General features: G+C 71.6%; 50 protein-coding genes, 1 tRNA gene and 1 pseudogene (1 of these 52 running past the window's edge). 27 read left to right on the top strand and 25 right to left on the bottom strand.

The annotated features are described in order from the left end of the window. Positions 1-127 precede the first annotated feature (127 nt). Positions 128-646: a GNAT family N-acetyltransferase gene (locus QFZ75_RS16230; protein WP_307537650.1), complete on the bottom strand. Its 519-nt coding sequence runs from the start codon at positions 644-646 to the stop codon at positions 128-130. A gap of 200 nt (positions 647-846) precedes the next feature. Here QFZ75_RS16230 and QFZ75_RS16225 point away from each other — a divergent pair, with 200 nt between their 5' ends. Then, positions 847-1,845 carry an RNA polymerase sigma factor RpoD/SigA gene (locus QFZ75_RS16225; protein WP_307537648.1) on the top strand — a complete coding sequence of 333 codons (999 nt, stop codon included), beginning with the start codon at positions 847-849 and terminating at the stop codon, positions 1,843-1,845. 690 nt (positions 1,846-2,535) lie between these two features. Here QFZ75_RS16225 and QFZ75_RS16220 read toward each other — a convergent pair. Further along, the gene (locus QFZ75_RS16220) at positions 2,536-3,513 is read right to left on the bottom strand and encodes a YafY family protein (RefSeq protein WP_307537646.1); all 978 of its coding nucleotides are present in this window, start codon (positions 3,511-3,513) and stop codon (positions 2,536-2,538) included. Positions 3,514-3,631: 118 nt separating this feature from the next. Here QFZ75_RS16220 and QFZ75_RS16215 point away from each other — a divergent pair, with 118 nt between their 5' ends. The 4 genes from QFZ75_RS16215 (at position 3,632) to QFZ75_RS16200 (ending at position 9,597) form a co-directional block, all read left to right on the top strand. Next, positions 3,632-5,164 (top strand): MFS transporter, encoded by a 1,533-nt coding sequence (locus QFZ75_RS16215; protein WP_307537645.1) that lies wholly within the window; start codon positions 3,632-3,634, stop codon positions 5,162-5,164. Between the two features lie 222 nt (positions 5,165-5,386). Then, complete coding sequence (locus tag QFZ75_RS16210; protein ID WP_307537644.1) at positions 5,387-6,148, top strand: DeoR/GlpR family DNA-binding transcription regulator; 762 nt, start codon at positions 5,387-5,389, stop codon at positions 6,146-6,148. Positions 6,149-6,320: 172 nt separating this feature from the next. Further along, positions 6,321-7,268 carry a 1-phosphofructokinase gene (pfkB, locus tag QFZ75_RS16205; RefSeq protein WP_307537642.1) on the top strand — a complete coding sequence of 316 codons (948 nt, stop codon included), beginning with the start codon at positions 6,321-6,323 and terminating at the stop codon, positions 7,266-7,268. Between the two features lie 178 nt (positions 7,269-7,446). After that, positions 7,447-9,597: a fructose-specific PTS transporter subunit EIIC gene (locus QFZ75_RS16200; protein ID WP_307537640.1), complete on the top strand. Its 2,151-nt coding sequence runs from the start codon at positions 7,447-7,449 to the stop codon at positions 9,595-9,597. A gap of 234 nt (positions 9,598-9,831) precedes the next feature. Here the strand turns inward: QFZ75_RS16200 and QFZ75_RS16195 are convergent, their stop codons facing one another. The 3 genes from QFZ75_RS16195 to QFZ75_RS16185 form a co-directional block, all read right to left on the bottom strand. After that, a complete protein-coding gene (locus QFZ75_RS16195) occupies positions 9,832-10,578 on the bottom strand; it encodes a DUF6227 family protein (protein ID WP_307537638.1) in 747 nt (248 codons plus the stop codon). A gap of 157 nt (positions 10,579-10,735) precedes the next feature. Further along, positions 10,736-11,941, bottom strand: a complete 1,206-nt coding sequence (locus QFZ75_RS16190) for an Ig-like domain-containing protein (protein ID WP_307537636.1) — start codon at positions 11,939-11,941, stop codon at positions 10,736-10,738. Between the two features lie 207 nt (positions 11,942-12,148). Next, positions 12,149-13,177 (bottom strand): P1 family peptidase, encoded by a 1,029-nt coding sequence (locus QFZ75_RS16185; RefSeq protein ID WP_307537635.1) that lies wholly within the window; start codon positions 13,175-13,177, stop codon positions 12,149-12,151. Positions 13,178-13,287: 110 nt separating this feature from the next. Here QFZ75_RS16185 and QFZ75_RS16180 point away from each other — a divergent pair, with 110 nt between their 5' ends. Then, positions 13,288-13,467: a hypothetical protein gene (locus QFZ75_RS16180; RefSeq protein WP_307537634.1), complete on the top strand. Its 180-nt coding sequence runs from the start codon at positions 13,288-13,290 to the stop codon at positions 13,465-13,467. Positions 13,468-13,475: 8 nt separating this feature from the next. Here QFZ75_RS16180 and mscL read toward each other — a convergent pair whose 3' ends face one another. The 6 genes from mscL to QFZ75_RS16150 all read right to left on the bottom strand — a co-directional run bounded on the left by mscL (position 13,476) and on the right by QFZ75_RS16150 (position 19,326). Next, entirely contained in the window at positions 13,476-13,958 is a 483-nt protein-coding gene (gene mscL, locus QFZ75_RS16175) for a large conductance mechanosensitive channel protein MscL (RefSeq protein WP_307537633.1), read from the bottom strand. Positions 13,959-14,090: 132 nt separating this feature from the next. After that, positions 14,091-14,630, bottom strand: a complete 540-nt coding sequence (locus QFZ75_RS16170; RefSeq protein ID WP_373465882.1) for a hypothetical protein — start codon at positions 14,628-14,630, stop codon at positions 14,091-14,093. Positions 14,631-14,822: 192 nt separating this feature from the next. Then, entirely contained in the window at positions 14,823-15,665 is an 843-nt protein-coding gene (locus QFZ75_RS16165; protein ID WP_307537631.1) for an S-methyl-5'-thioadenosine phosphorylase, read from the bottom strand. An 87-nt stretch (positions 15,666-15,752) separates the two neighbouring features. Next, positions 15,753-16,109 carry an FmdB family zinc ribbon protein gene (locus tag QFZ75_RS16160; RefSeq protein ID WP_307537630.1) on the bottom strand — a complete coding sequence of 119 codons (357 nt, stop codon included), beginning with the start codon at positions 16,107-16,109 and terminating at the stop codon, positions 15,753-15,755. Between the two features lie 68 nt (positions 16,110-16,177). Continuing rightward, complete coding sequence (locus tag QFZ75_RS16155) at positions 16,178-17,521, bottom strand: MFS transporter (RefSeq protein ID WP_307537628.1); 1,344 nt, start codon at positions 17,519-17,521, stop codon at positions 16,178-16,180. 299 nt (positions 17,522-17,820) lie between these two features. Further along, a complete protein-coding gene (locus QFZ75_RS16150; RefSeq protein ID WP_307544533.1) occupies positions 17,821-19,326 on the bottom strand; it encodes a potassium/proton antiporter in 1,506 nt (501 codons plus the stop codon). A gap of 345 nt (positions 19,327-19,671) precedes the next feature. Here QFZ75_RS16150 and QFZ75_RS16145 point away from each other — a divergent pair, with 345 nt between their 5' ends. Next, entirely contained in the window at positions 19,672-22,536 is a 2,865-nt protein-coding gene (locus QFZ75_RS16145) for a penicillin acylase family protein (RefSeq protein WP_307537626.1), read from the top strand. A 90-nt stretch (positions 22,537-22,626) separates the two neighbouring features. Here the strand turns inward: QFZ75_RS16145 and QFZ75_RS16140 are convergent, their stop codons facing one another. Continuing rightward, positions 22,627-23,265, bottom strand: a complete 639-nt coding sequence (locus tag QFZ75_RS16140; protein ID WP_307537624.1) for a 5-formyltetrahydrofolate cyclo-ligase — start codon at positions 23,263-23,265, stop codon at positions 22,627-22,629. A 94-nt stretch (positions 23,266-23,359) separates the two neighbouring features. Between QFZ75_RS16140 and galU the strand changes: the two genes are divergently transcribed. The 7 genes from galU to QFZ75_RS16105 all read left to right on the top strand — a co-directional run bounded on the left by galU (position 23,360) and on the right by QFZ75_RS16105 (position 29,087). Further along, positions 23,360-24,262, top strand: a complete 903-nt coding sequence (gene galU / locus QFZ75_RS16135) for a UTP--glucose-1-phosphate uridylyltransferase GalU (protein ID WP_307537623.1) — start codon at positions 23,360-23,362, stop codon at positions 24,260-24,262. Positions 24,263-24,266: 4 nt separating this feature from the next. Further along, entirely contained in the window at positions 24,267-25,592 is a 1,326-nt protein-coding gene (glp, locus tag QFZ75_RS16130; protein ID WP_307537621.1) for a gephyrin-like molybdotransferase Glp, read from the top strand. 70 nt (positions 25,593-25,662) lie between these two features. Further along, complete coding sequence (gene moaC, locus QFZ75_RS16125; protein WP_307537619.1) at positions 25,663-26,142, top strand: cyclic pyranopterin monophosphate synthase MoaC; 480 nt, start codon at positions 25,663-25,665, stop codon at positions 26,140-26,142. Continuing rightward, positions 26,139-26,696 carry a molybdenum cofactor biosynthesis protein B gene (locus QFZ75_RS16120; protein WP_307537616.1) on the top strand — a complete coding sequence of 186 codons (558 nt, stop codon included), beginning with the start codon at positions 26,139-26,141 and terminating at the stop codon, positions 26,694-26,696. Before moaC ends, QFZ75_RS16120 begins: the two co-directional genes overlap by 4 nt. Continuing rightward, a complete protein-coding gene (locus tag QFZ75_RS16115; RefSeq protein ID WP_307544530.1) occupies positions 26,693-27,352 on the top strand; it encodes a GNAT family N-acetyltransferase in 660 nt (219 codons plus the stop codon). Before QFZ75_RS16120 ends, QFZ75_RS16115 begins: the two co-directional genes overlap by 4 nt. 177 nt (positions 27,353-27,529) lie before the next feature. After that, positions 27,530-28,906, top strand: a complete 1,377-nt coding sequence (gene glpR, locus QFZ75_RS16110) for a gephyrin-like molybdotransferase receptor GlpR (RefSeq protein ID WP_307537614.1) — start codon at positions 27,530-27,532, stop codon at positions 28,904-28,906. 107 nt (positions 28,907-29,013) lie between these two features. Further along, positions 29,014-29,087, top strand: a tRNA-Ala gene (locus QFZ75_RS16105). Positions 29,088-29,534: 447 nt separating this feature from the next. Here the strand turns inward: QFZ75_RS16105 and QFZ75_RS16100 are convergent. Then, positions 29,535-30,011, bottom strand: a complete 477-nt coding sequence (locus QFZ75_RS16100) for a GNAT family N-acetyltransferase (protein ID WP_307537612.1) — start codon at positions 30,009-30,011, stop codon at positions 29,535-29,537. A gap of 59 nt (positions 30,012-30,070) precedes the next feature. Here QFZ75_RS16100 and QFZ75_RS16095 point away from each other — a divergent pair, with 59 nt between their 5' ends. Then, on the top strand, positions 30,071-30,895 hold the full coding sequence (locus tag QFZ75_RS16095) for an exodeoxyribonuclease III (RefSeq protein WP_307537611.1): 825 nt from the start codon (positions 30,071-30,073) through the stop codon (positions 30,893-30,895). A gap of 59 nt (positions 30,896-30,954) precedes the next feature. On the opposite strand, the gene QFZ75_RS16090 is transcribed toward QFZ75_RS16095, so the two are convergent. Together QFZ75_RS16090 and QFZ75_RS16085 are read right to left on the bottom strand one after the other, a co-directional pair. Continuing rightward, positions 30,955-32,265 (bottom strand): recombinase family protein, encoded by a 1,311-nt coding sequence (locus QFZ75_RS16090; protein ID WP_307537609.1) that lies wholly within the window; start codon positions 32,263-32,265, stop codon positions 30,955-30,957. 225 nt (positions 32,266-32,490) lie between these two features. Beyond that, complete coding sequence (locus QFZ75_RS16085) at positions 32,491-33,120, bottom strand: MerR family transcriptional regulator (protein ID WP_307544528.1); 630 nt, start codon at positions 33,118-33,120, stop codon at positions 32,491-32,493. A gap of 154 nt (positions 33,121-33,274) precedes the next feature. Here QFZ75_RS16085 and QFZ75_RS16080 point away from each other — a divergent pair, with 154 nt between their 5' ends. The 4 genes from QFZ75_RS16080 (at position 33,275) to QFZ75_RS16065 (ending at position 37,121) form a co-directional block, all read left to right on the top strand. Then, positions 33,275-34,891 carry an NAD(P)/FAD-dependent oxidoreductase gene (locus QFZ75_RS16080; RefSeq protein ID WP_307537607.1) on the top strand — a complete coding sequence of 539 codons (1,617 nt, stop codon included), beginning with the start codon at positions 33,275-33,277 and terminating at the stop codon, positions 34,889-34,891. Further along, positions 34,888-35,814: an alpha/beta fold hydrolase gene (locus tag QFZ75_RS16075; protein ID WP_307537605.1), complete on the top strand. Its 927-nt coding sequence runs from the start codon at positions 34,888-34,890 to the stop codon at positions 35,812-35,814. Before QFZ75_RS16080 ends, QFZ75_RS16075 begins: the two co-directional genes overlap by 4 nt. Next, a complete protein-coding gene (locus QFZ75_RS16070) occupies positions 35,811-36,770 on the top strand; it encodes an SDR family oxidoreductase (protein ID WP_307537603.1) in 960 nt (319 codons plus the stop codon). Before QFZ75_RS16075 ends, QFZ75_RS16070 begins: the two co-directional genes overlap by 4 nt. Before the next feature lie 81 nt (positions 36,771-36,851). Beyond that, positions 36,852-37,121, top strand: coding sequence for a hypothetical protein (locus tag QFZ75_RS16065; RefSeq protein ID WP_307537602.1), 270 nt, complete (start codon positions 36,852-36,854; stop codon positions 37,119-37,121). 242 nt (positions 37,122-37,363) lie between these two features. Here the strand turns inward: QFZ75_RS16065 and QFZ75_RS16060 are convergent, their stop codons facing one another. Next, a complete protein-coding gene (locus QFZ75_RS16060; protein WP_307537600.1) occupies positions 37,364-40,744 on the bottom strand; it encodes a S41 family peptidase in 3,381 nt (1,126 codons plus the stop codon). Positions 40,745-40,900: 156 nt separating this feature from the next. Here QFZ75_RS16060 and QFZ75_RS16055 point away from each other — a divergent pair, with 156 nt between their 5' ends. From QFZ75_RS16055 to QFZ75_RS16045, 3 genes are all read left to right on the top strand, one after another. Further along, complete coding sequence (locus tag QFZ75_RS16055; protein WP_307537598.1) at positions 40,901-41,491, top strand: TetR/AcrR family transcriptional regulator; 591 nt, start codon at positions 40,901-40,903, stop codon at positions 41,489-41,491. Positions 41,492-41,617: 126 nt separating this feature from the next. Beyond that, positions 41,618-42,121, top strand: coding sequence for a YbaK/EbsC family protein (locus QFZ75_RS16050; protein WP_307537596.1), 504 nt, complete (start codon positions 41,618-41,620; stop codon positions 42,119-42,121). Then, complete coding sequence (locus QFZ75_RS16045; protein ID WP_307537595.1) at positions 42,118-42,963, top strand: DMT family transporter; 846 nt, start codon at positions 42,118-42,120, stop codon at positions 42,961-42,963. Before QFZ75_RS16050 ends, QFZ75_RS16045 begins: the two co-directional genes overlap by 4 nt. Positions 42,964-43,089: 126 nt before the next feature. Here the strand turns inward: QFZ75_RS16045 and QFZ75_RS16040 are convergent, their stop codons facing one another. Beyond that, positions 43,090-43,512 carry an ATP-binding protein gene (locus tag QFZ75_RS16040; protein ID WP_307537594.1) on the bottom strand — a complete coding sequence of 141 codons (423 nt, stop codon included), beginning with the start codon at positions 43,510-43,512 and terminating at the stop codon, positions 43,090-43,092. A gap of 220 nt (positions 43,513-43,732) precedes the next feature. On the opposite strand from QFZ75_RS16040, the gene QFZ75_RS16035 reads away from it, so the two are divergent. Together QFZ75_RS16035 and QFZ75_RS16030 are read left to right on the top strand one after the other, a co-directional pair. Then, a complete protein-coding gene (locus QFZ75_RS16035) occupies positions 43,733-44,584 on the top strand; it encodes a helix-turn-helix transcriptional regulator (protein WP_307537592.1) in 852 nt (283 codons plus the stop codon). A gap of 7 nt (positions 44,585-44,591) precedes the next feature. Further along, positions 44,592-44,801 carry a DUF397 domain-containing protein gene (locus tag QFZ75_RS16030; protein ID WP_307537591.1) on the top strand — a complete coding sequence of 70 codons (210 nt, stop codon included), beginning with the start codon at positions 44,592-44,594 and terminating at the stop codon, positions 44,799-44,801. On the opposite strand, the gene QFZ75_RS16025 is transcribed toward QFZ75_RS16030, so the two are convergent. Genes QFZ75_RS16025 through QFZ75_RS16010 form a run of 4 tightly spaced genes read right to left on the bottom strand, consistent with a single transcriptional unit; the run spans position 44,798 to position 48,644 of the window. Next, positions 44,798-45,982: a serine hydrolase domain-containing protein gene (locus QFZ75_RS16025; RefSeq protein WP_307544526.1), complete on the bottom strand. Its 1,185-nt coding sequence runs from the start codon at positions 45,980-45,982 to the stop codon at positions 44,798-44,800. The genes QFZ75_RS16030 and QFZ75_RS16025 overlap by 4 nt on opposite strands. Positions 45,983-46,022: 40 nt before the next feature. Next, positions 46,023-46,820, bottom strand: coding sequence for an energy-coupling factor ABC transporter ATP-binding protein (locus tag QFZ75_RS16020; protein ID WP_307537589.1), 798 nt, complete (start codon positions 46,818-46,820; stop codon positions 46,023-46,025). Next, positions 46,808-47,569, bottom strand: a complete 762-nt coding sequence (cbiQ, locus tag QFZ75_RS16015; protein ID WP_307537588.1) for a cobalt ECF transporter T component CbiQ — start codon at positions 47,567-47,569, stop codon at positions 46,808-46,810. The genes QFZ75_RS16020 and cbiQ overlap by 13 nt, the downstream gene beginning before the upstream one ends. 1 nt (position 47,570) lies before the next feature. Next, a complete protein-coding gene (locus QFZ75_RS16010; RefSeq protein ID WP_307537586.1) occupies positions 47,571-48,644 on the bottom strand; it encodes an energy-coupling factor ABC transporter permease in 1,074 nt (357 codons plus the stop codon). A 175-nt stretch (positions 48,645-48,819) separates the two neighbouring features. Here QFZ75_RS16010 and QFZ75_RS16005 point away from each other — a divergent pair, with 175 nt between their 5' ends. After that, entirely contained in the window at positions 48,820-49,167 is a 348-nt protein-coding gene (locus QFZ75_RS16005; RefSeq protein ID WP_307537585.1) for an SsgA family sporulation/cell division regulator, read from the top strand. A gap of 68 nt (positions 49,168-49,235) precedes the next feature. Here QFZ75_RS16005 and QFZ75_RS16000 read toward each other — a convergent pair whose 3' ends face one another. Then, on the bottom strand, positions 49,236-50,951 hold the full coding sequence (locus QFZ75_RS16000) for a penicillin-binding transpeptidase domain-containing protein (RefSeq protein WP_307537583.1): 1,716 nt from the start codon (positions 50,949-50,951) through the stop codon (positions 49,236-49,238). A 185-nt stretch (positions 50,952-51,136) separates the two neighbouring features. After that, positions 51,137-52,768, bottom strand: coding sequence for a penicillin-binding transpeptidase domain-containing protein (locus QFZ75_RS15995; RefSeq protein ID WP_307537581.1), 1,632 nt, complete (start codon positions 52,766-52,768; stop codon positions 51,137-51,139). Between the two features lie 312 nt (positions 52,769-53,080). On the opposite strand from QFZ75_RS15995, the gene QFZ75_RS15990 reads away from it, so the two are divergent. Next, the gene (locus QFZ75_RS15990) at positions 53,081-53,773 is read left to right on the top strand and encodes an SCO4225 family membrane protein (protein ID WP_307537579.1); all 693 of its coding nucleotides are present in this window, start codon (positions 53,081-53,083) and stop codon (positions 53,771-53,773) included. Positions 53,774-53,818: 45 nt separating this feature from the next. On the opposite strand, the pseudogene QFZ75_RS15985 reads toward QFZ75_RS15990, so the two are convergent. Both QFZ75_RS15985 and QFZ75_RS15980 read right to left on the bottom strand, forming a co-directional pair. After that, positions 53,819-54,279: pseudogene (locus QFZ75_RS15985) on the bottom strand (pyridoxamine 5'-phosphate oxidase family protein). A 120-nt stretch (positions 54,280-54,399) separates the two neighbouring features. Further along, complete coding sequence (locus QFZ75_RS15980) at positions 54,400-56,142, bottom strand: dolichyl-phosphate-mannose--protein mannosyltransferase (protein WP_307537577.1); 1,743 nt, start codon at positions 56,140-56,142, stop codon at positions 54,400-54,402. A 62-nt stretch (positions 56,143-56,204) separates the two neighbouring features. Here QFZ75_RS15980 and rsmI point away from each other — a divergent pair, with 62 nt between their 5' ends. Beyond that, on the top strand, positions 56,205-56,311 hold the 5' end (the start) of the coding sequence (gene rsmI / locus QFZ75_RS15975; protein ID WP_307537576.1) for a 16S rRNA (cytidine(1402)-2'-O)-methyltransferase. Its footprint extends 748 nt past the window's final position; only the first 107 of its 855 coding nucleotides appear in the window; the start codon lies at positions 56,205-56,207; its stop codon lies off the right edge, out of view.

The raw sequence follows: 56,311 nt of genomic DNA, 5'->3' as shown, positions 1-56,311 counted from the left end.
ACGGCTCCCGCCACGGCCGACGGCTCCCGCCACGGCCGACGGGTCCCGCCACGGCCGACGGGTCCCGCCACGGCCGACGGGTCCCGCCGCAGCCGGCGGGGCCCCGGTGCTGTCCTGGCCGTCCGCGTCAGAGTTCCTTCTCGTACCAGGCCACGTCCCAGTACCGTCCGAACTTCCGGCCCACTTCCCGGTACGTACCGACGTACCGGAAGCCGAACCGCGCGTGCAGCCGTGCCGACGCCTCGTTGGGCTGCGCGATCCCGGCGTACGCCCGGTGCACGTCCTCGCCCGCGAGCGCCTCGAACAGCGCCTCGTAGAGGAGCGTGCCGACGCCCCGCCCGCCCGCGTCGGGAGCGAGGTAGGCGGTCACCTCCACGGACGTCCCGTACGCGGGCTTCGGCCGGAACGCGCTGGACGTGGCGTACCCCAGAATCCGCTGTGAGTCCGTGTCCACGGCAACCATCAGCCGGTGCGGGCCGTCTTCAGGGTGGGAGAGCAGCCAAGGGCGGCGTTCCTCCGGCGTGAAGGCCACCGTGTCGAAGGTGATCGGCGTCTCACGCACGTAGTGGTTGTAGATGTCCGTGAGCGCGTCGAGATCGCCCGCGGCTCCCGGTCTGACCTGCACCTCTGTGCACTGCGACGGCACCCTGCCTCCTTTTACGGCGGCACAGGGTACTGCACGATCCGAAAATTCGAGAGACGGGTTGGGAATTCTGTCCGGATTCCAGTCGTTGTTTCCATCGTATGCAGGGCACTCGGGAGAGTGTCCGGACCACCACGGTCACCACGGCCACACCATCGAGTACCACCACGTACCCGCAAGCCCACCATCGCATAGGAGCACGCATGGCAACCCGTGCCGTCGCCCGTCGTAAGTCCGCCTCCGGCGAGACCGACGCGGCACGCAGTGTTCGCGCCGTAGGCGGCGAGATCGCCGATCGCGACCTGGTCGGCATGTATCTCGACGAGATCGCGCGTACACCGCTGCTCGACGCCGCCAAGGAGGTCGAGCTGTCCCAGACCATCGAGGCAGGCGTCTACGCGCGGCAGCTGCTCGACGGTGAGGCCACCGAGACCAAGGTGAAGGCCTCCCGCGAGGAGCTCGAAGCGCTCGTCGCCGACGCCGAGCGGGCCAAGGACATCTTCATCCGGTCGAACCTCCGCCTGGTCGTCGCGGTCGCGCGACGCTACCCCCGCAGCGGTCTGCCGCTGCTGGACCTGATCCAGGAGGGGAACGCGGGCCTGGTCCGCGCGGTCGAGAAGTTCGACTACCGCAAGGGCTTCAAGTTCTCGACGTACGCGACCTGGTGGATCCGGCAGGCCATCACCCGGTCCATCGCCGACCAGTCGCGCACCATCCGGCTCCCCGTCCACCTGGTGGAGGAGCTGGGCCGGATCCGCCGCGTGCAGCGCGAGTTCAACCGCGAGCACGGCCGCGACCCGGAGCCCGCGGAGATCGCCAAGGAGCTGGGTTCCAACCCGGAGCGCGTCGTCGACGTCCTCGACTGGGCCCGCGACCCGGTCTCGCTGAACATGGCGGTGGACGACGAGGGCGACACCCAGTTCGGCGACCTGCTGGAGGACACCTCCGCCGTCTCGCCCGAGCAGTCCGTGATGACGCTGCTGCGCAGCGAGGAGCTGGACGACCTCATCGGCCGCCTCGACCAGCGCACCGCGTCGATCATAAAGATGCGGTACGGCATCGAGGACGGCCGCGAGCGCACGCTGACCGAGGTCGGCAAGGAGCACGGCCTCACCCGCGAGCGGATCCGACAGATCGAGAAGCACGCGCTGATGGAACTGAAGAAGCTGGCCCGCTCGACGGGCTTCGACGCCGCGGCGTAGCCGCCGCGGGCCACCTGCCCGGCCGACCCGCCGACCCGCAGGCGCCGACCCGAAGCTGCCTACCCGAAGCTGCCGATCCGCAGCCGCCGACCCGAAGGCGCCGGTCCGTCCGGCGCCGGGCCGGGAAGCGCGGCAGGAGCGAGGGCAAAGACAGGGGCAGGGGCAGGGGACAGGACGAGAAAAACTCGTGCTGTTTCCGAGGACTGGCTTCCCGGTTCGGGGGCAGGCGACATTACCGCGGGCCGTGTGGGCGGGTGTCGCTTCGGTCATGTCGTACGGCATGGCTGGCCAAGACCTCTCACCGAGCCGCACAGAAGTCCGTTTACCGCCGCTTCAACACATCGGCCCCGGGGCACAGAACTCCAGGGCCCTCAAAAGCCGAGTCCCGACGCACTCCCCCCGGTGCCGGGACTCTTCCAGAGCCGAGCTCCGGCGCCTCCCCCCCCTGGCGCCGGGGCTCGGCTTCGTTCGCGCGCCCCTGGCTGCGGAGACCGGGCACGGCGGCTGGGTACGGCGGCTGGGCACGGCGGCTGGGCCACCCCGAACCTGAACCCCGGGGTGACCCAGGTGGCACATTGTGCCACGGGGGCAAACGGTGCCGCGTCACGCACCAGGGCCTGCCCCGGTCCGCACCAGGGGCCGCCCCGGTCCGCACCGGGGTCCGTACCCGGCCCCCGCACCGCCCGCTGCCTACTCCTGCGGCAGGTTACCGGCGGCACGGCTGAGCCGGCCCCCCAGATCCCGTACGCAGGACACGAGTTCGGCCGACCCGTGCACGGTGAACTCGCAGTCCACCGTCGCGAGCCGCACCGCCAGCCACTCCACCGCGTCCGCCGTCGAGGCGCGCAGCCGGCACCGCCGGTCGTCGATCGGCTCGGGCGCCCCCAGCCACGCGGGCAGCCGGGCCACGATGAAGTCCGCCGGCGCGGCGAACGTCACGTCGAACTCGTACGTCTCCTGCCGCCGGTACATCGACTGCCGCAGGTACTCGGCCGCGTCCCCCGTCGGCAGCTCGCGCGGCGTGAAACGGGCCCCGGTCGCGAAGGGCTCCGCCACCCGGTCGACCCGGAACGTGCGCCAGTCCTCGCGGTCGAGGCAGTACGCGACGAGGTACCAGCGCCGCCCCGTCGACACCAGCCGGTACGGCTCGGTCCGCCGCCGGCTCTCCGCCCCGTCCCCCGCGCGGTACGCGAACCGCAGCCGCTCCCGCCCCGCGATCGTCGACGCGATCGTGGTCAGCGTCTCGGGTGCGATGCTCGCCCCGTCGCCGGTGGTCAGGGGAGTGGTGGCGGCCTGCAGCGTGGCGACGCGGTGGCGCAGCCGGCCCGGCAGGACCTGTTCGAGTTTGGCCAGTGCCCGGACGGAGGCCTCGTCGACGCCCTCGACGGCGTGCCCCGCACCGGCCCGCAGGCCCACCGCGATGGCCACGGCCTCCTCGTCGTCGAGGACCAGCGGCGGCATGGCCTTCCCGGCGACCAGCCGGTAGCCGCCGTCGGCCCCCTTCGTCGCCTGCACCGGGTAGCCCAGCTCCCGCAGCCGGTCGACATCGCGCCGCACGGTCCGCCGCGACACCCCGAGCCGGTCCGAGAGCTCACCGCCCGGCCATTCCCGGGGCGTCTGAAGGAGCGACAGCAACTGGAGCAGCCGCGCCGGAGTGTCCGTACTCATGGGGTTCTCCCTGACATCGGGCACCCCGTCAGGGGCGCGGGGAACTACGCGACCAGTCATCGGAGGATGCCTCACCAGTAGGACATGATCTGACCTATATCCCGCCTACCTTCATGACATGACCTCTTCGAGCGGCATCCCCGCGACCCCCCGGCCGGAGGCGGACCGCCGGCGCTGGTACGCGCTGGCCATCGTCATGACCGCGGCCTTCATGGATCTGGTCGACGTGACGATCGTCAATATCGCGATCCCTTCGATCCAGCGGGATGCCGACGCGTCCTTCAGCCAGATCCAATGGATCACGGCCGGTTACGCGCTCGCCTTCGCCGCGGGCCTGATCACCGGTGGGCGGCTCGGGGACATCCACGGACGCAAGCGCCTCTTCCTCGTCGGCATCGGCGGCTTCACCCTCGCGTCCGCGCTCTGCGGCTTCGCCGTGAACCCGGACATGCTGGTCGCCTCGCGGATCCTCCAGGGCGCGATGGCCGCGCTGATGGTGCCGCAGGTCCTGTCGATCGTGCACGCCACGTTCCCGGCGCACGAACGCGGCAAGGTCTTCGGTCTGTTCGGCGCGATCGTGGGCCTGGGCGCGGTCTCCGGACCCCTCTTCGGCGCGCTGCTCACCGAGTGGAATCTCTTCGGCCTCGAATGGCGCCCGATCTTCCTCATCAACCTTCCGGTGGGCATCGCGGGCCTGATCCTGGGCCGGAGGTTCATCACCGAGTCCAAGGCCCCGCACGCCCTGAAGCTCGACCTCGTGGGCGTCGCCCTGGTCACCCTCGGTCTGCTGATGCTGCTCTACCCGCTCATCCGCGGCCGCGAGCTCGACTGGCCGCTCTGGGGGCACGTGTCGATGGGCGGCTCGCTCGTCGTCTTCGGCGCGCTGGTGGCGTACGAGAAGAGGAAGGCGGCGCGCGACGGCTCACCGCTCGTCGAACTCTCCCTCTTCAAGGTGAAGAGCTTCGCGGCGGGCATCGCCGTGCAGACCGTCTTCGGGATCGGCCTCGGCATCTTCTTCCTGGTCTGGACGCTCTACATGCAGACCGGCCTCGGCTGGAGCCCGCTGCGGGCGGGTCTGACGGGCGTGCCGTTCTCGATCGCGGTGTCGCTGGCGGCCGGGCTCTCGGTGCAGAAGCTGGTTCCGCGGTTCGGCCGCAAGGTGCTGCAGACGGGCGCGCTCACCATGGCCGCCGGCGTCCTGCTCTACGTCTGGGAGTCCGAGCGGTACGGCCTGTCCATCGCCTCCTGGCAGATGGCGCTCCCGCTGGTCGTCATGGGCCTCGGCATGGGCCTGATCGTCGCCCCGCTGACGGACGCGGTCCTCTCCGAGGTCCCGCGCGAGCACTCCGGTTCGGCGTCCGGCCTGATCAACACCGTCCAGCAGATGGGCAACGCGCTCGGTCTCGCGCTGGTCTCCGTCGTCTTCTTCGGCACGATGTCCGACCGCCTGTCGCCGGTCGAGGTGGGCCCCGCCTTCGTCGACGCCTTCCAGCACGCGCTGCTCTGGGTCGCCGTCGTGATGACGGCCATCTTCCTGCTGATGTTCGCCCTCCCGAAGCGTCCCGCCCAGCACGTGGAGGGAGCGGAGACGGCGACGGCGGGGACCGCGCCCGCGACCACCGGGGACCAGGAGCCCGAACTCGTCGGCTGAGCACGTCGACCGAGCGCGCCGTCCGAGCGCGCCGGTACGGACCATGCCGCGGGGCCCGGCCCCACGGGGGCGCGGGCCCCGCGGCATCCCGCTCCGCCCCACTCCTCACCGGCATGTCCGTTCATGCCCACATCAATGCCCGAACCTGTTTACTTCTCTGAAATCCGGGCGTAGCCTGCGAGAGAAACCACAGGTTCGGGCACGGAGTGGAGGCGAACGGGCATGTACGCACCTGAGCGGCAGCAGGAGATCCTCCGGCTCGCGCGTGACGGTGGACGGGTGGACGTGGTGTCGCTGGCGGAGGAGTTCCAGGTCACGCCCGAGACCATCCGGCGGGACCTGAAGGCCCTCGACCGTGCGGGACTGCTGCGCCGGGTCCACGGCGGCGCCATACCGGCCGGACGGCTCGACTTCGAGCCCGACCTCGCCGAGCGCGAGACCACCGCCGCCGACGAGAAGGACCGCATCGCCAAGGCGGCCCTCGCCGAACTGCCCGACGAGGGCACGATGATCCTCGACGCGGGCACGACCGTGGCCCGCCTCGCCGGAGCCCTCCCGCTGGAGGCGACGCTCACCGTCGTCACCCACAGCCTGCCCGTCGCCGCCCGCCTCGCCGACCACCCCGGTCTGCAGCTCCACCTCGTCGGAGGCCGCGTCCGGCACCGTACGCGCGCGGCGGTCGACGCCTGGGCGCTGCGGGCGTACGGCGAGATCCGCGCGGACGTGGTCTTCCTCGCCGCGAACGGCTTCTCCGCCGCACACGGCCTGACCACCCCCGACCTCGCCGAAGCCGCCGTGAAGCGCGCCGCCCTCGCCGCGGCCCGCCGCGTGGTGCTGCTCGCCGACTCGGCCAAGCACGGCCAGGAGCACTTCGCGCGCTTCGGCGACCTCGGCGAAGTGGACCTGCTGATCACCGACAGCGGGCTGAGCCCCGAAGACGCCGCCGCCGTCGAGCGCGGCGGCACCGAAGTGCTGTGCGTCTGACGAAGGGCCGTACGCCCGGCGGAACACCGCGTACGGCCGGCGGAACACCCCATATGCCTGGCGGGACACCGCATGACCCCAGCGAAACGCCGCGTATGTCCAGCAAAGCGCCGCACGGCCAGCCAAATGCCGTACGGCAGGCCGAATGCCGTGTGGCCGGAAACGAGTGCGCATGATCCTCACCGTCACCCCGAACCCGTCCCTCGACCGTACGTACGAAGTCCCGTCGCTCGACCGCGGCGAGGTCATCCGGGCCACCGGCGAGCGCATGGACCCGGGCGGCAAGGGCGTCAACGTCTCACGGGCGGTCGCCGCGGCGGGCCGGCGCACCGTCGCGGTCCTGCCCCTCGGCGGCGCCCCGGGCGCACTCGTCGCCGACCTGCTCGACGCGCAGGGCATCGAGGTCGCACCGGTTCCCGTCGCCGGGGCGACCCGCTCGAACATCGCGCTCGCCGAGACGGACGGGATCCTCACGAAGATCAACGCACCCGGGCCCGAACTCACCGCCGCCGAACAGGAATCACTCCTGGAGACCGTGCGCGAGCAGTCCCGCGACGCCGACTGGATCGCCTGCTGCGGCAGTCTGCCCCGCGGCCTCGCCCCCTCCTGGTACGCCGAACTGGTCGCCCGCGCCCACCGGGCCGGCGTCCGCATCGCGCTCGACACCTCGGGGCCGGCGCTGCTCGCGGCCCTGCGCGAACGGCCCGACGTCGTCAAGCCGAACGTCGAGGAACTCGCCGAGGCCGTCGGCCGCCCGCTCGCCACCGTGGGCGACGCGGTCAAGGCCGCGGAGGAACTGCGCGAGCTGGGCGCCCGGACCGTGCTGGCCTCCCTCGGCGCGGACGGGCAACTGCTCGTCGCGGAGGAGGGCGCGTGGTTCGCGAGCGCGCGTGTCGACGTCGTACGCAGCAACGTGGGCGCGGGCGACTCCTCCCTCGCCGGTTTCCTCGTCGCCGGCGGCAGCGGGCCCGCCGCGCTCGCCTCCGCCGTGGCCCACGGAGCCGCGGCCGTCCGGCTGCCGGGCAGCGTGATGCCGGGCCCGGCGGACCTCGACCCGACCGCGGTGACGGTCACCGCGGACATCCCGGCGGACCGCGCCCTGACGGAGCCCGCGTCATGAGACCCCCCGGCCGCCCCGCGGCTCCCGACCACGGCCCACCCGGCCGTGACGGCTTCCCCGGCCGCGAGGCCCCCGTCCCCACCCTCACCTCCACCCCTCTCTCCGATCCCGTCCCCGTCCCCACCCCCGTCCCCGCCCACACTTCTCCACGGGCGATACGCGTGCGAAGGAGCCCGCGATGAGCGAGATGATCACCGCGGACCTGGTCGATCTCGACCTGTCCGCCGATACGAAGGAAGCGGCGGCGCGTGCCCTCGCCGAACGCATGGTGTCCCTGGGGCGGGTGACCGACCTGGACGGATTCCTCGCCGACGTCGCCGCCCGCGAGGCCCAGATGCCGACCGGCCTCGACGGCGGCATCGGCATCCCGCACTGCCGCAGCGAGCACGTCACCGAGCCGACCCTGGCCTTCGGACGCAGCACGGCGGGGGTGGACTTCGGCGCGCCGGACGGCCCGGCCGATCTGATCTTCCTGATCGCCGCCCCGGCGGGCGCGGACGACGCCCACCTCACGATCCTGTCGTCGCTGGCCCGTCAGCTGATGAACGCCGAGTTCACGTCCGCGCTGCGCTCGGCGCGGGACGCGGCGGCCGCGGCGGCCCTCATCCGCGGGGACGAGGCGCCCGCGGCGGCCGGCACGAAGCCCGCCCCGGCCGAAGCGGCACCTGCTTCGGCATCTGCCCCGGCCCCGGTTCCGGCTGCGAGTCCGGCCCCGGTTCCGGTTCCGCAGGCGGAGGACGCCACCACCACCGGCTCCGCCCCCGCCGCCCCCGTGACTGAGGCCGAGCCCGAGGTTGCGGCTGCGGCTGCGGCTGTGACGCCCGGGCGTCCGTTCCGGATCGTCGCCGTCACCTCCTGCCCCACCGGCATCGCGCACACCTACATGGCGGCCGAGTCGCTGGAGAACGCGGGCCGCGACGCCGGTGACGTCGAGGTGACCGTCGAGACTCAGGGGTCGGCGGGCTTCACCCGGCTCGACCCGGCCGTCATCGCCGCCGCGGACGGCGTGATCTTCGCGCACGACGTGCCGGTACGGGAGAAGGACCGGTTCGCCGGCAAGCCGACCGTGGACGTCGGCGTGAAGGCGGGCATCAACAAGCCGGCCGAGCTGATCGCCGAGGTGCGCGGCAAGGCCGAGCGCGGTGAGAGCACCTCGGCCGCCCGCTCCGGCGGCACCCCGGTGGACCGGACGGGCGAACCCGACGACGGCTACGGCACCAAGCTCCGCAAGTGGCTGATGACCGGTGTCAGTTACATGGTCCCCTTCGTGGCCGCGGGCGGTCTGCTGATCGCCCTCGGCTTCGCGATCGGCGGCTACAGGATCAGTGACGCCAAGCCGGTCACCGAGGTCTTCGACTGGGGCCAGGTCGACAGCTGGGGCGCGCTGCTGTTCCAGATCGGCGGCGTCGCCTTCGGCTTCCTGATCCCCGTCCTCGCCGGCTACATCGCCTACGGGATGGCCGACCGGCCGGGCCTCGTACCGGGCTTCGTCGGCGGCATGATCTCCTTCAACATCAACGCCGGTTTCCTCGGCGGCCTGGTGGCCGGTCTGCTGGCGGGCGCGGTGGTCCTCGCCATCCAGCGGGTCAGGATCCCTCCGGTGCTGCGCGGCATCATGCCGGTGGTCGTGATCCCGCTGATCTCGTCGATCGTCGTCGGCTTCCTGATGCTGGTCGTGATCGGCAAGCCCATCGCCGAGGCCCAGGACGCCATGACGGACTGGCTCGGCGGCCTCTCCGGCACGAACGCGGTGCTGCTCGGCGTCCTGCTCGGCCTGATGATGTGCTTCGACCTGGGCGGCCCGGTCAACAAGGTCGCGTACGCCTTCGCCACGGCCGGTATCGCCGTACAGGACCCCAGCGACTCCGCGATGAAGATCATGGCCGCCGTGATGGCCGCCGGAATGGTCCCGCCGCTCGGCATGGCGCTGGCGACGACCCTCCGCAAGAAGCTCTTCACCCCGGCCGAGCAGGAGAACGGTAAGGCCGCCTGGGTCCTGGGCGCGTCCTTCATCACCGAGGGGGCGATTCCCTTCGCGGCCGCGGACCCGCTGCGGGTCATCCCGGCCTCGATGGCGGGCGGCGCGGTCACCGGCGCCCTGACCATGGCCTTCGGCTCGACCCTGCGGGCCCCGCACGGCGGCGTCTGGGTCACCTTCCTGATCGGCAAGCCGTTCCTCTACCTGCTGGCCATCCTGGTCGGCACGGCCGTCACGGCCGCCCTGGTCATCGTTCTGAAGGGCATGCGCAAGCAGGCCGGAGACGACGGCACGGCGAAGGCCTCCGAGGCGGCGGCCCCGTCCCAGCCGAAGGAACCGGTCGCCGCGTAGACGCTCCGCTCCCCTACCCTCCGCTTCTCTGCGACCCGCACGCGGCCGTGGCCCGGGACCCGAATTCCCGGACCACGGCCGCGTCTTGTACGTCTTATGCGGGTTATGCGGGTTGTGCGAGTTGTACGGGTCAGGATGCCGCCGAGCCCTTGACGCGATCCGGCCGGTCGGCGGGGGTGGGCGGAGGATCAGCGACGCGACCGGGGGCGCGACCGAGGGCGGCGCCTCCGGGCGTCAGCGCAGGTTGGCCGCCCGGCGCTCCATGGCCTCCCGGGCGTCCTCCTCCGTCGCGTACACCTCGCACATGTGCCGTCCGTCGGGCGTGGCCGTGTGCTCGACCTCCCACAGGGACAGCTCGCGGCCGTCGCGGAGCAGGAACGCATGCTCGTAGAGGGAGAAGTTACGGCCCTTCCGGCCGGCCCCGCTCGGCCGCCCGAACGCCTGGGTGATCTGGTGCGCGAACGCCATCCGCAGCAGCTCGGCCATGTCCTCGCCGGGCCGGTCCGCGTTCTCGGCGCGGCGCAGCAGGCGCCGGCCGTGGTCCGCCGAGTTGTCCAGGACGTAGGCGTGTAACGGCTCGGGAATGACCGACACCCTCACCAGCGTGGGCAGCTCGAAGTCGGGGGAGTCCGCGGGCAGCGGCAGACGCGCGGTCGCGGTCCGCAGCTCCTCCTCGTCCTCGTACACCTCGTGCTGCGTCTCGCGGCTCGGCGCGGTGTTGTGCACCAGCTCCCACAGCGTGAGCGCGCTCCCATCGGCCAGCAGCCAGGTATGGCGGTACGTCTCGCGGTGCAGCCCCGCGCTGTGGTGCGCGGAGTGCAGCGAACTGTCGTGGGCCAGCGCCCGTTCGAGCCGCCGTATCGTGTCGTCCGGCAGCTCGAAGGAGTTCAGGGCGCGACCGAGGAGTCGCGCGAGATGCTCCTCCGGAGACTCGGGCGACTCGGGTTGTTCGTACGCTGCCGTCTCGTACGGAACGCTCAAGGCTTCTCCCGGCGTTGCTGCATGTCACCTTGTGGGTGCATACCGTAGCCCCTCGGTCGGACATCATGTCCCGGAACCGAGAAAACGTACGCCCGGAAAACGCCGTGGCCGCGCGAAAAATTCCCGCGCGGCCCGACCGGACGTCAAAACCCTGTGGTCAGAGCGCACTTCCGGCGGTCCAGGCACTCCATGCCATGTTCCAGCCGTTGAGCCCGTTGTCCGGTGTGACTGTCTTGTCGGGAGAGTTCCTGACCGTCACGACGTCCCCGACGAGCGAGTTGTCGAAGAACCACGCGCCGTCCGTGCCGCCGCCTGCGCCCCGCACGTCCGCGAGACCGACGCAGCCGTGGCTGGTGCCTTCGCTCCCGAAGGGCGGATTGCCCTTGTTGTACCAGTAGTTGCCGTGGATGAAGGTGCCCGAGGTCGTCAGCCGCATCGCGTCCGGCACGTCCGAGATGTCGTACTCCCCGCCGTGGCCGACCGTCGCCCCGTTCATCCGCGTCTGCCGGAACTTCTCCGAGATCACCATCTGCCCGTTGTACGTGCTGTTCTCCGGGCTCCCCGACGAGATCGGGATCGTCCTGACGGTCCTGCCGTCACGCACGACCTTCATGGTCTGCGTGGCGACGTCGACCGTGGACACCTGGGAACGCCCGACCGTGAACGTGACCGTCTTGTCCTGCACCCCGTAGACGCCGTCCGCACCCTCGACACCGTCCAGGCCGATGTCCACCGTGACCTCGGAACCGGCCTTCCAGTACTCCTCGGGCCGGAAGTCCAGCCGCTGCGCGCCGAACCAGTGCCCGACCACCTTCTGCCCGCTGCTGGACGTGACCTCGATGTGCGACTGGACGTCCTTCTTCTTGCTGACCGCCTTGTCGAAGGTGAAGGACACCGGCATGCCGACGCCGACCTTCGTGCCCCCGTCGGGCGTGTACGTCCCCACGAAGCTGTTGTCCGTGGACACCGTGGTGAACGTCGAACCGGCCTTGGCCGTCTTCCCGTTCTCACCCTTCGCGGTGGCGGATATCCGGTACTCGGCCCCGCGCTCCAACCGCTTCTCGGGCTTCCAGCTCTTCCCGTCCCCCGCGATCTTCCCCGCGACGGCGGCTCCCGTGGCCGCCTCCGCCATCTTCACCCCGGTCAGCCTCCCATGGCTGACCTTCACCCCGGTCGAGTTGATCGACGCCCCGGCCGAACCGTCCTTCGCGGAGATCACGATCCGCGCCTCCGAGGACTCCGACCCGCCTCCCTTGCCGTCGGCCTCGGCGTCACCGCCGCACGCGGTGAGCGTCAGGGCGCCGACCACCAGGGCGGCACAGGCCACCAACGTGCGTCGCACGGTTGCGTCGGGCGTAGTCACGGGCTGCTCCAGTTCCTTGTGACGGGGAACGATCTGCTCAGGTCCGCGCAGACGATCCGTGAACAAGGAGGCCCGCACGGACCCCCGGGGTTCCCCGAGCCCCGGCACGTGACAAACCCAGGACAATCCCCACCGACCAGCCGCCGCCCCCTTCCCCCGGAGCCCTTCCGTCCTCCGGGGAGGCCTGCCCGTTGCCCGCCCTACCGCTCACTCCCTCCCGTACAACTCCCCGTACGCCCGCCACACCCCGCCCGGGCCCTTCACCGACTCGGCCGTGCGTACCGCTCGTACGATCGCGCGGGTCACCAGGTCCGCGCCTGCCGCGAGGATCTCGTTCAGGGCCAGGGGGTTCTCCGGGGACAGCGGACGCGCGCCCGTGGCCAGTGCGAAGACGGTGTCGCCGTCGTTGAGCAGGTGCACCGGCCGGACGGCCCGCGCGATGCCGTCGTGCGCCGTGCCGGCGAGCTTGTGGGCCTGTGCCTTCGACAGGTCGGCGTCGGTGGCGACCACCGCCAGCGTGGTGTTGAGCGGCGGAACCGTGTTCCTGGCCGCCGCCTCGGCCAACCGCGTCCGCGCCGCCTCATGGACCTCCGCGGCCGGCAGGTCCATGCGCCCCTGGACCAACTCCCCGTACAGCGCCCCCTTCTCCGGCTCCAGCACCGACCCCGCCGCGTTGGCCACCACGAGCGCCGCCACCGTGATCCCCGAGCCGAGGACGGCACTGGCCGTGCCGACCCCGCCCTTCATCATTCCGACGGCCGCCCCGGTCCCGGCGCCCACGCATCCTTCGGCTACGGCCGCGCCCAGCCCGCTCGCGGCGGCGGCCTCCACCGCCTCGCGGCCCATCGCCGCGTCCGGCCGGGCCCGGAAGTCGCCGCCCCGGCCCAGATCGAAGACGCAGGCGGCCGGCACGACCGGCACGACATGACGCGGATCGGGCCCGACCCGCACCCCGCGCCCCCGCTCCTCCAGCCAGGCCATCACTCCCGTCGCCGAGTCCAGCCCGTAGGCGCTGCCGCCCGTCAGGACGAGTGCCTCGACGGTGCGCACGACATTGCGCGGATCGAGCGCGTCGGTCTCCTTGGTGCCGGGCCCGCCACCCCGTACGTCCACGGCCGCGACCGCGCCCCCCTCGGGCGCCAGGACGACGGTCGTGCCGGTGAGCCACCCGTCGCCGATCCGTGTGGCATGTCCCACCCGCAGCCCGGTCACATCGGTCAGAGCGTCAACTGTCATGGCCCCAGTCTCGACTCCCGGAGCCCCTGGACCCGTCCTGACCCGGAACCCCGCGGGCGCGGGGCGACCGAGGGCCCGGGGACCTGGGGCCGCACGCGTACCCTGGAGACATGAGCGAAGCCCCCGAACCGAGTGAGCCGCGTGATCCCAAGGCCGCGCTGATCTTCGACGACCCGCTGAGCCGGCCGTCCGCGGACGACACGGACCGCGGCTGGGGCGAACGGCCGACCGGCGACAGCGCCGCGGACCTGGCCCGCTTCCTGGACGAGAAGCCGCCCCACCACATCTGACCGCGGCCCTACCGCCCGCCGTCTGCGGAGCCGCGCTGCGCCACCAGAGCGTCGCGGATCTCCTTCAGGACCTCCAGCTCGGTCACCTCGAGCACCTCCTGTGTGTTCTCCTTCGCCTTCTGGCGGGCCGCCTGCCGGGCGAGGTACTTGGACATCGGCAGCACCATCAGGAAGTAGACGACGGCCGCGGTGATCAGGAAGGTCAGCGTCGCGCTGAGGACGGTGCCCCACATGATCGGGATGCCGCTCTTCGCGGTGCCCGTGGCCACGTCGAATGTGCAGGGGGTTTTCAGACACGAGCTGTACTTGTCGAGGTCCTTGGTGCCGAAGGCGCCGACCACCGGGTTGATCACGCCCTTGACCAGGGAGTTGACGATGTTGGTGAAGGCCGCGCCGATGACCACCGCGACAGCCAGGTCGACGACGTTCCCGCGCATCAGGAAAGCCTTGAAGCCGTCCAGGATGCTCGGTTCCTTCTTCTTCTCGCTCACTCAAGAGCCCCTTCTCGATTGCGCAGACCGTGGAACGAACAGCTCCGCAACCTACGGCAGGGTGCGGCGCCCCTGTCCAATTCCCGCCCTCCAACGGATGACTTGACAGCCGCACAGCGGCCACGCCGGTACTCAGCACAAGGTCACCGCCAGTCGTGAGGCCGCGCCTGCCCCGGCAAGCCGTGCGGCGGTTTCCCGGGGCACGGACAGGACGACCAGGGCACCGCCCTCGCCCACCCGGTCCGAAGACTCGGCGGCCCCGGTCACCGCGGGCACTTCGGCCACCCGCGCGCCGCGCGCCACCACCCGCGCATCCCCGCCCGCCGTCCGCTCGGCCGTGGCGGCGACCACATCGACCCGGTCACCCACCTCGAGCAACCGCACAGTCGCCCCGTCGGCGATGCGCACGGGCGCCCCGACCATCTCGACCGGCCGCCCCCGTCCTCGCTTCCGCTCCCGTTCCTGCCCCGGCTCCCTGGCGGCATCGCCCACCGTCCGGGCCCCCGGCGCCGGCCCGCCGCCCCGCTCCGCCGCGGCGTCCCCGGGCCCGGCCGCCACCAGCGCCGCCGCGGTCACCGCGAGACCGGCCGCCAGAGCCCGCCGCCGGCACCGGACCAGCCGCCGCATCTGGCCCCGCCCGCCCCGCACCCGTACCGGAGCGAAGTGCGGCACCTCGCACGTACCAGGAACATCCGTACCCAACGGACGCGAAAAAGAGGACACAACCACCACCGCCAGGGGTCGAAAGATGGGCTCGAGCCCTCAGACTGCGCCTTCTCGGCACATCCCGTCGGCCCCCGTGGACAACCACCCGTCTGTGGAGAACCCGGCCACCCGAACGAGCAGTTCCCCGCGCCCGCGCCCCTACGGCAATGCGATCCCCGTATCCATCCCGCCCAACGCCGAAGCGCACGGACAGTCCCGGGACGAAGAGTCCGGCAGCCCGGCGACGGCGTCGAACAACACCCCGCGCAGCCGCCCCACGTTCGCCGCGAACACCCGCAGCACCTCGTCGTGCGAGACGCCCTCCCCGGCGGCGGCTCCCGCGTCGAGATCGGTGACCAGGGTCAAGGACGTGTAGCAGAGCTCCAGTTCACGGGCGAGCGCCGCCTCGGGATGCCCGGTCATCCCCACCACGGACCACCCCTGCGCCCGGTACCAGAGCGACTCCGCACGGGTCGAGAACCGCGGTCCCTCGATCACGACCAGCGTCCCCCCGTCCACCGCCTTCCAGTCCCGCCCGCGCGCCGCCGCGAGCGCGACCTCGCGCCCGGCCGGGCAGTAGGGATCGGCCAGCGACACGTGCACCACGTTCGGCGTTCCGCCGCCGACCAGCGGCACCCCGTCGAAGAAGGTCTGTGCGCGCGTCTGCGTACGGTCGACGAACTGGTCCGGCACGAGCAGCGTCCCGGGCCCGTACTCGGGCCGGAGCCCGCCCACGGCACACGGCCCGAGCACCTGGCGCGCGCCGACGGACCGCAGCGCCCACAGGTTGGCCCGGTAGTTGATGCGGTGCGGCGGCAGATGGTGGCCGCGGCCGTGGCGGGGGAGGAAGGCGACCCGGCGCCCGGCGACCTCGCCGAGGAAGAGGGAGTCACTGGGCGGCCCGTAGGGGGTGTCCACCTGGATCTCGGTCACGTCGTCGAGGAACGAGTAGAAACCCGACCCGCCGATGACGCCGATCTCGACGTTTTCCGTGTTCGCCATGGACGGCACCCTAACCGGGCCGGAGAACGCCGAAGACCCCGCCGTCCATGACGACAGGGTCCCGTAAGGAAGAGGCGCGAGAAAGTCTCAGGCGGCGTTGCTGCCGGAGGACGAACCCGACGACGTCGACGACGGCTTCGAGCCGGACGAGGACGAGGAGGACTTCGAGTCGGACGACCCGGACGATCCCGACGACCCGGACGACGCCGAGTCGGACGACGAGCCCGAGGACTTCGAGGCCGACGCGGGACTGCTGCTGGACGACGAGCCGCGGCTGTCGTTGCGGTAGAACCCGGAGCCCTTGAAGACGATGCCTACGGCGGAGAACACCTTCTTCAGGCGGCCACCGCAATTGGGGCACTCGGTCAGGGCGTCGTCGGTGAACTTCTGCACCGCCTCGAGGCCTTCGCCGCACTCGGTGCACTGGTACTGGTAGGTCGGCACTTGTCTTCCTCCTGGCACTCTCACTCAGTGAGTGCTAACGACGGTCCATAGTGACGTATTCCTCGGGATCAGTCCACTGCGACCGGCGCGCGGTGACCGACGCCACGTGCGACGGTCCGGCTCACGGCCGGCGGAGCGAGCCGTGAACGCAGCGCCACCAGGGTCGCGAACGCGAGCAGCGTGCCGCCCATCGGTACGAGGAAACCGGCCCCGTCCCAGAGGCGGTCCTCGAGCTGCCCGGCGATCAGGACGGCCGCGGCCTGGCCCAGGGCGACGGCGCCGGTCAGCCAGGTGAAGGCTTCTGTGCGGGCACCCATCGGCACCAGGGACTCGACGAGCGTGTAGCCGGTGATCAGGGCGGGCGCGATGCACATGCCGACCAGGAGGCCGGTCCCGGCGAGGACGACGGCCGACTGCGCGGCCCACAGCCCGGAGGCGGTCAGCGCGAGGGCCGCGTACCCGGTGAGGAGGCGGCGGCGCGGGGCCGTCTTCCAGGCGATCGCGCCGCAGACGACGCCGGAGAGCATGTTGCCCGCGGCGAACGTCCCGTAGAGGACACCGTTCAGACCGGGCTCGCCGATGGACTCGCTGAACGCGGCGAGCGCCACCTGCATACCGCCGAAGACGGCGCCGATACCGAGGAAGGCCACCACCAGGACACGCACGCCGGGAACGGCCAACGCGGGACGTACGCGCGCGTGCCCCTCACCCGCACCACCCGTACCCGCGTGCGAACCCGCGCCCGTACCCGCACCGGTGCCCGCCCGTGGAACAATGGCCGGCTGCGAACCGCGCTGGGCGGCGAACAGCAGTCCGCCCACCAGCGTCAGCGCGGCCTCCGTGAGCAGTCCTGCGGCCGGGTCCACGGTGGTGCACAGCGCGGTCGCGAGGAGTGGTCCGAGCACGAAGGTCAGCTCGTCCGTGACGGACTCGAAGGCGGCCGCGGTCGGCATGAGGGGCGAGCCCTGCAGCTTGACGCCCCAGCGGGCCCGCACCATCGGCCCGACCTGCGGCACCGACGCCCCGGTCGGCACGGCCGCCGCGAACAGCGCCCACAGGGGAGCGTCCGCGAGCGCCAGCGCGGTCAGGGAGAGGCCCGCCAGCGCGTGCACGACGACCCCGGGAAGCAGTACGGCCCGCTGTCCGTGCCGGTCCGCGAGGCGGCCGGTGAACGGCGCGAACACCGCCATGGCGACACCGGTCACGGCGGCGACGGCGCCTGCGGCCCCGTACGAGCCGGTGGTGTGCTGCACGAGCAGCACGATGGAGAGGGTCAGCATGGCGAACGGCTGCCGTGCGGCGAAGCCGGGGAGCAGGAACGTCCAGGCGCCGCGCGTGCGCAGCAGCCGGCCGTATCCCGGGCGGGGGGACGCCGGGGTGCCGGGGGTCCCGGGGGTGACCGTGGATGCCACGGCCGTGCCTTTCTGCCGCCTGGTAGCGCGGCCCCGGTCACGGGGCGCGGGGCGCCGAGAGCTGTCCTCTTGCGCGGAACTGCGGTAGATACCGGGCCGCCCACTGGAGAGGGGCGCCGCGGCCGCCATACGGTCGCGCCAGCACTGCGTCAGGCAGAGTTGGTTCGATCAGGTGCCCCTCCATGATAGACGCAGCCCCCGGTCATGGACGCGGCCGGCGGCGGCTGACGCGGTCCTCGGCGGCGGACACCGCCGTCGGCGGCGGACGCGGCCATCGACGGCGGACGTGGTCGCGGTCCTCAGTCGTCGGTGTCGTTCCCGCCGGTTCCCAGCCAGTCCGCCAGCTTGCCGCCCTGGCCGACCGCACGCAGCCGTCGCTCGGCGGCGTCGCGGACCGGGTCCGTCGCCACGACGAGCAGTTCGTCGCCGCGCCGCAGCACGGTCGTGGGAAGCGGAACGAACGATTCTCCGCCGCGTACGACCAGTGTGACCGCGGCCCCCGGCGGCAGCCGCAGCTCGTTGGTCTCGACGCCGTGCATCTTCGACCCCTCCGGGATCGCGACGGACAGCAGGTGCCCGCGCAGCCGCTCCAGCGGCGCCGACTCGATGCCCAGGTCGGCGGTCTCGGAGGACTTGGCCAGCCCCAGCTTCCGGGCCAGCCAGGGGAGTGTGGGCCCCTGGACGAGGGTGTAGACGACGACCAGGACGAAGACGATGTTGAAGATCCGCCGGCTGCCCTCGATGCCGCTCACCATGGGGATCGTGGCCAGGATGATGGGCACGGCGCCGCGCAGCCCGGCCCAGGACATCAGGGCCTGTTCCTGCCAGCGCATACGGAACGGCAGCAGGGCCGCCACGACGCTCAGCGGTCGCGCCACCATGGTCAGCACCAGGCCGATGACGAGCGCCGGCCAGATGTCGTCGCCCATCTCGTGCGGTGAGACGAGCAGTCCCAGCAGCACGAACATGCCGATCTGGGCGATCCAGCCGAGCCCGTCGGCGAAGCCGCGGGTGGCGGGCCAGTGCGGCAGCTTCGCGTTGCCCAGCACCATCGACGCCAGGTACACGGCGAGGAAACCGCTGCCGTGCGCGAGCGCGCCCGCCGCGTACGCCGTGACCGCGATGGCCATCACCGCGATCGGATAGAGGCCGGAGGCGGGCAGCGCCACGTGCCGCAGTCCGTAGGCCCCCATGAAGCCCACCGCGAGCCCGATGACCGCTCCGATGGTCAGCTCCAGCGCGATCTCGCCGAGCAGGTGGTACCAGTGGTCGACCGGCCCCGCCGTGGAGAACGCGACGACGAGGATGACGACCGGGGCGTCGTTGAAGCCCGACTCGGCCTCCAGGATGCCCGTCACGCGTGAGGGGAGGGGCACCTTGCGGAGCACCGAGAAGACGGCCGCCGCGTCCGTCGAGGACACCACCGCGCCGATGATCAGCGCCTGCCGCCACTCCAGCCCGATCAGGTAGTGGGCCGCCGTCGCGGTGACGCCGACGCTCACCGAGACGCCGACGATCGCCAGTGAGGAGGCCGCCGGGATTCCCGGTCCGACCTCCTTCCACTTCGTGCCCAGACCGCCCTCGGCGAGGATCACGACCAGGGCCGCGTATCCGATGACCTGGGTCAGTTCGGCGTTGTCGAAGTGGACGTCGCCGATCCCGTCCTGGCCCATGGCGACGCCGATGCCCAGGTAGACGAGCAGGCTGGGGAGCCCGCTGCGCGAGGAGATCCGTACCGCTGCCACCGCGACGAGCAGAACGAGCGAGCAGACGAGCAAGAGCTGGTTGAGGTGGTGGACAGTCAGCGGCTGTTCCCTTCTCGCTGTTCCGGTCGTGCTGTTCCGGTCATGTCGTTCTGGCTGTGTCGTTCCGGCCGTGCTGTTCCGGTCGTGTCGTTCGGACCGTGCCGCGACGGCCGCCCGGAGAGGCGACTCCGACCGATTTCAACTATTTCGATGGTTCAACTACTTCATTACCTTACCTAACTCTTGACGCTTTCTTGACGCTCGCCGAGGCAAGATCGAACTTCTGTCCGCCCGGGTACCCGACTCCGCGTCAAGTCCGGGATGGCCCTGCGCCTATGGTTGCTCCAGCGCTCAGTCACATGGACAAGCCCGTCTGCCGCTCGCGTGAGGACAGCAAGGACAGCGATGCCCCCCAACACCACCGCATCTTCCGGTCACAAGCCCGGCAAGTCCGGCAGGAAGAAGGGGCGCAGAGCCCGTCTGATCCTGATCATCCTGGTTCTGGCCCTCATCGGCGGCGTCGCCTACGGCGCGTTCTGGAGCATCAGCACCGTCCGCGCCTCCTTCCCGCAGACCAAGGGTTCCCTCACCCTCGACGGCCTGTCGGGCCCCGTGGACGTCAAACGGGACGGCTACGGCATCCCACAGGTCTACGCCTCGACCGACGAGGACCTGTTCATGGCGCAGGGCTACGTCCAGGCGCAGGACCGGTTCTACGAGATGGACGTCCGCCGCCACATGACGGCCGGCAGGCTCTCCGAGATGTTCGGCAGGAGCCAGGTCGACAACGACGAGTTCCTGCGCACGCTCGGCTGGCAGCGGGTGGCGGAGAAGGAGTACAGGACCGAGCTGTCCGCCTCGACGAAGAAGTACCTGCGGGCGTACGCCAAGGGGGTCAACGCCTACCTGGGGGGCAAGGACGGCGCGGACATCTCCCTGGAGTACGCGGCCCTCGGCTTCACCAACGACTACAAGCCCGAGAAGTGGACCCCGGTCGACTCCGTGGCCTGGCTCAAGGCGATGGCCTGGGACCTGCGCGGCAACATGCAGGACGAGATCGACCGCTCCCTGATGACCAGCCGCCTCGGCCCGAAGCAGATCGCGGACCTGTACCCGCAGTACCCGTACGACCGGAACAAGCCGATCGTGCAGGAGGGCCAGTACAGCAGCATCACCGGCGAGTACACGCAGGGCGACGACACCGGCACCGGCACGGGCGCCGGAACCGGCACGGGCACGGGCACGGGGACCGGAGGCGGAACCGGGACAGGGACCGGCACAGGCACCGGCACCGGCACCGCGGCCGGCGGTACGCAGTCCTCGGCGGGCACCGGGCTCACGAACGGCACCGAGGCCCCCGCGGGGCTGGAGGGCCAGCTGTCGGGCCTCTACGAGGTGCTGGACGACGTCCCCGAGGCCGTCGGCGTGAACGGCAACGGCATCGGCTCCAACTCCTGGGTCGTCGGCGGCGCCCACACCATCAGCGGCAAGCCGCTGCTCGCCAACGACCCGCACCTGTCGCCCTCGCTGCCGTCGGTCTGGTACCAGATGGGCCTGCACTGCAAGAGCGTCTCGGAGAAGTGCCGGTACGACGTCTCCGGGTACACCTTCGCGGGCATGCCCGGCGTGGTCATCGGACACAACCAGAAGATCGCCTGGGGCATGACCAACTCCGGCGCCGACGTCACCGACCTGTACCTGGAGAAGCTCACCGGGGACGGCTACGAGTACGACGACAAGGTGGTCCCCTTCACCACCCGCAAGGAGAAGATCGACGTCGCGGGCGGTACCGGCAAGACCATCGTCGTGCGGGAGACCAACAACGGACCGCTGCTGTCCGACCGCGACGACGAACTCGTGAAGGTCGGCAGGAAGGCCGCCGTCGACAGCGCGGCCCCCGACCGCGGCGACGGCTACGGCATCGCCCTGCGCTGGACCGCCCTGGACCCGGGCACCTCGATGGACGCCGTCTTCGCGATCAACCGGGCCACCGACTGGACGGACTTCCGCAAGGCGGCCGCCCTCTTCGACGTCCCCTCGCAGAACCTGGTCTACGCGGACACCGAGAACAACATCGGCTACCAGCTGCCGGGCCGGATCCCGATCCGCGGCGAGGGCGACGGCTCGCTCCCCTCGCCCGGCTGGGACTCCGACTACCGCTGGAAGAGCTACATCGACCAGGACGAGCTGCCCTACGAGTACAACCCGGAACGCGGCTACATCGTGACCGCCAACCAGGCCGTGATCGACAAGGACAAGTACCCGTACACGCTCACCACGGACTGGGGCTACGGCACGCGCAGCCAGCGGATCTCCGACCTCATCGCGTCGAAGATCAAGAACGGCGGCAAGGTCTCGACGGACGACATGCGCCAGATGCAGCTCGACAACAGCAGCGAGATCGCCAAGCTGCTGGTGCCCAAGCTGCTCAAGATCGACGTCCCCAACAAGGACGTCCGTGAGGCGCAGAAGCTCCTGGAGGGCTGGAACTACACCCAGGACGCCGACTCGGCGGCGGCCGCGTACTTCAACGCCACCTGGCGCAACATCCTCAAGCTCACCTTCGGCAACAAGCTCCCCAAGGAGCTGCGGGTCAAGGGCCAGTGCCTGTACGTCGAACCGGCCGACTCCACCGGACCGGTCGACGGCGAGGACGACAAGGTGCGCGAGTGCGGCCAGCGCGACGCGGACAGCGCGCAGCCGGACGGCGGCGACCGCTGGTTCGAGGTGGTCCGCAAGATCCTCGACGACGAGGACAACGACTGGTGGTCGGCGCCGAGGGTACGCACCGACGACCCCGACAACCCCGTCGACACCCGCGACGAGCTCTTCGGCCGGGCCCTCGCGGACGCCCGCTGGGAGCTGACCGCCAAGCTCGGCAAGGACCTCGACACCTGGAGCTGGGGCCGGCTGCACCGGCTGTACCTGAAGAACCAGACCCTGGGCACCGACGGTCCCGGCTTCCTGCAGTACATGCTCAACCGCGGCCCGTACAACATGGGCGGCGGCGAGGCGGCGGTGAACGCCACCGGCTGGAACGCGGCGGGCGGGTACTCCGTGGTCTGGGTGCCGTCGATGCGCATGGTGGTGAACCTCGACGACTTCGACAAGTCCAGGTGGATCAACCTCACCGGGGCCTCCGGCCACGCGTACAGCGCCCACTACATCGACCAGACGAGCAAGTGGGTCAAGGGCGAACTGCTGCCGTGGGTCACCTCGGACCGCGCGGTCGACAAGGCCACGTCGGACACGCTGGTGCTGAAGCCCTGACGGGCGGGTCCACCCGTGAACGGCCCTCCACGCACGCGTGGAGGGCCGTTCCGCGTACCGGGTCGGGCCCCTACGGATCTTCCCGGGTGCCTACGGCAGGGACGGGCGGGCGCGTGGGCGGAAGCGGTGCACCGCGGAAGGGGTGACCGCCGCGTGCACCGGCCGGTCGTGCGGCTCCTCGGGGACGCGGGCGACCACTTCGGAGTCGTACAGCAGCACCACCAGGGCCGGATCCGCGGCCGCCCGCGCGAGGCGCGCGAGCACCCGGTCGTACGATCCGCCGCCGCGGCCGAGCCGCAGGCCGCGCCCGTCCACGGCCAGGCCCGGCAGCAGGACGGCGTCGGCCGTCAGGACGGCCTCCGGGCCCAGGCGCCCGCCCGCGGGCTCCAGGAGGGCCATCCTGCCCCCGTGCCGCACGCGCACGAGCGAGCCCCGGCCGTCGTAGGCGCCCCAGTCGAGGTCGTTGTCCGCGAGGAGCGTCGGCAGCAGGACGCGCACTCCGCGCGCGTGGAGCGCGTCGAGGAGCGCGCGGGTGCCCGGCTCGCTCCCCACGGAGACGTAGGCCGCCACCGTGCGCGCGTGCGCCAGTTCGGGCAGCTCCAGCGCGCGGGCGGCCAGCAAGGTCGCCGTTTCCCGCACGTCATCGGCCGTCAACCGGCTCCTCACCTGGAGGAGCTCTCGCCGCAACGAACGTTTGTCAAACTCCTCTTCAGGTCCCGGGTGACTCATAGACTTGTTCCGTACCCTTCGCAATATGCTCATATGAGAACGAATTAACCGGAGCCACAGATTCTCCACAAAGGCACCGGATATGGTGTCAGGCATGACTCAGTCGCACCCAAGGATCAGCAAGGCTGTCATCCCGGCAGCGGGTCTCGGCACCCGGTTCCTGCCGGCCACCAAGGCAACTCCCAAGGAGATGCTGCCGGTCGTGGACAAGCCGGCGATCCAGTACGTGGTCGAGGAGGCCGCGTCCGCGGGCCTCGACGACGTCCTCATGATCACGGGCCGCAACAAGCGGCCCCTCGAGGACCACTTCGACCGCAACTACGAGCTGGAGTCGGCCCTTCAGAAGAAGGGTGACGCCGGCCGGCTCGCGAAGGTGCAGGAGTCGAGCGACCTCGCCACCATGCACTACGTCCGCCAGGGCGACCCCAAGGGCCTCGGCCACGCCGTGCTGTGCGCCGCCCCGCACGTCGGCGACGAGCCCTTCGCGGTCCTCCTGGGCGACGACCTGATCGACCCGCGCGACCCGCTGCTCAAGCGCATGGTCGACGTCCAGGAGCAGCACGGCGGCAGTGTCATCGCGCTCATGGAGGTCGCGCCCGAGCAGATCCACCTCTACGGATGCGCGGCCGTCGAGGCCACCGCCGACGGCGACGTCGTCAAGGTGACCGGCCTCGTCGAGAAGCCCGACCCGGCGGACGCCCCCAGCAACTACGCGGTCATCGGCCGCTACGTGCTCGACCCGCACGTCTTCGACATACTCCGCACGACCGAGCCCGGCCGCGGCGGCGAGATCCAGCTCACCGACGCCCTCCAGCAGCTCGCGTCGGACGAGAAGGTCGGCGGCCCCGTGCACGGCGTCGTCTTCAAGGGCCGCCGCTATGACACCGGTGACCGCGGGGACTACCTGCGTGCCATTGTCCGGCTCGCGTGCGAACGTGAAGACCTGGGCCCGGACTTCCGGACCTGGCTTCGCAGTTACGTCACCGAGGAGATGTAGCACCTTGAGCAGCGCCGCGACCCGTGCCACCGGCCAGGACCACCTCTGGTCGGTGACCGAGCACATCGAGGACATCCTGGCGACCGTGCGCCCCCTCGACCCCATCGAGCTGCAGCTCCTCGACGCCCAGGGCTGCGTCCTGGTCGAGGACGTCGTGGTGCCGCTGTCGCTGCCGCCCTTCGACAACAGCTCGATGGACGGGTACGCGGTCCGGGTCGCGGACGTGGCGGGCGCGAGCGAGGAGTACCCGGCGGTCCTGGAGGTCGTCGGCGACGTGGCGGCGGGACAGTCCGAGCTGCTGCACGTGGGTCCCGGCCAGGCCGCCCGCGTCATGACGGGCGCCCAACTGCCGCCCGGCGCCGAGGCCGTCGTGCCCGTGGAGTGGACCGACGGGGGCCTCGGCGCGGGCCCCGTCTCCGGGATGCGCGCCCGCAGCGCGTCCCCCGAGGGCGCCTCGGGACAGGTGCACGTCCACCGCCCGGCGCAGGCACGCGCGCACGTACGCGCCAAGGGCAGCGACGTGCGGGCCGGCGACCGCGCCCTGGCCGCCGGCACCGTCCTCGGCCCCCCGCAGATCGGCCTGCTCGCCGCGATCGGCCGCGGAACCGTCCGGGTCCGCCCGCGCCCGCGCGTGGTGGTCATGTCCACCGGCAGTGAACTCGTCCAGCCCGACGCCGCGTTGGAGGCCGGCCAGATCTACGACTCCAACAGCTTCGCGCTGTGCGCCGCGGCCCGGGACGCCGGAGCGATCGCCTACCGGGTGGGCGCGGTCGCCGACGATGCCGAGACGCTCCGCGCCACCATCGAGGACCAGCTCATCCGCGCCGACCTCGTGGTCACCACGGGCGGTGTCAGCGTCGGCGCGTACGACGTCGTCAAGGAGGCGCTCTCGCCGGCCGGCGACGAGGACGAGCCGGGCAGCGGCATCGACTTCCGCAAGCTCGCCATGCAGCCCGGCAAGCCCCAGGGCTTCGGGACCATCGGCCCCGACCACACCCCGCTCCTCGCCCTCCCGGGCAACCCCGTCTCGTCGTACGTGTCCTTCGAGCTGTTCGTGCGCCCCGCGATCCGGACCCTGATGGGCGTGCAGGACGTCCACCGTCCCACCGTCCGCGCGACACTCCGTACGGAGAAGGCGCTCACCTCGCCCGCCGGGCGCCGTCAATTCCTGCGCGGACGTCACGCGGACGGGGAGGTGACCCCCGTCGGCGGCGCCGGATCCCACCTGGTCGCGGCCCTCGCGCACGCCGACGCCCTGATCGTGGTCCCGGAGTCCGTCGAGTCCGTGGAGCCCGGCACCGAGGTCGACGTGGTCCTCCTCGGCCGGTAGTCCCCCGTTGGGGGTACCGTGTCGCGCACGACTGGCACGACCGGGAGCGCCGCCACAGCATGAGTACGGCATGAGTACGCAGGACCGACTGACCCACATCGACGAGGCGGGCGCCGCCCGTATGGTCGACGTGTCCGAGAAGGACGTGACCGCCCGCACCGCCCGCGCCAGCGGCCGGGTCCTGGTCTCGCCCCGCGTGATCGAGCTGCTGCGCGGCGAGGGGGTCCCCAAGGGCGACGCCCTCGCCACCGCGCGCATCGCGGGCATCATGGGCGCCAAACGCACACCGGACCTGATCCCGCTCTGTCACCCGTTGTCGGTGTCGGGTGTCAAGCTGGACCTGTCGGTCGCGGACGACGCCGTCGAGATCCTGGCCACCGTGAGGACCACCGACCGCACGGGCGTCGAGATGGAGGCCCTCACTGCGGTCACCGTGGCGGCCCTCACCGTGATCGACATGGTCAAGGCGGTCGACAAGGGGGCGGTCATCACGGACGTGCGCGTGGAGCAGAAGACGGGCGGCAAGTCGGGCGACTGGAGCCGGACATGACGGCGCCCGCGTCGGTACCGGCCGAACCGCCGACCGGCGGCGCGCTGACGGCCCCGTACAGCGCGCTCGTGGTGACGGCCTCCAACCGCGCCGCGGCGGGCGTCTACGAGGACAGGGGCGGGCCCCTGATCGCGCAGGGCCTCGCGAAGGCCGGCTTCGCCGTCGACGGCCCCTGGGTGGTCCCGGACGGGGACCCCGTCGAGAACGCGCTGCGGACGGGCGTCCGCGCTGGGTACGACGTCGTCGTGACGACCGGCGGCACCGGCATCTCGCCCACCGACCGCACCCCCGAGGCCACGCGGAAGGTGATCGACCGCGAGGTGCCGGGCATCGCCGAGGCCATCAGGGCGTTCGGGAGGGAGAAGGTGCCCACGGCGGCCCTCTCCCGGGGTCTCGCCGGGGTCGCGGAGGGGACGCTGATCGTGAACCTGCCGGGCTCCTCCGGCGGGGTCAAGGACGGCCTCGCCGTCCTCGAACCCCTCCTGATCCACGCCGTCGACCAGATCCGCGGCGGCGACCACCCCGGAACCGGCGGCAGCGGGGGTGCGAGCTGAACAGCCCATCCTGGCCGGTCGAGCTGGTCGACGGCGATGTGGTCCTCAGGCCCATAAAGCTGCGCGACCAGCGGGCCTGGCGTGACGTCAACCGGCGCAACCGGGACTGGCTGCGCCCCTGGGAGGCGACCATCCCGCCGCCCACGCCCAGCGGGCCGATCGTCCACCGGCCGACGTACCGGCAGATGGTCCGGCACCTGCGCGCCGAGGCGAACGCGGGGCGGATGCTGCCGTTCGTCATCGAGTACCAGGGGCGGCTCGTCGGGCAGCTGACGGTCGCCGGAATCACCTGGGGCTCCATGTGCTCGGGCCATGTCGGCTACTGGGTGGACGAGGCGGTCGCCGGCCGGGGAGTGATGCCGACGGCCGTCGCGCTCGTCTCCGACCACTGCTTCCGCACCGTTGGTCTGCACCGCATCGAGGTCTGCATTCGGCCCGAGAACGGACCGAGCCGGCGGGTCGTCGAGAAACTCGGATTCCGTGACGAAGGTGTCCGTCCCCGTTATCTCCACATCGACGGCGCCTGGCGCGACCACCTCGTCTTCGCGCTCACGGCGGAGGAGATCCCCGAAGGACTGCTGGCCCGCTGGCGCCGGACACGTTCGAGGAACGCGTCCGAAAACTCACCGAGGGACACCCCCAGGAACACCGCGTAAATGAAATAGGTGTTCGAAAATGATCGGCGATCGACCACCCGCAGGCATTAATTTCACGCTTCCGGCGGTCCGCTGATCGCATCGGTCACAAAAAAAGCTCGAAATATCAGCCAGATCGTGCGACACACCGGCCCAATTGGCAGATGGCCTCATGCAAACCCCTCTACCGTGTGAGGCGTGAGCAGCAGCGGCCTGATCTACGCAGTCATTGTCGGGGCCTGGGCCGCCTACTTGGTGCCGATGTGGCTCCGTAGGCAGGACGAGCTGAACGAGGCCCGTCCGACGGAACGCTTCAGCACCGCCATCCGGCTTCTCTCCGGACGGGCGGGCATGGAGCGCCGGTACGCCAAGGACCTGCAGGCGCGCTCCACCGACGAGGGGGAGCAGCGCGCCGACCCGGACGCCGTCACCGACTCGGTGGACGTCCGGGCCTTCGCCATGCCTCCGACGCGCCGGGAAGTGCGGGCGAACGTCGACGACGCGCGGCACGCGCAGCAGGCCGCCCAGCAGGCGTCGAGGCAGGCCTCGCAGCAGGCCGCTTCCCGGCAGGCCGCCCGGCAGACCTCGCAGCAGGCGCCGGAGGAACAGGCACCGGAGCAGGAGGAACGGCAGGCGGCGCGCCGGGCGTCCGCGACGCCGCCCAAGTCCGGCTCCCGGTCCGCGGCCCACCCGGCGCCGGGCCAGGGCCGCGCGACGGGCGGCCGCCCCGTACCGCAGCAGGGTGCCAAACCGCCGTCGTCCTCGGCGTCCTCTCCCGGGCGACGGGCGGCCGCGGCGGAGGCCGCAGCGCGTGCCCGGCGCTCGAAGGTGCTCGCGCGCCGACGGCGTACGACCGTCATGCTCTTCTTCGCCTTCACGCTCGGCACGGTCGTCGCGGCCGTCGGCGGACTGGCGTTCCTGTGGGCGCCCGGAGTGCCCGCGGTGATGCTGAGCATCTACATCGCGTACCTGCGCTCCCAGGAGCGGCACCGCTTCACGTACGTGATGGACCGCAGGCGTGCCGAGGTCGCGGCGCAGCGACTGCGTGAGCGCCAGCCGCGCCGGCGGCCGGCCGCCGACCCGGGCACCGCCGACGAGCCGGAGGACGGACCCGAGCCCGACACCGACCCCGGCATGTCCGCACTCGCCGCCGACCGCCGCGCCCTCGTCGAGCAGACCGACCACGCGGAGTGGGTCGACCAGCAGCGCGAGCGCCGCAACGGTCCCGCCCGGGGCGACAGCTGGGACCCGGTCCCGGTGCCCCTGCCGACGTACGTGACCGCGCCGGTCGCCCCGCGCGCGACATCCGACGTCGACCTGGGCGCGCCGGACGCGTGGAGCTCGGCACGGTCCAGCACGGTCGAACCGAACGCGGAGGAGCCGGCGGACCTGGCGGAGACGGCCGGGACGGCCGGTGCGCAGGAGGAGCCGGACGGGCCCGACGGGGACGACGGCCCGGACGGCGCCGCGGACGCCCGCCGCGCGGCCGCGGCCCGCCGGGCCCGTGAACGGGGCCGCACGCCGCTCTTCGACCAGTACGAGGACGGCGAGCGCCCGCGCGCCGCCAACGAGTGACAGCACCTCGGGGATCCGTCGGAGGCCCTGCCCCTGACCAGGGGGGAGCGGCCGGGAACGGATTACCGAGCACCCTTACCGGGATGCTAGAGTTTCACTCGTTGCAAGGGCCTGTGGCGCAGTCTGGTAGCGCACCTCGTTCGCATCGAGGGGGTCTGGGGTTCAAATCCCCACAGGTCCACCGCAGCAACCCCCGCCGGGGAAACCCGGCGGGGGTTCTTTGTCGTGCGGCGACCAACCCCGGGCAGCTCCCCGTGCGGGCGGGCTACTCGGCGTTGGCCATCTGCAGGTAGTAGCCCGTGACGCGGACGTTCTTGCCCGAGGGCGGGACCCGCGGCCGTCGGCCGGTTCCGGTGGTCCACCCCGAAGTCGTACAGGGCGGGCGCGCCCCCGTCGGCGGTCTTCGGGCCGCTCGACGGCCGGCAGTTCGCCGGCGAACACGGCCTTCCAGGCGGCGCCCTTGTCCGCCGCCTTCTCGTAGTCCCTCACGTGCTCGAAGACCGGGATCCGGGCGTCGGCCACGAAGACCCGCGGGGCGTCCTAGCCGGACGTGCGGTCGCGGCCCCGGCCGTGGTCACGACAGGCTGGTGGTGGTCCGGCCCGCGCCGGACCGGTGTCCCCGGCGTCCTCACAGAAGCTTCGCGTAGCAGCGGCTGTCGTCGTGGAAGCGGTAGTGGCCGAACTTGACGCAGGGCTCGTAGCCGCTGGACAGGTACAGGGCGATGGCCTCGGGCTGCTTGTTGCCGGTCTCCAGGACCATGCGGGTGCGGTCGGCCGCGCGGGCGTCGTCCTCCAGCGCCCCCAGGATGCGGCGGGCCAGGCCGTTGCCGCGGGCCTCCTCGACCACGTACATGCGCTTCAGCTCGGCGTCGCCGTCCGAGTAGCCCTCGTCGTTCGCGTCCTGGGTGCGCCAGCCGCCGGTGGCCACGGGCCGGTCCAGGCCGTCGTACGCCATCAGGTAGAGGCCGGCCGGCGGCCTGAACATCGACGGGTCGAGCGGGGTGACGTCGCCCTCGTCGCCGTAGCGCACGGCGTACTCGGCCTGCACCTGGTCGTTGAGCTTGACGGCGTCGGGGTGGTCGAAGGCGACCCGGCGTATATCCATGCTAATCATCGTACTTCTATGCGTTGGGTGGGTACGGTGTGGTGCGATGTGCTCCTACAGTGTGCCGGTATCGTGCCCGGGTGCTGACTGTGACCTCTGTGAATGTGAACGGACTCCGGGCCGCGGCCAAGAAGGGCTTCGTGGAGTGGCTGGCGGAGACGTCCGCCGACGTGCTGTGCCTCCAGGAGGTGCGGGCCGAGCCCGAGCAGCTCCCGGCGGGCGTACGGCAGCCGGAGGGATGGCACGTCGTGCACGCGCCCGCCGCCGCGAAGGGCCGGGCCGGGGTCTCCCTCTACACGCGCCGCGAGCCCGACCGCGTCCAGGTCGGCTTCGGGTCCGCCGAGTTCGACGGCAGCGGGCGCTACGTCGAGGCCGACCTGCCCGGTGTCACCGTCGCCAGCCTGTACCTGCCGTCCGGCGAGGTCGGGACCGGGCGGCAGGACGAGAAGGTCCGGTTCATGGGCGAGTTCCTCCCCTATCTGAAGGAGCTGCGCGAGCGGGCCGCCACCGACGGGCGCGAGGTCGTGGTGTGCGGCGACTGGAACATCGCCCATCAGCCGGCCGACCTGAAGAACTGGCGCGCCAACCAGAAGAACTCCGGCTTCCTCCCCGAGGAGCGGGCCTGGCTCGGCCAGGTCCTCGACGCGACGGACGGCGGATACGTGGACGTCGTACGCGCGCTGCACCCGGACACGGACGGCCCGTACTCGTGGTGGTCCTACCGGGGGCGGGCCTTCGACAACGATTCAGGTTGGAGGATCGACCTGGCCGTGGCCACCCCGGGGCTTGCCGCCCGGGCCGTCAAAGCGGTCGTGGAGCGGGCAGCCAGCCATGAGGAGCGGTGGTCGGACCACGCTCCTGTGACCGTGTCCTTCGAGATGTGATGCGAGCTGCGCGAGGCATTCCGATGACGCCGCATGCCTTGCTCGGCCCGCGCAGCAATTCAGCTCTTCGACTGCGCGCCGAGGTGTTCGCCAAGCGTGAAGGTCAAGCGTGAGGTGTCCGGTCCGGCGAGGCGGGCCGGGGCGCCGCCGCGGTGGCCCTTGGCGACAGTGACGCGAGTGCCGTTCCCGAGGAGGAGTTCGCGAGAGACGGCGGCGTCTGTTTCTGTAGCTTCGCGGTAGCGGTTGATGGTGTAAGCCTCCAGCCAGTCGGATCGCATCCCGACGGGAGAGGGGCACACTTCACCGCGCGCGGTTGCACGGCACACGTAGTCGCCGTACGCGTAGCCTTTGCGGGCTGCGAAGTACATGCGTCCTTCGCAGCCCGCACAGTATGCGACGCCAGTGAGCAGCGCAGCCGTCCGGCGCCTCGAGCGCCGCGTGCCGTTGGAGCGGGCAAGGAGAGCGTCCTGCAGTGCCTGGAAGTCTTCGGTGGACAAGAGCGGCTGCCCGATGAGCACCGGGGTGCCGCAGGTGTTGAGCACAGTCTTACCTCCGTGCGTTCGGTGGCCCATCAAGGACGGGCCACGCAACACCTTGGACAACGTGCCTGAAGTCCAACGGAATCGTTCGAAGTGCCGCCCGTGGCGATGGCCGCCCATGGAGCGACCCTCGAGCTGGGCGTGGCGGTCGCGAGGCACCGGCACACCTGATTCGTTGAGTTTGCGCGCGATGGCGATCAGTGACTGTCCTGCGTGTACGTCGTCCACGATCATGCGGACGAGAGCCGCAGCCTCAGGGTCGGGGGAGAGGCCCCATCCACGGCCTGAGGGGTGTGGGGCCTTCCGATAGCCGAAGGGGACCAGTCCGCCGCCGTAGCGACCGGCCGCGCGCAGCGCTTCGTGACTGCTGGCGAGCCGGGAGGAGATGGTGCGTGACTCCTGCTCGGCGATGTAGGCCAGCTCCATGCACAGGCGGATGACGTCGCCATCCGCCTGTGGTGTGACCTTGAGCGGTTGTTCTTCGGGCATCCCGAAGACGAGTGTCGTCGCGTGCTTCTGGGCCCACTCGATCAACTCGGACATGTGGGCAACTGATCGTACGGCGCGGTCCACATGTGACCACACGATGACATCGTATTCGTCCGGGCGCCGCAGCCAAGGCGACAGGGAAGGCCTCTCGAAGGGGGAAGCTTTGCGTGCAGATACCCCGAGATCTGTGGCTTCGGCGATCAGTGTGAAGCCCAGGTGCTCACTGCAGAGCTGGATTACAGCTCGTTGCCTATCGGGTGAGGTGGTCACCGAGGTCAGGATGCTGAGGCGCACGGCTCCCAGAGCTCGTGGGTATTCGGCGTGAGCCGAAGTCAGCTGCATCGGCTGAGGACTAGGCTTGGGCATGTCGGCGCTCCGTGAAGTGTCGGCCGTGCCCCGGGGCTGGTAGGACAGTCGCCGGGGCGTTTCGATTTAACTTTCGGAGTGCGGCATGCAGTTTGTCTGTCGATGGCTGGAAAGCAGCTCGATGGGGTGAATGTTCAGCGAACGACTCTTCCATGTCGCCGGTGGGTCACTTTGGTCCTGTGAGCGTTGAACTGCTGGTAGCTAAGGTCCTGGCCGTTGGCTCAGCCGTCGGTCCAGTGCCATCGACAGTTCCGCCTCCACCACGCTCTTCGCCAGGGGGCGCAGGCGGTGCAGGTCTTCCGGGGTGCGGCTCGGGGTGAGGACCAGGTCGGTGAACAACTCGGCCAGGGCGTCGGCGTGTTCGCGGACGCGGTGGGCGGCCGCGAGGATGTCCGCCAGCGGGATGCCCTCGCGGACCAGGGCCGCCGAGGTCTCCAGGAGCCGGCGGCTGATGTGGACGATGTCCGTGCCGTCGGTGGCGAGGTAGCCGAGGTCCAGGGACGCGGCGAGGTTCTCCGGGGTGGCCTGGCCCGCGAAGACGTCGGCCAGTTCCTCGGGGGAGAGGCGGACCGGGGTCTCCTCGGTGGGTGCGCCGAGGCCCAGCAGCTCTCCCACGTCACGGCCGTGGTCGAACGCCTCGGCCAGCTCCGCGATGCCGTTGAGCGTGTGACCGCGCTCCAGGAGGGCCGCGATGGTGCGCAGGCGGGCGAGGTGGTCCTCGTCGTACCAGGCGATGCGGCCTTCGCGGCGCGGGGGCGGTATCAGCTTCCGTTCCCGGTAGAAGCGCAGGGTGCGCACGGTGATGCCGGCCTCCCTGGCCAGCTCCTCCATTCGGTACTCCCGCTTGTCCGCCACACCGGCACCCTATGTCGTACCGCCGGTAACTTTCCTCCGCGCAACCCCTACCCATGAGTACGGAGCTGTTCTAGTCTCCCATTGCGCCAGTGTTCACTGGCGCGGTCGTACGCGGCATGGAGGCATCGGGATGACCGAGCACGAACATGTACGGGTGGCGGTGATCGGCTCCGGTTTCGGGGGGCTGGGAGCCGCCGTGCGGTTGCGCCGCGAGGGCGTCACCGACTTCGTCGTCCTGGAACGGGCCGGCAGCGTGGGCGGGACCTGGCGCGACAACAGCTATCCCGGCTGCGCCTGCGACGTGCCCTCGCACCTCTACTCGTTCTCGTTCGCGCCCAACCCCGACTGGCCGCGCACCTTCTCCGGGCAGGGGCACATCCGGGCCTACCTGGAGCACGTCACCGACGTCTTCGGGCTGCGGCCGCACCTGCGCCTCGATTCCGAGGTCAAGCTGATGACCTGGGACGCCGAGCGGCTGTACTGGGTGATCGAGACCAGCAGCGGGACCCTGTGCGCCGACATCGTCGTGTCCGCCACCGGGCCGCTCTCCGACCCGAAGGTGCCGGACGTCCCGGGGCTCGACACCTTCCCCGGCAAGGTCTTCCACTCGGCGCGCTGGGACCACGACTACGACCTGCGGGGCAAGCGGGTCGCGATGGTCGGCACCGGCGCCTCGGCCATCCAGATCGTGCCGGCGATCCAGCCCGACGTCGCGAAGCTCACCCTCTTCCAGCGCACCCCGCCCTGGGTGATGCCGCGCATGGACCGGGCCATCAGCGGGGCCGAGCGCCTGCTGCACCGGACGCTCCCCGCCACCGCCAGGCTCCGGCGCGGGCTCCTGTGGGGCATCCGGGAGCTGCAGGTCCAGGCGTTCACCAAGCGTCCCGACGAGCTGGGGGTGGTCGAGCAGATCGCCAAGCGGAACATGTTCCGGGCGGTCAAGGACCCGGCGCTCCGGGCCAAGCTGACCCCCGACTACCGCATCGGCTGCAAGCGCATCCTGCTGTCCAGCACGTACTACCCGGCCCTCGCGAAGCCCAACGTGGACGTGGTCGCGAGCGGACTGCGCGAGGTCCGCGGCTCCACCGTCGTCGCCGCCGACGGCAGCGAGGCCGAGGTCGACGCGATCGTCTTCGGTACGGGCTTCCACGTCACCGACATGCCGATCGCGGAGCGGGTCGTCGGCGCGCAGGGCAGGACACTCGCCGAGGCGTGGTCGTCCGGCATGCGGTCGCTGCGCGGCGCGACCGCCGCCGGCTTTCCCAACTGGATGACGATCATCGGGCCCAACACGGGCCTCGGGAACTCCAGCATGATCCTGATGATCGAGTCCCAGCTGAACTACCTGGCCGACTACGTACGGCAGTTGGACGTGCTCGGCGGCCGGGCCGCCCTCGACGCGCGGCCCGGCGCGGTCGACGCCTGGAACGACCGGGTCCAGAAGCGCATGGAACGTACGGTCTGGTCCACCGGCGGCTGCACCAGCTGGTACCTCGACGAGAACGGCGTCAATACGACGGTCTGGCCGGGTACGACCACGGAGTTCCGCAGCGCCACCCGGCGCGTCGACCTGGCGGAGTACGACCTGATCCGGCCCCCGGCAGCCGGACCGGGACTCGAACCCGCGCCCGCATCCGAGACCGAACCCGAGGCCGCATCCGAACCCGAGACCGAGACCGAGCCCGTACGGGCGGCGGCCGCGCGGTCCGCCCGCCGTGCGCAGAAGAAGGCCGAGGCGGACGCATGAGCCGGCTGACGAAGGAAGCCTCCGGCGTCCACGCGCCGCCCGCCCCCGCCCGCAAGCTGACGGCGGTCTCCGCCGACGGGGCGCGGCTGCACGTCGAGGTGCACGGAGCCGTGGACGACCCGGCCGCCCCCGCGGTGGTCCTCGCGCACGGCTGGACGTGTTCGACCGCCTTCTGGGCCGCGCAGATCAAGGACCTTGCCGCCGACCACCGAGTGATCGTGTACGACCAGCGGGGGCACGGGCGCAGTCCCGCGAGCCCCGCGTGCAGCACGGACGCGCTCGCCGACGACCTGGAGGCGGTGCTCGCGGCCACCCTCGCGCCGGGCGAGAAGGCGGTCCTGGCCGGGCACTCCATGGGCGGGATGACGCTGATGGCCGCGTCGGGGCGGGCCGGGTTCCGGGAGCACGCCGCCGCCGTACTGCTGTGCAGCACGGGCAGTTCGCGGCTGGTCGCCGAGTCGCTGCTGGTGCCGATGCGGGCCGGCCGCTCGCGGACCTGGCTGACGAAGAAGATCCTCGGGTCGCGGGCACCGCTGGGACCGGTCACGCCGCTCGCCCGGCGGATCCTCAAGTACGGGACCATGGGGCCCGCTTCGGCGCCGGCGGTGGTCGAGGCGTGCGCGCGGATCGTGCACGCGTGCCCCCGGCGGGTGCGGTACGCCTGGTCGCAGGTGCTCGACCTGCTCGACCTCGACCACGCGGTGCGGGAGTTGACCGTGCCGACCGAGGTCGTCGTGGGGACGGCCGACCGGCTGACACCCGCCGTGCACGCGCGCTCGCTGGTCGCCGCGCTGCCGAACTGCGTCGGCTCCACCGAGCTTCCCGGGATCGGGCACATGACCCCGATGGAGGCACCCGACCTGGTCACCGCCCGTATACGGGACCTCGTCGCCACGTACGCAGTGATCAAGGAGGGCGCATGAGCAAGGTCGGTCTGCAAGGACAGGTGGCCGTCGTCACGGGGGCCGCGCGGGGCGTCGGGGAACTCCTCGCCCGCAAGCTCTCCGCCCGTGGCGCCACGATCGCGCTCGTCGGTCTGGAGCCGGCGGAACTGAAGGGCGTCTCCGAGCGGCTGCACGGCGAGAGCGGGTACTGGCACGCCGACGTCACCGACCACGAGGCGATGGCGCGGGTCGCGCAGGAGGTGAAGGCGCGCTTCGGGAAGGTCGACATCGTCGTCGCCAACGCCGGGGTCGCCAACGGCGGGCCGTTCGTGGACTCCGACCCGGTCGCCTGGCGGCGGGTCATCGAGGTGAACCTCATCGGATCGGCGGTCACCGGACGCGCCTTCCTGCCCGCCCTCATGGAGAGCCGCGGGTACCTGCTGCAGGTCGCCTCGCTCGCCGCGATCACGCCCGCGCCGATGATGAGCGCGTACTGCGCGTCCAAGTCGGGCGTCGAGGCGTACGCGCACAGTCTGCGGGCCGAGGTCGGGTACCGGGGCGTACGGGTCGGGATCGGGTACCTGTCGTGGACCGACACCGACATGGTGCGCGGGGCCGATCAGGACGACGTCATGCGGGAGTTGCGGCAGCGGCTGCCGTGGCCGACGAACCGGACGTACCCGCTGGGGCCGGCCGTCGACCGGCTCGTCGCCGGGATCGAGCGGCGGGCGAGCCATGTGTACGGGCAGTGGTGGCTGCGGGGGATGCAGGGGGTGCGCGGGTACCTGCCCGCGCTCATCGGGACGGTCGGGCAGCGGGAGATGCGGCGGTTCGAGCCGCGGCTCGGGAGCGTGGGGACGGGGCTCGTCGGAGCCGGCGGGGCGGCCGACGAGAGTGCGCGCGGCGCGGGGGGCGACATCGGAGCGGCAGAGGACGGCGCGGGGAGCGGCAGGGGGGCCGACCTGGCCGGAAACACGGTGCGTCACCGACCGTAACTGTATGAAATGCGCGCTATGTCCGGGCGTGTCACGCTGGTCGAGGCCCAACCCCCTCACCCATCAACGGGAGTGAACCTCATGGCCATGAAGGACCAGTTCCAGGACAAGGCCGACCAGCTGCAGCGCGACGCGAAGCAGAAGTTCGGCGAGCGTCGTGACGAAGCGGGTGCGCGTGGGCAGATGCCCGAGCGCTCGGACCGTGAGCGCCCGGAGCGCTCGGAGCGGCCGGAGCGGGAGCGCCCGGAGCGGTCCGAGCGGCCCGAGCGCGCCGAGCGCGTCGAGCGTCGGTCGCCCGCGGATGCGCGGCAGCCGGGTGTGCGGGAGCGGCTCGACGAGTTCGAGGTCTGAGCTGACGCTCGGTCTCGAACTCACGCTTACGCGCGTGCGCGTGCTCGTGTTCGGCCTTGGCCGGAATTGACGTGGGGTGCCCTTTCTTCTCCGGGGCGCCCCGCGTTTCTTTGTGCGGGCGTTCTGCGCGGGTGCTGTGTGTGGGGGGCGTGAGGTCTTGTTGCCGGCCGTGGATCGGTGGGGGCCGATCGCGCGGTTCTCCGCGCCTCTGAAAGATCGCACCGTTCTCCGCCGCCCTGAACTCAGGGGCGGGGTGGCAGTGGTGGGCGGGATCTGTCGGGGAGGTCGGTGTAGGGGGGCGGGGTGGAGGCCGGGCGGGTGGTGAGGAGGCCCAGGGCCAGGCGGACCGCGTCGTCCAGCTGGGCGTGGCGGCCCTCCGCCCAGTCCAGGGGCGTACGCAGGACGGGCAGGTCCGGCGCCACGCCGTGGTTCTCCACGGACCAGCCGTACGCGTCGAACCACGCCGCGTTCATCGGTACCGTGATGACCGACCCGTCCCCCAGCTCGTGGCGCCCGGTCATTCCGACGACCCCGCCCCACGTGCGCTGCCCCACCACCGGCCCCAGTTCCAGCAGTTTGAACGCCGCCGTGATCATGTCGCCGTCCGACGACGTCATCTCGTCGGCCAGCGCGACCACCGGCCCGCGCGGGGCGTTGGACGTGTACGACACCGGCTGGGCGCCCCGGATCAGGTCCCAGCCCATGATCGTACGGGTCAGCTTCTCGATGACCAGCTCGCTGATGTGACCGCCCGCGTTGCCGCGCACGTCGACGATGAGAGCGGGCCGCGACACCTCCATGCGCAGGTCGCGGTTGAACTGCGCCCATCCCGAGCCGCCCATGTCGGGGATGTGCAGGTAACCGCACCGGCCCCCGCTCAACTCCCGTACCACCGCACGCCGTTTGGCCACCCAGTCCTGGTAGCGCAGCGGACGCTCGTCGACCAGCGGAACCACCGCCACCCGGCGCGGACGTCCCTCGCCCGCCGCGTCCCGGGCCGGGGCCGCCGGGGTGAACGTCAGCTCCACCGTCGTGCCGCCCGCCCCCGCGAGCAGCGGGAAGGGGCCGGTGACGGGGTCGACGGGCCGCCCGTCCACATGGGTGAGCCGCGCCCCCTCGCGGATGCCCGTACCGGCCAGCGGTGAACGCGCCTTGGAGTCGGAGGAGTCACCCGGCAGGATGCGCTTGACGACCCAGCCGCCGTCCCTGCGGACGAGATTGGCGCCCAGCAGCCCCTGGGGCCGCCGGTAGTGCGGCGGACCCTCGTTGCGGCGCGCGGCGACCACGTACGCGTGCGAGGTGCCCAGTTCGCCCAGCACCTCGCGGAGCAGGTCCGCGAACTCGTCGGGGGAGGCGACCCGTTCGACCAGCGGCCGGTACTGGTCCAGGACGCCCTGCCAGTCGATGCCGCACATGCCCGGTTCCCAGAAGTACGCCTGGATGAGGCGGCCCGCCTCCGCGTACGCCTGACGCCATTCGGCGGCCGGATCGGCCTCGTGCAGGATGCGGCGCAGGTCGATCCAGACGGTCGAGTCGCTGTCGCCGGACTCGGTGGCCGGCACGGCCCGCAGCTCCCCGTCGTCGACCACGACGAGCCGGCTGCCGTCACCGCTGGGTGCGAACCAGTCGAGGTGGTCGACGAGTTCGGACTTCTTCGCCTTGGCGAGGTCGAAATGCTCCAGGGTCGGCCGGCCGCTCGTGTCGTCCGGGTTCGCGAACGTCTCGCCGAGCGCCCCCGAGATCGGCCAGCGCAGCCAGACGAGACCGCCGCCCGCGACCGGGTACAGCGCCGAGTACTTGGACGCGGTGACGGGGAAGGGCGTCACCCGGCTCTCGAGACCCTCGGTCTCGACGATCACCGCGCCACCACCGCCTCCGCCGCCCGTCCCGTCGTCCCAGCCGCCGGCCGCCGGACGGCCCTCGGGGGTCAGTGCGAACGGGGACGGGGTCGCCGAGGACAGCGGTACGAGGTACGGGCGGCAGCCCAGCGGGAAGGAGAGGTCGCCGGTGTGGACGTCGTACACAGGGTCGAAGCCGCGCCAGGAGAGGAAGGCGAGGAACCGGCCGTCGGCGGTGAAGACCGGGTTCTCGTCCTCGAAGCGGCCGTTGGTGACATCGACGACCAGGGGTTCGCCCGGCCCCGCGATCCGCGCCATCCTGATCTGCCGGAGCGTGCGGCCGATCCCCGGATGCGACCAGGTCAGCCAGGCCCCGTCGGGCGAGAAGGCGAGGTCGCGCACGGGCCCGTTGACGGACCGGACGAGCTCGGTGACGGTGTCACCCCCGCCTCCCCCTCCCCCTCCCCCTCCCCCTCCCTCTCCCTCTCCCTCTCCCTCTTCCTCACCCCTGTCCGCGTCCCCGTTCTCGTCGGCGAGGGTGAGCAGCAGTACCCGGCCGTCGTGGGAGGCGATCGCGAGCCGTTCGCCCTTCGGGTCGGAGACGAGTTCCAGGACGCGGCCCAGTCCGCCGGAGGCCGGCCGGCGCGGCTCGCGCGCACCCGTCGCACGCGGCAGGTACGCGATCTCGACGGCGTCCTCGCCCTCCGCGTCGGTCACGTACGCCACCTGCCCGCCGGAACCGAGCATCTCCGGCAGCCGGACGCGTACGCCCGGGGTGTCCGCGAGGGTGCGCGCCGGGCCGTCGCGGTGCGTCAGCCAGTACAGGCTGCCGCGTACGACGACGGCGCTCGCCCGGCCCGTACCGTCCACGGAGATCCCGTCGACGTGCTGGGCGGCCGGCACCTGGTAGGGGCGGCGTCCGACGCGCGGCCCGCCGAGCCGTACGTCGAGTCTGCGCGGCCGGGCGTCCGCGGCCAGGTCCTCGACGATCCACACCTCGCCCGCGCACTGGTAGACGATCCGGCTGCCGTCGCTGGCGGCGTGCCGGGCGTAGAACGCGTCGTGGTCCGTGTGGCGCCGCAGGTCGGACCCGTCGTGCCGGCACGAGTACAGGTTGCCGATGCCCTCGTGGTCGGAGAGGAAGGCGATCCGCGGGCCGACGAACATCGGCGAGTGCAGATGCCCTTCGAGGTCCTCCAGGAGGCGCTGCCCGTGCAGCCAGAGCCGTCCGGTGGCGCCGCCGCGGTAGCGCTTCCACGCGGCGGGCTCGTGCGGGGGAGTGCCGGTGAGGAGCAGGGTCCTGCGCTCACCGGCGAAGTCGGCGACCGCGATGTCGGAGACCGGGCCCCACGGCAGCCGGCCGCCGGGGTCGCCGCCGACGGGCACGCTGTAGGCCCAGGTGAAGTACGAGAAGGGTTCGCCGTGCGAGGCGACGGCGAGGATGTCGCAGGTCCCGTCCTTGTCCGGGGGCGTCCAGCCGCAGACCCGGGTGTCGGCGTTGCCCCAGTAGGTGAGCCGCCGGCCGGGACCGCCGTCCACGGGCGCCAGCTGGATCTCCGGCACGAGGCTGCGCCAGGTCGTGTACGCGATGTGCCGCCCGTCGGGGGAGAAGCGCGGGTGGCTCACCTTCGTGCGGTCGACGGTGAGCCGCCAGGCGCGGCCGGGCCGGTCCAGGGGGGCCACCCAGACGTCGTCCTCGGCCACGAAGCACAGCCGGTCGCCGCCGAGGTGCGGGAACCGCAGGTAGACGCCGGACCCGCTCGCGTTCTCGTACGCATCACTCACCCACCCATGCTTTTCCGGTGGGCCGGGCCCGGCAACTCGTGGTTCCCGGGCCACGGGTGACGTCCCACACGTACGAAACTGTTTCGTTTCGTTGACACGCAGGGTATCTTCATAGGTGTACGCGACGGTTTCGTTCGAGCGGAAGCGGTGCACGCAATGGCTGAGACAGCGACGACGCGTCGCAGCCGGATCACGCCCGAGCGGCAGGCCGAGCTGTACGAGGCCGTGCTCGACCTGCTCAGGGAGGTCGGCTACGACTCCCTGACCATGGACGCCGTGGCCGCGCGGACCCGGTCCAGCAAGGCCACGCTCTACCGCCAGTGGGGCGGCAAGGCCGAGCTGGTGGTGAAGGCGATCCGGCACCACAAGCCGGTCGACCTGGCGAACGTGGACACCGGTTCCCTGCGGGGCGACTTCCAGGCACTGGCGACCCGCTCGGACGACTGCCGGATGGAGCAGGACTCCGCCCTCATGCGGGCCGTGGGCACGGCCGTGCACACGAACCCCGATCTGCTGGCCGCCCTGCGGGAGTGGCTGGTCGAACCGGAGCTGGCAGAGATGCGCCACGTGGTGCAGCGCGCCGTCGACCGCGGTGAGGTCCGTGCGGACAACCCCGCGATCGGCTACGTACTGCACATGATCATCGGGGCCTTCGTGGCCCGCACGATGATCGACGACGAACCGCCGACCCAGGCCTTCCTGGCCTCGTACATCGACGCGGTGGTCCTCCCCGCCCTGGTCGCCTGACCCACCCGAGCCCTCCGCGCACCTCCCCGGGCGCCACCTCCTTCTCCATCCCCGGCACCGAGGCGCGGCGTCTTCGAGGCGCCCGGGGGCGAGAAGATGACGAAGCCGACCCACTAGCGTGCTTCCATGACCGCCGCAGAAGAACCCACCGCAGCCCACCCCCGTTTCGCCGAGGCCGTGAACAAGCTCGGCCTGGACGACCTCCTCCCCCGGGTCCGCCGCTTCCCGGAAGCCACCCGCACGGCCGCCGAGGCCGCGGCGGCACTCGGCTGCGACCGGAGCGAGATCTGCAAGTCCCTGATCTTCGCGGCGGACGGCGCCCCGGTCCTGGTCCTGATGGACGGCGCGTCCCGCGTGGACCTGGACCTCGTACGCCAGGAACTGGGCGCCGAACAGGTTACCCGGGCCGACGCGGACCTCGTGCGGGAGGCGACCGGCTACGCGATCGGCGGCGTACCCCCCTTCGGGCACCGCACCAAGACCCGTGTCCTGGCCGACCGTTCACTGCTCGACCACGACATCGTCTGGGCCGCGGCCGGCACCCCGTACAGCGTCTTCCCGATGGACCCCAAGACCCTGATCCACCACGCGGGCGGCACCCTGGCGGACGTGCGCGAGCAGCACGCGTGACGCCGCTGGTCACCACGGCCGTCCTGGCCGCGGCGGTCACCCACGCGAGCTGGAACGCGATAGCCCACCGAATCACCGACAAACTGGTCGGGTTCACCCTGATAGCAGGCGGGGGAGCGCTGATCGGCATCGTCATGGTGCCGTTCGTACCGTTCCCCGCCGCCGGGGCCTGGCCGTACCTGATCGTGTCGGCGATCGTCCACGTCGCGTACTACGCACTCCTGATGCGGTCCTTCAGGCTGGGCGACTTCGGCCAGGCGTACCCCCTCGCACGGGGCACCGCACCCCTCGTGGTGACGCTGCTGGCCGCCGTGTTCGCCCACGAGGTCCCCGACGGCTGGGCGGCGGCCGGCATCGCGGTGTCGTGCGCGGGCCTGACCGGTGTGGCGCTGTGGGGCCTGCGCGACAACCGCCCCAACTGGCCGGCGATCGTCGCGGCACTGGCGACCGGCCTGACGATCGCGGCGTACACGGTGGTGGACGGCCTGGGCGTACGCGTCTCCGGCTCCTCCCTGGGCTACATCGCCTGGCTGATGGCGGTGGAGGGCGTGGCGGTCCCGCTGTACGCGCTCCACCGCCGGCGAGGCGAACTCCTCACGGCGCTCCGCCCGTTCGCCGCTCTCGGCCTCCTCGGAGCGGCTCTCTCCGTCTCGGCGTACGGCCTGGTCCTGTGGGCCCAGACCCGAGCGGCCCTGGCCCCGATCGCGGCGCTGCGCGAGTCGTCGGTCATCGTGGGGGCGGCCATCGGGGCGGTGTTCTTCAAGGAGCGCTTCGGCGCACCGCGTATCGCCGCCGCGGGGCTGCTGGTGATCGGCATCGGCCTGATGCTGCACGCGGGTTGAGGGAGTGCTCGCCCCGCTGGTCGGACACCGTGCCGAGCCCGGATCCCCGCGAACCGGCGTGGTTCACTGCACGCGTGTTGCCCGAGTCGGTCCTGCGAACCGCGGATCTTCCGGTGGCGGGCGGGCTCAGACGGCGGCGGTCAGCTCGCACCACACGTACTTCCCCCGGTCGCCGTTCCTGACGACCGGCTGCCAGCCCCACTCGTCGGAACAGGCCCTGACCAGCGTCAGCCCTCTCCCTTCCTCGCGCAGGTCACCGGCCGGCGCGAGGGCGCGCGGCGGTCCGGGCGGTTCCGGGTCGGCGTCCCAGGCCCCGATCCGCAGTACACCCGCCGCCCAGAGCACCCCCAGCGCGGCGGGCCCCTTCGTGTGCCGTACGGCGTTGGAGACCAGCTCGGCCGCGAGCAGCTCGGCGACGTCGACGAGGCGGATGAGCCCGTGGACGGTGAGGATCAGACGCAGGGTGCGACGGCTGACGGTGACGGCACGCAGGTCGTTCGGGAGGGAGAGGGAGTACTCCCAGGGGGCGGCGTTCTCGTTTTCGGGCATGCGTGACTCCGTTCACGGGGTGGGGGGTCGGGGCCGACGACCGGTGACATTGCCGCAGCCGTCACGGCAGGGCGGAGCGGTGCGCTTCCGGTGCCCCGGGGTTCCGCAGCGTGTGCGGTGCGTCACCGACGGTAGACCTAACTTTTTAAGTTCTGCAAGCCCGTCGCATAACCTGTCACTCGGACAGGGAGCATCCACGGCGTGTTGCGAGGAGCGGTCGATGGTTCTGAGACGTGCGCCGACGGCGCGTCAGGGGCGCCTGGCGACCGAACTTCGCCGTCTCCGCGAGGCGGCAGGGCTCACTTCCCGGGAAGCAGCTGCCCTGCTCGGAGTAAGTCCCGCCCAGATCAGTCAGATCGAAGCAGGCCTGACAGGTGTGAGCGGAAAGCGACTGCGTCGGCTCGCGGCCAACTACACCTGCGCGGACGACGACTTGATCGACGCCCTGGTAGTCATGGCCACCGACCGGACCCAGGGGTGGTGGGAGGAGTACCGCGGCGTCCTGCCTTCCGCGTATCTGGACCTCGCCGAACTGGATCACCACGCGACGTTCCGCCACGACGTGGCAGTCACCCATGTGCCGGGACTGTTCCAGACAGAGGACTACGCCCGGTCCCTCTTCGCCTGCATGAACCCCGAGTTCCCCAGCAGTGAGGTGGACCTTCGGGTGGCTCACCGGATGAAGCGGAAGGTCGTCATCGAGGGCGCGTCCCCCATCCCGTACGAGACCGTGATCCACGAGGCGGCACTGCGTATCAAGGTGGCCGGGCGGGCCGCTTTCCGGACACAACTCGCCCGCATTGTGGAATTGTCCGAGGCTGACCATGTCACCGTGCGGGTCATCCCGTTCGAGCTGGACGATTTCGCCGGCGCGGGAAGCACTCTGGTGCACCTCGGCGGACCGCTTCCCCGGCTGGACACGGTGGTCCGTGACGCCCCGCACGGCACGGCGTTCCTCGACTCCGAAGCCCAACTGGAGCACTTCCGCACGCTTTTCCGTACGGTGAGAAAAGCGTCGCTGCCTCCTGAGCGATCGCGCGACCTCATCCACCGCTTGACCAAGGAGACGTGAGGACAGCATGGCCGCTCCGACCCGCTGGAAGAAGGCGTCCTACTCGGGCGGAGGTGAGGGAAACGACTGCGTCGAGATCGCCACCACGGCGGTCCGGATAGCCGTGCGTGACTCGAAGGTTCCGGCCCGCGGGACCCTCACCTTTCCCACCGCCGCCTTCGCCCCCTTCCTCGCCGCCCTGAAGACCGTCGAGGAGCCCGGCGGCCGCGCCCGCTAGGACGGCGTCGCAGCCCGTACCGCCCGTACCAGCGCCTGTGCCCGCGGGTCCGCCGTCACCGTTTTGCGGAAGCCGTTCGTCACGTAGCCGAACGCCGTGCCCGATTCCGGGTCCGCGAAGCCCAGGGAGCCGCCGCGGCCCGGGTGGCCGAAGGAACCGGGGGCCAGGAACGGCGAGGCCGAGCCGTGCAGCATGTAGCCCAGGCCGAAGCGGGTGTTGACGACCAGGACCCGGTCCGGGCCCGCGGACTCCTCCGCGCGGGCCGCCGCCAGCGTGTCGGGGGTGAACAGGCGGACGCCGCCGTCCCCGGCCTCGCCGATCAGCGAGGCGTAGAACCGCGCCAGCCCGTCCGCCGTCGCGATGCCGTTCGTCGCGGGGAGCGCCGCCGCCCGGTACGCGGGGTCGTTCTGGTCCGGGAACGGGGAGATCGCGGCGAAGGCCCGCCGGGTGAGGGAGGCCGGGTCCTCGTAGGCCTCCGTGACCGACCGCTTCGGACGCGCCCGCAGGGCCCCGTCGGCGGCCGGCGTCTCCAGCCGGCCCACCCGCCCGGCCCGGCCCGCCTCCCGCTCCGGCAGCCCGACCCACAGGTCCGCCCCCACCGGCCCCGCGATCTCCCGGGCGATCCAGTCGCCGATCCCGGCGCCCGTGACGCGCCGCACCAGCTCACCGGTCAGCCAGCCGTACGTCAGCGCGTGGTAGCCGTGGTCGGTGCCGGGCTCCCACACGGGGGCCTGGCGGGCGACGGCCTCGGCGCCCCGCAGCGGGTCCAGGGACTCCCGCGCGGTCAGCGGCCGGTCCAGGACCGGCAGCCCGGCCCGGTGCGAGAGCACCTGCCGGACCGGTACCCGCTCCTTGCCCGCCGCCTTGAACTCGGGCCAGTACTCGCCCACCGGGGCGTCCAGGTCCAGCAGGCCCCGCTGGTGCAGGAGCAGCAGGGCGGCCGCGGCGACCCCCTTGGTCGCCGACCGCACGACCTGCGCCGTACCGCGCTCCCAGGGCTTCGCGGGATCCGTACCGGTACCGCCGTCGACGTCCTTCGTGCCCGCCCACAGGTCGACGACCTTCCGGCCGTCCCGGTACACGGCGACCGCCGCGCCCCGGTCCCCGAGCACCTCGAAGTTGCGTACGAACGCCGCCCTGACCGGTTCGAAGCCCTCGGCCACCGTGCCGTTCACGTCCACCACGTCCGTACCCCTCGCCGCTCAGGTCGCGCCGCGCGCGTCACGCGCCCATTGTCACCGAGCGCGGATCGAAGCCGAACGGCAGCTCCAGGCGGTGCTTCCGCATCAGCTCCTCGTCCGAGAGCAGCTCGCCCGTCCGGCCGTCCGCCGCGATCACGCCGTCGCTGAGGATCAGCGCGCGCGGGCACAGTTCGAGGGCGTACGGCAGGTCGTGCGTGACCATCAGCACGGTCACGTCCAACGAGCGCAGGATGTCGGCGAGTTCGCGCCGTGAGGCGGGGTCGAGGTTGGACGACGGCTCGTCCAGGACGAGGATCTCCGGCTCCATCGCCAGGACGGTCGCGACGGCCACCCGGCGCCGCTGGCCGAAGGAGAGGTGGTGCGGCGGGCGGTCGGCGAAGTCCTCCATGCCGACCCGTTCCAGCGCGGTGCGCACCCGTGCCTCCAGCTCGGGGCCCCTCAGCCCGGCGGAGGCCGGCCCGAACGCCACGTCCTCGCGCACGCTCGGCATGAAGAGCTGGTCGTCCGGGTCCTGGAAGACGATGCCGACCTTCCGCCGGATCTCCGCCATGTGCTTCCTGCCGACGGGCAGCCCGGCGACCGTCACGGTCCCGGCGCCGCCGGTCAGGATGCCGTTGAGGTGCAGCACGAGGGTCGTCTTGCCGGCGCCGTTCGGGCCGAGCAGGGCCACCCGCTCGCCCCGCCCGACGGCGAAGTCCACACCGAACAGGGCCTGGTGCCCGTCGGGGTAGGCGAAGGCCAGCCCGGCCACCTCCAGGGAGGGGGCGGGGGAGAGGGCCACGGACGGCGGCGGGGAAGAGGAGGTCACAGGGTCCATCCCAGCAGACAGACGACGAGCGCGGCGACCGGCAGGGCGAAGGCGTACGACCACTGCGCCCGGGACGCGGTCACGTCGTCGATCACCGGCATCGAACCGGTGTACCCCCGGCTGACCATCGCCAGATGCACCCGCTCCCCGCGCTCGTAGGAACGGATGAAGAGGGCGCCCGCGGACTTGGCAAGGACGCCCCAGGACCGGACGCCCCGTGCCTCGAAGCCGCGCGACTCCCGCGCGATCCGCATCCGCCGCATCTCGTCCGCGATGACGTCCCCGTACCGGATCATGAAGGACGCGATCTGTACGAGGAGCGGGGGCAGCCGGAGCCGCTGGAGCCCCAGCAGGAGCTCGCGCAGCTCGGTCGTCGAGGCGAGCAGGACGGACGCGGCGACGCCGAGCGTGCCCTTGGCGAGCACGTTCCAGGCGCCCCACAGGCCGTTCACGCTCAGGGACAGACCGAGCACGTCGACCCGCTCGCCCTGCGCCACGAACGGCATCAGCACGGCGAAGGCCACGAAGGGCACCTCGATGAGCAGCCGCTTCAGTACGAAGCCGGCCGGGACCCGGGCCGCGTACGCCACGGCCGCCAGCAGCAGCGCGTACAGCCCGAAGGCCCACACCGCCTCGCGCGGGGTCGAGACGACGACCAGCACGAAGGCGAAGACGGCGGCGAGTTTGGTGTGCGGCGGCAGACCGTGCACGGGGGAGTGCCCGTGCCGGTACAGCCGGTGCGCGTGACCGGCGCCCATGTCAGACGGACTCCCCGACCTGCGAGGGTCCGCTCTGCGGCTCGGGCGTACGCCGCCTGCGTACGGTCCAGAAGACGCCCGTGCCCGCGACGACCGTGACGCCCACGCCGATCACGCCCGCGACACCGCCGGACATCCGGGCGTTGTCGAGGCCCTCGACGCCGTAGTCGGCGAGCGGGGAGCCGGCGGCGGTGTGGTCCTCGGCCTTGGCGTCGATGCCCTTGTCGGTGGCGACCTTCTCCAGGCCGTCGGGGTTCGCCGAGGCGTAGAAGCTGACGAAGCCGGCGAGGACGAGCGAGGTGGCGAGGCCCGCCAGCCACACCTTGCGGTGGGACCGGGCGGCGACCGGGACCGGGACGGGTTCACCGGCGGGAGACGCGGCGGGGGTGTCGACCAGCTCGCCGTTGATCCGCAGCTTCAGGGGCGCGGTCAGGCCGCGGGCGCCGTACACGAGGTCCGGCCGTACGGCGATGACGGCGCCCACCGTGAGGGCGGTGATCGCGGCCTCGCCGATGCCGATGAGGACGTGGACGCCGACCATGGCGGTGAGGACCTGCCCGATCGGGACGTCCGTGGTGCCGCCGATCCAGTAGATCAGGGTGAAGGCCACGGCGGCGGCGGGGACGGAGATCACAGCGGCGACGAACGCCGAGACGGTAATGGACCGACGCTTCCTGGGCAGGAGTTTTACGAGGCCGCGGAAGACGGCGTAGGCCACGACCGTGGTGACGACCGCCATGTTCGTGATGTTCACACCCAGCGCGGTGAGGCCGCCGTCGGCGAAGAGGATGCCCTGCATGAGGAGCACGACCGACACGCAGAGGACCCCGGTGAAGGGGCCCACGAGTATCGCGGCGAGCGCGCCTCCGAGCAGGTGTCCGCTGGTGCCGGCCGCGACCGGGAAGTTCAGCATCTGCACGGCGAAGATGAACGCGGCGACCAGACCCGCGAGCGGGGCCGTGCGCTCGTCCAGCTCACGGCGGGCGCCGCGCAGGCTCACCGCGACCGCCGTGGCGGCCACGGCTCCGGCGGCGACCGAGACGGGCGCGTCGATGAATCCGTCGGGGACGTGCATGGAGGGCTCCGCTTCCGGTGGCAGGCCGACTGGCTATAACCGTTCGATGATAGTGGCTTAATGCGAACAGCTTGCAAGAGCGAGGCGTCCCCGAATACGACTACGACTCATCTGGGAGCACGTATCGGAAAATATGCGACATTAGAGGAGAATCCGCACAAAGAGGGAGCGATCGATGTCCGCCGTTGAGCAGTACGCGCGCGCCCACATCGTGACGGACGAGGCGCAGGATCCGCCCGCCGTGCCGGTGGCCCTTCGCTACGACCCGGAGACCGACCCGCGGCGGGTGCGCATCGTGCTGCCCGGCCACCACGAATGGGCCTTCGCCCGCGACCTGCTCGAACGGGGCCTACGGACGCCGGCCGCCGCCGGTGACGTACGCATCTGGCCGTGTGGCCGGGTCCAGGCCGTCATGGAGTTCCACTCGGCCGCAGGAGTGGCGGTCGTGCAGTTCGACACGAAGACCCTGATCCGCTTCCTGCGCCGGACGTACGCGGTCACACCGGTGTCCAGCCAGAGCTAGAACCGGAGCCGGAGCCGGAGCCGGAGCCGTAACCGGAGCCGGTCTGGCCTGGTCCGGTCAGGTCGGGGTCAGCTGCCCGCCTTCAGCAGCGCCGCCACGATCGGGCCGGCCGTCTCGCCGCCGTGGCCGCCCTGCTGGACCACGCCGGCGGCCGCCAGGTCGCCCTTCCAGGCCGTGAACCAGCCGTTGGGCTTCTTCTGGTTGTCGACCTCGGCGGAACCCGTCTTGGCCCCGAAGTCCGGGCCGAGCCCCGCCATCGCCTCGGCCGCCGTACCGGCCGCCGCCGTGTACTGCAGGAGCTCCTTGAGCTGCGCCCGTGTACCGGCGGACAGGGAGCGGGGGGCCGTCGCGAGGGTCCGGTCGTCGACCGCCGGCGGGACCAGGTAGGGCTGGTGGAACGTGCCCGTCTTGGCCGTGGCGACGACCGACGCCATGTTCAGCGGGTTCATCCGCACCCCGCCCTGGCCGATCAGCGAGGCCGCCTTCTGGGCCTGCGACTGCACCGGCACCGAGCCGTCGAAGGTCGGCACGCCGATGGCCCAGTTGTCCATGCCGAGCCCGAACACCTGCTGGGCCTGCTTGGTCAGGTCGTCGTCGTCCAGCTTCTTGGCCTGGCTGATGAAGGCCGTGTTGCAGGAGCGCGCGAAGCTCGCCTTGAACGTGCCGCCCTTGATCTGGAACTTGTCGTCGTTCTGGAACTTCCAGCCGCCGTACGTCGAGTACTTCGGGCAGGGGTGCTCCTCGTCCGCCGACGCGAGCCCCTTGTCGATGAGCAGCGAGGCCGTGACGATCTTCATGGTCGAGCCGGGGGCGAGCGACCCCTGGAAGGCGGTGTTGAAGCCGTGTCCCGAGTTCGCGACGGCCAGGATCTCGCCGGTCGACGGCTTGATCATGACCGCCGAGGCCTTGGACTTCGCGGCCACCTGCTGCTCGGCGACCGCCTGGAGGGCCGGGCTGAGCGTCGTACGGACCGTGCCCGGCGTGCCCTTGCTCAGCTCCAGCAGCGTCTTGTCGGGGTTCTTGTCCGCGGCGTCCTTCTTGGCGTCGGCCGCGCTCTCCTGCGTACCGTCGGCGTCCTTGGCGTCCTCGGACCCGGCGCGGATCACCCGCAGTTCGACGCCCGCCTTGCCGCCGGCCTTCTTGCCGTACTTCTCCCGCAGGCCGTCGAGGACCGTCCCGAGCGAGGGGTACTTCGCGGTCGTCAGCTCGCCGCCGTCCCGGTCCAGGGCCTTGACCGGAGGCGTGCCCGCCGCGCCGGTGACCAGCCTGTCGCCGTCCTCCAGCTCCGGGTGGACGACCGCCGCGTGCCAGTCGACCAGCGGCTTCCCGTCCTTGGCGCGCCGCACGACGGTCAGCTCGGACTCGTAGGCGAGGGGCTCGGTCAGGCCCTTGTAGCTGACCGTGCCCTTGACGGAGAACGGCACGGCGGCACCGGAGCGCTTCCTGGCGGTGAGCGTCACGTCCTTGACGTACGCCTCCTTGCCGTAGCCGGTGAGCAGACCGGCCGCCGCCGCGGTGTCGTTCGTCGCCGCCGCGGCCGCGGGGACGTCGCCCTTCTGCCAGGCCGTGAGGAACGCGGTGGCCGTGGTCCTCACCTCGGCCGCCGACAGGGGTCCGGACTTCACGGGCTTCGCGTCGGAGGCGGAACCCTCGTCGGCCGACGCCCCGCCGCCGAACAGGGCGTAGCCGCCGAGCCCGGCGCCGCCGACGACAACGGCGACCATCCCGCCGATGACGGCGGGCTTCGTCCTGCCGCGCTCCGGTGCGCGCCTTCTGTTCCCCACGGCTTCCGTTCCTCCGCTGCTTCCCCGACGACTGCTTGCCCGACGACTGCTTGCCCGGCGACGGTTTCCCCGACGGCCTCGACGTTCCTTGTTCCTTGTTCCTTCGAGGAACGGTGAACGGTCCTCACCAGTGTGCTGGGAGAACGAGAGTCACCACCCTAGGGTCCCGTCCTGTGCGGACGGGTTCAGCCGGCTGTCCGTAGCACGGCTGCGACAATCGGACCCGCCGCGTCCCCTCCGTGGCCGCCCTCCTCCGTCATGGCCGCGGCGGCGACGTCGCCCCGGAAACCGGTGAACCAGCTGTTGGACGTCTCCTGCCCGTCGACCTCGGCGGAGCCGGTCTTGGCGCCGATGTCTCCGCTCAGGCCGGCCATGGCCTGCGCGCCGGTGCCGCTGGTCGCGGTGAGCCGCATCATCTGCTTCAGCTGCGCGGCGGTGCCGCTCGGCAGGCCGCGGGCGGTGGCCGGCTGCCGGTTGTCGAGCTTCGGCGACACGAGGTAGGGCTGCCGGAACGTACCCGTGATCGCGGTCGCCGTGACCGACGCCATGTTCAGCGGGTTCATCTGGACGTCGCCCTGGCCGATGGCGTTGGCCGCGCGGTTCGGGCCGCCGGAGGCGGGGACGCTCCCGTCGAAGGAGACGATGCCGGTCTTCCAGTCCTTGCCGATACCGAACCGCTCCTGCGCCTCGGTGGTGAGCGACTCGTCGGTGAGCGGGCGTTCGTCGGAGCCGTCGACGAGCTTCACGAACGCCGTGTTGCACGAGCGCATGAAGCTGTTGGCGAGCGTGGCGCCCTCGTCGGGCTGCATGCCCGTGAGGTTCTTGAACGTCTGGCTCTGCCAGGTGGCGGTCGCCGGACAGGGCGCCGGGCCGTTCATCGCGGTGACGCCGTTGTCGATGAGCATCGCCGCGGTGACGATCTTCATGGTGGAGCCGGGGGCGGCCTTGCCCTGGAACGCCGCGTTGAACGCGTCCTCGCGGTGGTTCGCGACCGCCAGCACCTCGCCGGTGCTCGGCCTGACGGCGACCACCGACGACTGGGCGTACTGCTTGACCGCCTTCTCCGCCGCGGCCTGCACGCCCGCGCCGATCGTCGTACGCAGCGTGCCGGCCCTGCCCTTGGCGAGCGTCACCAGCGGGGTGTCGCCCGCGTCCTCGCTCGCGTGCCGGATCGCGAGCTCGACCCCGGGGGCGCCGCCCGCCTTGTCGCCGTACCGGTCGCGCAGGGTGTCGAGCACGGGGCCGAGCGAGGGGTACTTCTCCTTGGTCAGGACGACGCCGTCGCGGTCCACCGCCTCGATGGGCGGGCTCGCCGACTCGCCCGTGACCAGCGTGTCGCCGGTCTTCAGGTCCGGATGCAGGACGGACGGCCGCCAGTCCACGAGCGCCCTGCCCGTGGACTCGCCCCGCACGATCCCCAGCTCGCCGTCGTACGTCAGAGGCTTGCTCCTCCCCTCGTACGACACGGTGGCGGACACCTTGAACGGCACCGTCGTGCCCGTCGCCGTACCGGGTGTGACCTTCACCCTGCCGATGTGCGCCTGGCCCCCGTAGGCGACGAGGAGGTCCTTGGCGGCCACGGCGTTGTCGGTGAGGTCCGCGGCCGTGGCGGTGTCCCCCTGCTCCCAGGCCGTGAAGAACTTCTCGGAGGTCTTCGCGACCTCGTCGGCGGACGGCGGCCCGGTCTCCTTCGCGGCGGCGGTCGTCCCCTCGTCCCCGCTGACCGCGCTGACGATGTTGTACGCCCCGTACCCGGCACCCCCCACCATGACGGCGAACACCCCGCCCACCACGGCGACCTTGGCTCCGCTCCGCATCGCGCCTCTCCTCCCCGTACTCCCCGTGAACTTTTCTGAACACGTTCAGAAAAGCATCTCCACGTAGCACTGTATGCGGGGAGAGTGACGGATGGGGATGGCGTTCCCCGATTGTTAGCCCCCGGAGCGCCCCTGAGCGGACCCGAGCGGACCCGGTCCGGATCCGGCCCGGATTCGGACCGGGTCCGCACCTGAACCGCACCCGGACAGGCCCGTGCGCGCCCCTGCGGTGAGTACCCGTACTCATCCCCGAACGCGCCCCGCGGTCCACCGTGGAGACACCACCGACCGGGACGACCCGAAGGACCCGCGATGCCGCACACCTCCCGCCCGCGCCACCTCACCGGCCTGCCGGCGAGCCGCTCCCGACCCCGCCTCCTCGCCCTCGCCACGGACAACTGGCCGGCCCGGAGCTACCTGGCCGTCGTCGCCTGCTCGGTCCCGGTCATGCTCCTCCTGCCGGACAGCGGCTTCGCCGTGGCCCCCCTGGTGCTCACCGCGCCCCTCTCCTTCCTCAGCATGCTGCTGCCCTTCGGCCCCGGTACCGAGGGCGGAGCGGCCCAGGCGCTCGCCATCGGCTCCTGGTCCGTCTGGCTCCTCGGGTGCGCCCTCGTGAACGCCGCGGTCCTCGGCGCCCTGGCCACGAGGCCCACGACGGCCGCGCCGCGCGGTCTCCGAAGGACGCGGACCCTGCTGGCCCCCGCGGTGGACAACTGGCTCGCGCGCGGGTACCTCGCCGTGGTCGCGGCGGCCCTGGGCTTCTTCCTGTACGCCGTGTACGTGTCGCCGGACCCGGGGTTCGCCGGTATCTGGCCGCTGATGGCCACGGCGCCGCTCGGCATCGTCGCGGTCCTGGTGTCGATACCCACCGAGTCGTCCTCGCTCGACTGGCTGAACCCGCTGGTCTTCTCCGCGGGTGTGGCCCTGTCCGGACTGTTCAACGCCGTACTGTTCGGCCGCCTCACCCACGGCCTGAGGACACGGCAGACCGCCGCGTCCTCCTGACGCGTCCGGCGGGGCCGTCCCGCCGGCCCCGGGTGACCGCGACCGCTACCGCAGCCACGCCCCCTCGCGCATGAGGACCCTGCCGCGCAGTTCCGGCTCGCCGCGCCAGGCGAGCACAGTCTTCGGCGCCACGCGTATGTACAGAAAAGGGCCTTCCTCCGTACGCGGGTCCCACCCGAACCTGCCGGCGAACGCATCCGCGGCGTCCTCGGGCACGCCCCGGTCCGAGAAGCACTCCGCCTCCCCTCGAGGAGCACCACGTCGAAGGTGTCCGGCAGCGCCAGGCGCACCCGGGGCTCCTCCCGCACGTTGCGCGCGGTCGCGGAGGCCTCGCCGGTGCACATCCACACGGCCTGCCCGTCCCACCGGAACCACAGCGGCACCTGATGCGGACCGTGATCCGGATGGGCCGTCGACACCCATATGTCCCGCTCCCCGGCGAGCCGTCCAAGGGTGTCGCGCCTGCGCTGCGGCATGTCACGACGAGGGATTCCCGTGGTCTGCATGAACGCCGACCCTAATCAGCCGTTCCGAAGCGCGCATGAGGCGTCGGTCCTACGCCCTGCGACCGACGACGACCGCGGGGCCGCGACGGATCGTCACGGCCCCGTGGGGTGTCCGCCCCGCTAGACCCAGGTGTCCAGCCACATCCGGGCCCGCCAGCTGTCGATCGGGATCGCCTGGCCCGTGTAGATCGGCCAGAAGTAGATGAAGTTCCAGGCGATCAGCAGGATCAGGACGCCCGCCGACGCCGCGCCGATCACCCGGCGGCGTTCCGTGGAGCCCGGGGGGCCGAGGATCGCGCCGACCGTCATGGCCACCGCCAGGCACAGGAAGGGGAGGAAGACGACCGCGTAGAAGAAGAAGATCGTGCGTTCCTGGTAGAGGAACCACGGGAGGTAGCCCGCCGCGATGCCGCAGGCGATCGCGCCCGCCCGCCAGTCCCGGCGGAAGAGCCAGCGCCACAGGACGTAGAGCACCGCGAAGCCCGCGGCCCACCACAGGAGCGGGGTGCCCAGGGCCAGGACCTCGCGGGCGCACTTCCCGCCCGCGTCCGTCGGGCAGCCGTCCTTGCCGGGCAGCGGCGACTCGTAGAAGTACGAGACCGGGCGGCCCGTGACGATCCAGCTCCACGGGTTCGACTGGTACGTGTGCGGGGAGTGCAGGCCGACATGGAAGTCGTACACCTGTGTCTCGTAGTGCCACAGGCTGCGCCACCAGTCGGGGAACAGCCAGGACCAGTCGCTGGTGCGGCCGTCCGCCGTGGCCCAGTCGCGGTAGTAGCCGCCCTTGCCGTCGGTGCCGGACAGGAACCAGCCCGTCCACGAGAGCAGGTACGTGACGACGGCCACCGGGACCGTCGAGAGGAACGCCCAGCCGACGTCGTGCTTCAGGACCGCCGCGTAGGGGCGGCGGGCGCCCGCCACCCGCCGGGAGCCGACGTCCCACAGGACCGTCATCAGGCCGAACGCGACCAGGACGTACAGACCGTTCCACTTGGTGCCGATGGCCAGGCCCAGCATCAGGCCGGCCAGCAGGCGCCAGGGGCGCAGGCCCAGACGGGTGGTCGCGGCGATGTGGGCGTCCGGGCGTACGCGTCCGTCGGCGTCCGGCGCGAGGGCCGCGGCGAGCCGTTCCCTGGCCTTGTCGCGGTCGACGAGCAGGCAGCCGAAGGCCGCGAGGACGAAGAACATCAGCACCTGGTCGAGCAGCGCGGTGCGGCTCATCACGAAGTGCAGGCCGTCCACGGCCATCAGCGCGCCCGCCAGGCACCCCAGGAACGTCGAGCGGAACAGCCGGCGGCCGATCCGGCACAGCATCAGCACGGACAGCGTGCCGAGCAGCGCCGTCATGAACCGCCAGCCGAACGGCGTGAACCCGAACATCCACTCGCCGAGCCCGATGACGTACTTGCCGACCGGCGGGTGGACCACGTAGGCGGCGTCCGCCGGGATCCTGACGCTCCCGCCGTTCTGCAGGATCAGGTCGTTGGCGTTCTTGGCCCAGTTGACCTCGTACCCGCGGTGGATGAGCGCCCAGGCGTCCTTGGCGTAGTACGTCTCGTCGAATATCACCGCCTTCGGGCTGCCCAGGTTCCAGAACCGCATGAGGCCCGCCAGCAGCGTGATGAGCAGCGGGCCGCCCCACGCCGACCAGCGGACGATGCGTCCGGCGGCCTCCTGGCGGAGCCCGACCGCCGCCCACAGGCGCGGGCCGGGCTCGGTGTACGCGGGCACGAGGCGGTCGCGGACGTCGTCTGCGGTTCCGGCCGTGTAGCCGAACCTGCGCAGCCGCTGCTGCCACGACGGCCGCTGCTCTTCGACGCCCTGTCCCTGCCGGGTGTCCGTGGAGGACGCGGTACTTGTCACCGCGCCATCGTAGGGAACAGGTCTGTGTGAGTCCCGCGGACCGCCCCTGCGAGGATGGAACCGTGACAGGAACCCTCGTACTCGCAGGAACGCCCATCGGGGACATCACGGACGCCCCGCCCCGGCTGGCGGCGGAGCTGGCGGGGGCCGACGTCATCGCCGCCGAGGA

It is taken from the genome of Streptomyces sp. V3I8, from assembly GCF_030817535.1.
Lineage (GTDB): Bacteria > Actinomycetota > Actinomycetes > Streptomycetales > Streptomycetaceae > Streptomyces.
This window is presented reverse-complemented; position numbering and strand designations above follow the sequence as displayed.

Bases quoted from the DNA above. Each gene is read 5' to 3' on its own strand.
- QFZ75_RS16225 (WP_307537648.1), top strand. From the start codon at position 847: ATGGCAACCCGTGCCGTCGCCCGTCGTAAGTCCGCCTCCGGCGAGACC.
- QFZ75_RS16220 (WP_307537646.1), bottom strand. From the start codon at position 3,513: ATGAGTACGGACACTCCGGCGCGGCTGCTCCAGTTGCTGTCGCTCCTT.
- QFZ75_RS16215 (WP_307537645.1), top strand. From the start codon at position 3,632: ATGACCTCTTCGAGCGGCATCCCCGCGACCCCCCGGCCGGAGGCGGAC.
- QFZ75_RS16210 (WP_307537644.1), top strand. From the start codon at position 5,387: ATGTACGCACCTGAGCGGCAGCAGGAGATCCTCCGGCTCGCGCGTGAC.
- pfkB (WP_307537642.1), top strand. From the start codon at position 6,321: ATGATCCTCACCGTCACCCCGAACCCGTCCCTCGACCGTACGTACGAA.
- QFZ75_RS16200 (WP_307537640.1), top strand. From the start codon at position 7,447: ATGAGCGAGATGATCACCGCGGACCTGGTCGATCTCGACCTGTCCGCC.
- QFZ75_RS16185 (WP_307537635.1), bottom strand. From the start codon at position 13,177: ATGACAGTTGACGCTCTGACCGATGTGACCGGGCTGCGGGTGGGACAT.
- QFZ75_RS16180 (WP_307537634.1), top strand. From the start codon at position 13,288: ATGAGCGAAGCCCCCGAACCGAGTGAGCCGCGTGATCCCAAGGCCGCG.
- QFZ75_RS16165 (WP_307537631.1), bottom strand. From the start codon at position 15,665: ATGGCGAACACGGAAAACGTCGAGATCGGCGTCATCGGCGGGTCGGGT.
- QFZ75_RS16145 (WP_307537626.1), top strand. From the start codon at position 19,672: ATGCCCCCCAACACCACCGCATCTTCCGGTCACAAGCCCGGCAAGTCC.
- QFZ75_RS16140 (WP_307537624.1), bottom strand. From the start codon at position 23,265: ATGAGTCACCCGGGACCTGAAGAGGAGTTTGACAAACGTTCGTTGCGG.
- galU (WP_307537623.1), top strand. From the start codon at position 23,360: ATGACTCAGTCGCACCCAAGGATCAGCAAGGCTGTCATCCCGGCAGCG.
- moaC (WP_307537619.1), top strand. From the start codon at position 25,663: ATGAGTACGCAGGACCGACTGACCCACATCGACGAGGCGGGCGCCGCC.
- QFZ75_RS16120 (WP_307537616.1), top strand. From the start codon at position 26,139: ATGACGGCGCCCGCGTCGGTACCGGCCGAACCGCCGACCGGCGGCGCG.
- QFZ75_RS16100 (WP_307537612.1), bottom strand. From the start codon at position 30,011: ATGGATATACGCCGGGTCGCCTTCGACCACCCCGACGCCGTCAAGCTC.
- QFZ75_RS16090 (WP_307537609.1), bottom strand. From the start codon at position 32,265: ATGCAGCTGACTTCGGCTCACGCCGAATACCCACGAGCTCTGGGAGCC.
- QFZ75_RS16085 (WP_307544528.1), bottom strand. From the start codon at position 33,120: ATGGAGGAGCTGGCCAGGGAGGCCGGCATCACCGTGCGCACCCTGCGC.
- QFZ75_RS16080 (WP_307537607.1), top strand. From the start codon at position 33,275: ATGACCGAGCACGAACATGTACGGGTGGCGGTGATCGGCTCCGGTTTC.
- QFZ75_RS16075 (WP_307537605.1), top strand. From the start codon at position 34,888: ATGAGCCGGCTGACGAAGGAAGCCTCCGGCGTCCACGCGCCGCCCGCC.
- QFZ75_RS16070 (WP_307537603.1), top strand. From the start codon at position 35,811: ATGAGCAAGGTCGGTCTGCAAGGACAGGTGGCCGTCGTCACGGGGGCC.
- QFZ75_RS16065 (WP_307537602.1), top strand. From the start codon at position 36,852: ATGGCCATGAAGGACCAGTTCCAGGACAAGGCCGACCAGCTGCAGCGC.
- QFZ75_RS16055 (WP_307537598.1), top strand. From the start codon at position 40,901: ATGGCTGAGACAGCGACGACGCGTCGCAGCCGGATCACGCCCGAGCGG.
- QFZ75_RS16050 (WP_307537596.1), top strand. From the start codon at position 41,618: ATGACCGCCGCAGAAGAACCCACCGCAGCCCACCCCCGTTTCGCCGAG.
- QFZ75_RS16040 (WP_307537594.1), bottom strand. From the start codon at position 43,512: ATGCCCGAAAACGAGAACGCCGCCCCCTGGGAGTACTCCCTCTCCCTC.
- QFZ75_RS16035 (WP_307537592.1), top strand. From the start codon at position 43,733: ATGGTTCTGAGACGTGCGCCGACGGCGCGTCAGGGGCGCCTGGCGACC.
- QFZ75_RS16030 (WP_307537591.1), top strand. From the start codon at position 44,592: ATGGCCGCTCCGACCCGCTGGAAGAAGGCGTCCTACTCGGGCGGAGGT.
- QFZ75_RS16020 (WP_307537589.1), bottom strand. From the start codon at position 46,820: ATGGACCCTGTGACCTCCTCTTCCCCGCCGCCGTCCGTGGCCCTCTCC.
- cbiQ (WP_307537588.1), bottom strand. From the start codon at position 47,569: ATGGGCGCCGGTCACGCGCACCGGCTGTACCGGCACGGGCACTCCCCC.
- QFZ75_RS16010 (WP_307537586.1), bottom strand. From the start codon at position 48,644: ATGCACGTCCCCGACGGATTCATCGACGCGCCCGTCTCGGTCGCCGCC.
- QFZ75_RS16005 (WP_307537585.1), top strand. From the start codon at position 48,820: ATGTCCGCCGTTGAGCAGTACGCGCGCGCCCACATCGTGACGGACGAG.
- QFZ75_RS15995 (WP_307537581.1), bottom strand. From the start codon at position 52,768: ATGCGGAGCGGAGCCAAGGTCGCCGTGGTGGGCGGGGTGTTCGCCGTC.
- QFZ75_RS15990 (WP_307537579.1), top strand. From the start codon at position 53,081: ATGCCGCACACCTCCCGCCCGCGCCACCTCACCGGCCTGCCGGCGAGC.